Source organism: Hymenobacter polaris, assembly GCF_012927305.1.
Classification (GTDB): Bacteria; Bacteroidota; Bacteroidia; order Cytophagales; family Hymenobacteraceae; genus Hymenobacter; species Hymenobacter polaris.
The window spans coordinates 631270-686933 of record NZ_JABBGH010000001.1 but is presented as its reverse complement, the minus strand read 5'-3'; the positions used below and the strand labels follow the sequence as shown (position 1 = coordinate 686933).

At 63.3% G+C, this 55664-nt stretch carries 49 protein-coding genes (1 of these 49 running past the window's edge); 16 read left to right on the top strand and 33 right to left on the bottom strand.

All coding sequences use genetic code 11. The features are described from left to right. Positions 1-930, bottom strand: the 5' portion of a protein-coding gene (locus tag HHL22_RS02950; protein WP_169529475.1) for a chloride channel protein. Its footprint begins 498 nt before the window's first position; the window shows 930 of its 1428 coding nt (coding positions 1-930); its start codon is at positions 928-930; its stop codon lies beyond the left edge, outside the window. 228 nt (positions 931-1158) lie between these two features. Between HHL22_RS02950 and HHL22_RS02945 the strand changes: the two genes are divergently transcribed. Then, complete coding sequence (locus HHL22_RS02945) at positions 1159-1617, top strand: MarR family winged helix-turn-helix transcriptional regulator (RefSeq protein WP_169529474.1); 459 nt, start codon at positions 1159-1161, stop codon at positions 1615-1617. 47 nt (positions 1618-1664) lie between these two features. After that, the gene (locus HHL22_RS02940) at positions 1665-2099 is read left to right on the top strand and encodes an organic hydroperoxide resistance protein (RefSeq protein WP_169529473.1); all 435 of its coding nucleotides are present in this window, start codon (positions 1665-1667) and stop codon (positions 2097-2099) included. Between the two features lie 196 nt (positions 2100-2295). Here HHL22_RS02940 and HHL22_RS02935 read toward each other — a convergent pair whose 3' ends face one another. Genes HHL22_RS02935 through HHL22_RS02915 form a run of 5 tightly spaced genes read right to left on the bottom strand, consistent with a single transcriptional unit; the run spans position 2296 to position 6109 of the window. After that, entirely contained in the window at positions 2296-3009 is a 714-nt protein-coding gene (locus tag HHL22_RS02935) for a VIT1/CCC1 transporter family protein (RefSeq protein ID WP_169529472.1), read from the bottom strand. A 50-nt stretch (positions 3010-3059) separates the two neighbouring features. Then, positions 3060-4334: a DUF3570 domain-containing protein gene (locus HHL22_RS02930; protein ID WP_169529471.1), complete on the bottom strand. Its 1275-nt coding sequence runs from the start codon at positions 4332-4334 to the stop codon at positions 3060-3062. Positions 4335-4344: 10 nt separating this feature from the next. Then, on the bottom strand, positions 4345-4578 hold the full coding sequence (locus HHL22_RS02925) for a DUF4266 domain-containing protein (protein WP_169529470.1): 234 nt from the start codon (positions 4576-4578) through the stop codon (positions 4345-4347). Further along, positions 4575-5663 (bottom strand): FAD:protein FMN transferase, encoded by a 1089-nt coding sequence (locus HHL22_RS02920; protein ID WP_169529469.1) that lies wholly within the window; start codon positions 5661-5663, stop codon positions 4575-4577. Before HHL22_RS02920 ends, HHL22_RS02925 begins: the two co-directional genes overlap by 4 nt. Next, a complete protein-coding gene (locus HHL22_RS02915) occupies positions 5660-6109 on the bottom strand; it encodes a thioredoxin family protein (RefSeq protein WP_169529468.1) in 450 nt (149 codons plus the stop codon). Before HHL22_RS02915 ends, HHL22_RS02920 begins: the two co-directional genes overlap by 4 nt. A 342-nt stretch (positions 6110-6451) precedes the next feature. Between HHL22_RS02915 and HHL22_RS02910 the strand changes: the two genes are divergently transcribed. After that, positions 6452-8644: a catalase gene (locus HHL22_RS02910; RefSeq protein ID WP_169529467.1), complete on the top strand. Its 2193-nt coding sequence runs from the start codon at positions 6452-6454 to the stop codon at positions 8642-8644. 270 nt (positions 8645-8914) lie between these two features. On the opposite strand, the gene HHL22_RS02905 is transcribed toward HHL22_RS02910, so the two are convergent. Continuing rightward, positions 8915-9580 (bottom strand): Dps family protein, encoded by a 666-nt coding sequence (locus HHL22_RS02905; protein WP_169529466.1) that lies wholly within the window; start codon positions 9578-9580, stop codon positions 8915-8917. Between the two features lie 243 nt (positions 9581-9823). Here HHL22_RS02905 and HHL22_RS02900 point away from each other — a divergent pair, with 243 nt between their 5' ends. Next, positions 9824-10489, top strand: a complete 666-nt coding sequence (locus HHL22_RS02900; RefSeq protein ID WP_169529465.1) for a response regulator transcription factor — start codon at positions 9824-9826, stop codon at positions 10487-10489. A gap of 28 nt (positions 10490-10517) precedes the next feature. After that, the gene (locus HHL22_RS02895; RefSeq protein ID WP_169529464.1) at positions 10518-11909 is read left to right on the top strand and encodes a sensor histidine kinase; all 1392 of its coding nucleotides are present in this window, start codon (positions 10518-10520) and stop codon (positions 11907-11909) included. On the opposite strand, the gene HHL22_RS02890 is transcribed toward HHL22_RS02895, so the two are convergent. The 4 genes from HHL22_RS02890 to HHL22_RS02875 form a co-directional block, all read right to left on the bottom strand. Continuing rightward, positions 11906-12346 (bottom strand): hypothetical protein, encoded by a 441-nt coding sequence (locus HHL22_RS02890; RefSeq protein WP_169529463.1) that lies wholly within the window; start codon positions 12344-12346, stop codon positions 11906-11908. The two genes, HHL22_RS02895 and HHL22_RS02890, sit on opposite strands and share 4 nt — an antisense overlap. Positions 12347-12575: 229 nt before the next feature. Beyond that, positions 12576-13778 carry an efflux RND transporter periplasmic adaptor subunit gene (locus HHL22_RS02885; RefSeq protein WP_169529462.1) on the bottom strand — a complete coding sequence of 401 codons (1203 nt, stop codon included), beginning with the start codon at positions 13776-13778 and terminating at the stop codon, positions 12576-12578. Between the two features lie 70 nt (positions 13779-13848). After that, positions 13849-18357, bottom strand: coding sequence for a CusA/CzcA family heavy metal efflux RND transporter (locus tag HHL22_RS02880; protein WP_169529461.1), 4509 nt, complete (start codon positions 18355-18357; stop codon positions 13849-13851). Positions 18358-18607: 250 nt separating this feature from the next. Next, positions 18608-18988, bottom strand: coding sequence for a hypothetical protein (locus tag HHL22_RS02875; protein ID WP_169529460.1), 381 nt, complete (start codon positions 18986-18988; stop codon positions 18608-18610). Between the two features lie 198 nt (positions 18989-19186). Between HHL22_RS02875 and HHL22_RS02870 the strand changes: the two genes are divergently transcribed. Both HHL22_RS02870 and HHL22_RS02865 read left to right on the top strand, forming a co-directional pair. Next, complete coding sequence (locus tag HHL22_RS02870; protein WP_169529459.1) at positions 19187-19819, top strand: LON peptidase substrate-binding domain-containing protein; 633 nt, start codon at positions 19187-19189, stop codon at positions 19817-19819. A gap of 111 nt (positions 19820-19930) precedes the next feature. Continuing rightward, positions 19931-22831, top strand: coding sequence for a DUF4394 domain-containing protein (locus HHL22_RS02865; protein WP_169529458.1), 2901 nt, complete (start codon positions 19931-19933; stop codon positions 22829-22831). Between the two features lie 195 nt (positions 22832-23026). Here the strand turns inward: HHL22_RS02865 and HHL22_RS02860 are convergent, their stop codons facing one another. Beyond that, positions 23027-23842 carry a M48 family metalloprotease gene (locus HHL22_RS02860; protein WP_169529457.1) on the bottom strand — a complete coding sequence of 272 codons (816 nt, stop codon included), beginning with the start codon at positions 23840-23842 and terminating at the stop codon, positions 23027-23029. Between the two features lie 144 nt (positions 23843-23986). Here HHL22_RS02860 and HHL22_RS02855 point away from each other — a divergent pair, with 144 nt between their 5' ends. Beyond that, a complete protein-coding gene (locus tag HHL22_RS02855; protein ID WP_169529456.1) occupies positions 23987-24406 on the top strand; it encodes a hypothetical protein in 420 nt (139 codons plus the stop codon). 60 nt (positions 24407-24466) lie between these two features. On the opposite strand, the gene HHL22_RS02850 is transcribed toward HHL22_RS02855, so the two are convergent. Next, positions 24467-24823, bottom strand: coding sequence for a hypothetical protein (locus HHL22_RS02850; RefSeq protein WP_169529455.1), 357 nt, complete (start codon positions 24821-24823; stop codon positions 24467-24469). Positions 24824-25158: 335 nt separating this feature from the next. Here HHL22_RS02850 and HHL22_RS02845 point away from each other — a divergent pair, with 335 nt between their 5' ends. Then, positions 25159-25884 (top strand): RsmE family RNA methyltransferase, encoded by a 726-nt coding sequence (locus HHL22_RS02845; RefSeq protein WP_169529454.1) that lies wholly within the window; start codon positions 25159-25161, stop codon positions 25882-25884. Positions 25885-25987: 103 nt separating this feature from the next. Here HHL22_RS02845 and HHL22_RS02840 read toward each other — a convergent pair whose 3' ends face one another. Together HHL22_RS02840 and HHL22_RS02835 are read right to left on the bottom strand one after the other, a co-directional pair. Continuing rightward, positions 25988-27412, bottom strand: coding sequence for an RtcB family protein (locus tag HHL22_RS02840; RefSeq protein ID WP_169529453.1), 1425 nt, complete (start codon positions 27410-27412; stop codon positions 25988-25990). 98 nt (positions 27413-27510) lie between these two features. Further along, complete coding sequence (locus HHL22_RS02835; protein WP_241737952.1) at positions 27511-28728, bottom strand: DmpA family aminopeptidase; 1218 nt, start codon at positions 28726-28728, stop codon at positions 27511-27513. Positions 28729-28854: 126 nt separating this feature from the next. Between HHL22_RS02835 and HHL22_RS02830 the strand changes: the two genes are divergently transcribed. Continuing rightward, positions 28855-29526: a DUF4159 domain-containing protein gene (locus HHL22_RS02830; RefSeq protein ID WP_169529452.1), complete on the top strand. Its 672-nt coding sequence runs from the start codon at positions 28855-28857 to the stop codon at positions 29524-29526. A gap of 192 nt (positions 29527-29718) precedes the next feature. Here the strand turns inward: HHL22_RS02830 and HHL22_RS02825 are convergent, their stop codons facing one another. The 4 genes from HHL22_RS02825 to HHL22_RS02810 form a co-directional block, all read right to left on the bottom strand. Continuing rightward, entirely contained in the window at positions 29719-30213 is a 495-nt protein-coding gene (locus HHL22_RS02825; RefSeq protein ID WP_169529451.1) for an ankyrin repeat domain-containing protein, read from the bottom strand. Positions 30214-30419: 206 nt separating this feature from the next. Then, a complete protein-coding gene (locus HHL22_RS02820; protein WP_169529450.1) occupies positions 30420-31883 on the bottom strand; it encodes a M20/M25/M40 family metallo-hydrolase in 1464 nt (487 codons plus the stop codon). A 28-nt stretch (positions 31884-31911) separates the two neighbouring features. Then, complete coding sequence (locus tag HHL22_RS02815; protein WP_195809214.1) at positions 31912-32235, bottom strand: antibiotic biosynthesis monooxygenase family protein; 324 nt, start codon at positions 32233-32235, stop codon at positions 31912-31914. Between the two features lie 43 nt (positions 32236-32278). After that, positions 32279-33454, bottom strand: coding sequence for an NAD(P)/FAD-dependent oxidoreductase (locus HHL22_RS02810; protein WP_169529449.1), 1176 nt, complete (start codon positions 33452-33454; stop codon positions 32279-32281). Between the two features lie 368 nt (positions 33455-33822). On the opposite strand from HHL22_RS02810, the gene HHL22_RS02805 reads away from it, so the two are divergent. After that, entirely contained in the window at positions 33823-35676 is a 1854-nt protein-coding gene (locus HHL22_RS02805; RefSeq protein ID WP_169529448.1) for a sugar-binding domain-containing protein, read from the top strand. A gap of 91 nt (positions 35677-35767) precedes the next feature. On the opposite strand, the gene HHL22_RS24440 is transcribed toward HHL22_RS02805, so the two are convergent. From HHL22_RS24440 to HHL22_RS24185, 4 genes are all read right to left on the bottom strand, one after another. Next, a complete protein-coding gene (locus HHL22_RS24440) occupies positions 35768-36289 on the bottom strand; it encodes a DUF6985 domain-containing protein (RefSeq protein WP_394354447.1) in 522 nt (173 codons plus the stop codon). Positions 36290-36554: 265 nt separating this feature from the next. Further along, positions 36555-37082 (bottom strand): XrtX-associated membrane protein, encoded by a 528-nt coding sequence (locus HHL22_RS02795; protein WP_169529447.1) that lies wholly within the window; start codon positions 37080-37082, stop codon positions 36555-36557. Beyond that, complete coding sequence (gene xrtX / locus HHL22_RS02790) at positions 37075-37647, bottom strand: exosortase X (protein ID WP_169529446.1); 573 nt, start codon at positions 37645-37647, stop codon at positions 37075-37077. Before xrtX ends, HHL22_RS02795 begins: the two co-directional genes overlap by 8 nt. 90 nt (positions 37648-37737) lie before the next feature. Continuing rightward, complete coding sequence (locus tag HHL22_RS24185) at positions 37738-37872, bottom strand: PID-CTERM protein-sorting domain-containing protein (protein WP_262888333.1); 135 nt, start codon at positions 37870-37872, stop codon at positions 37738-37740. Between the two features lie 683 nt (positions 37873-38555). On the opposite strand from HHL22_RS24185, the gene HHL22_RS02780 reads away from it, so the two are divergent. From HHL22_RS02780 to HHL22_RS02765, 4 genes are all read left to right on the top strand, one after another. Beyond that, the gene (locus tag HHL22_RS02780) at positions 38556-39662 is read left to right on the top strand and encodes an Mrp/NBP35 family ATP-binding protein (protein WP_169529444.1); all 1107 of its coding nucleotides are present in this window, start codon (positions 38556-38558) and stop codon (positions 39660-39662) included. 107 nt (positions 39663-39769) lie between these two features. Further along, on the top strand, positions 39770-39997 hold the full coding sequence (locus tag HHL22_RS02775; RefSeq protein ID WP_169529443.1) for a NifU family protein: 228 nt from the start codon (positions 39770-39772) through the stop codon (positions 39995-39997). 161 nt (positions 39998-40158) lie between these two features. Further along, positions 40159-41451, top strand: coding sequence for a fumarylacetoacetase (gene fahA / locus HHL22_RS02770; protein WP_169529442.1), 1293 nt, complete (start codon positions 40159-40161; stop codon positions 41449-41451). A 302-nt stretch (positions 41452-41753) separates the two neighbouring features. Next, positions 41754-42278: a DinB family protein gene (locus tag HHL22_RS02765; protein WP_169529441.1), complete on the top strand. Its 525-nt coding sequence runs from the start codon at positions 41754-41756 to the stop codon at positions 42276-42278. Positions 42279-42402: 124 nt separating this feature from the next. Here HHL22_RS02765 and acs read toward each other — a convergent pair whose 3' ends face one another. The 7 genes from acs to HHL22_RS02730 form a co-directional block, all read right to left on the bottom strand. After that, entirely contained in the window at positions 42403-44316 is a 1914-nt protein-coding gene (acs, locus tag HHL22_RS02760; protein WP_169529440.1) for an acetate--CoA ligase, read from the bottom strand. Positions 44317-44430: 114 nt separating this feature from the next. Next, on the bottom strand, positions 44431-44805 hold the full coding sequence (locus HHL22_RS02755) for a response regulator transcription factor (protein WP_169529439.1): 375 nt from the start codon (positions 44803-44805) through the stop codon (positions 44431-44433). Positions 44806-44884: 79 nt separating this feature from the next. Then, on the bottom strand, positions 44885-47716 hold the full coding sequence (locus HHL22_RS02750) for a sensor histidine kinase (RefSeq protein WP_169529438.1): 2832 nt from the start codon (positions 47714-47716) through the stop codon (positions 44885-44887). A gap of 50 nt (positions 47717-47766) precedes the next feature. Then, on the bottom strand, positions 47767-47982 hold the full coding sequence (locus HHL22_RS02745; RefSeq protein ID WP_169529437.1) for a hypothetical protein: 216 nt from the start codon (positions 47980-47982) through the stop codon (positions 47767-47769). A gap of 81 nt (positions 47983-48063) precedes the next feature. Beyond that, entirely contained in the window at positions 48064-49551 is a 1488-nt protein-coding gene (locus HHL22_RS02740; protein ID WP_169529436.1) for an MFS transporter, read from the bottom strand. A gap of 112 nt (positions 49552-49663) precedes the next feature. Further along, the gene (locus HHL22_RS02735) at positions 49664-51229 is read right to left on the bottom strand and encodes a hypothetical protein (RefSeq protein WP_241737950.1); all 1566 of its coding nucleotides are present in this window, start codon (positions 51227-51229) and stop codon (positions 49664-49666) included. Positions 51230-51359: 130 nt separating this feature from the next. Next, a complete protein-coding gene (locus tag HHL22_RS02730) occupies positions 51360-51779 on the bottom strand; it encodes an IS1 family transposase (protein WP_169529435.1) in 420 nt (139 codons plus the stop codon). Positions 51780-51948: 169 nt separating this feature from the next. Here HHL22_RS02730 and HHL22_RS02725 point away from each other — a divergent pair, with 169 nt between their 5' ends. Further along, on the top strand, positions 51949-52863 hold the full coding sequence (locus tag HHL22_RS02725) for a flavin reductase family protein (RefSeq protein WP_169529434.1): 915 nt from the start codon (positions 51949-51951) through the stop codon (positions 52861-52863). A gap of 30 nt (positions 52864-52893) precedes the next feature. Here HHL22_RS02725 and HHL22_RS02720 read toward each other — a convergent pair whose 3' ends face one another. From HHL22_RS02720 to tsaE, 3 genes are all read right to left on the bottom strand, one after another. After that, positions 52894-53640 (bottom strand): hypothetical protein, encoded by a 747-nt coding sequence (locus HHL22_RS02720; RefSeq protein WP_169529433.1) that lies wholly within the window; start codon positions 53638-53640, stop codon positions 52894-52896. A 75-nt stretch (positions 53641-53715) separates the two neighbouring features. After that, the gene (locus HHL22_RS02715; protein WP_169529432.1) at positions 53716-54942 is read right to left on the bottom strand and encodes an alanine dehydrogenase; all 1227 of its coding nucleotides are present in this window, start codon (positions 54940-54942) and stop codon (positions 53716-53718) included. A 65-nt stretch (positions 54943-55007) separates the two neighbouring features. Next, entirely contained in the window at positions 55008-55436 is a 429-nt protein-coding gene (tsaE, locus tag HHL22_RS02710) for a tRNA (adenosine(37)-N6)-threonylcarbamoyltransferase complex ATPase subunit type 1 TsaE (protein ID WP_169529431.1), read from the bottom strand. Positions 55437-55664: the final 228 nt, after the last annotated feature.

Below are 55664 nucleotides of genomic sequence, written 5' to 3'. Positions count from 1 at the left end.
CGGCCCAATGGCGTAGGCCAGGCAGGCCAGCACCAGGCCGCAGCACACCACCCAGCCCGCCCGCTGCGGCAGCGTCGTGAAGCGCTTGCGGTACCGGCTGAGGCCCAGCAGCACCTTGGCAAACAGCGCGCCCCCCAGCCCGCACAGCGCCGCCGCCATCATGGCCAGCACCTGAAACCAGCCGCCCGGCGACGTGACCCTAGGGTAGCCCAGGTACAGATACGACCCTAGGAACTGCTGGGCCGTGAGGCCGGCAATGATAACGGCCGTGAACACGGCCATGCGAAAACGCGATAAGTGAATCTGGGTCAGCTCTTCCACCACGAACACGATGCCGCCGAGCGGGGTGTTGAAGGCCGCTGCCAGCCCCGCCGCCCCGCCCGTCACTAGCGCAATCTGGCGCGAGAGCCGGGGCCAGCCCGCGGGCTGCAGCTTATTGATGGCCCGGAAGATGGCCGCCGCCACCTGAATGGTGGGCCCCTCGCGCCCGATAACGCCGCCGCCCAGCAGCAGCACCACGCTGCTCACTATCTTGACGGCGGCCACCCGCAGGCCCAGCAGGTAGCCGGTGCGCCGGTAGTGGGCGGGGCTAGAGAGGTCGATGCCCGCCATCACCTGCGGAATGCCGCTGCCCCGGCTGGCCGGCGCCAAAAAGTGCACCAGCGCCCACGAGCCCACGAAGGCCAGCGGCGTGAGCACGAAAGCCAGCGGCGGCAGCTGCTGCAGCCAAGTAAAACTGACCTGCTCGGCCCAGCTAAATACCTTTTCGTAGCCCACGGCCATCAGGCCCGTGAGCAGCGAAGCCACCCAAAAGGGGAAGCTGCGCAAAATGAGCCGCCGCACCTGCTCGGTATAGAGTTGGCGCAACAGGTGCTGGTCGAGCCAGGCCAATGCGCGGGCGTAGCGGGAAGTGATTTCGGATTCGGGCATGAGGGAGAAAAGGTGGCCTAAGCCCGGCCGCGCCGGGCGACCCAGCAGAGCTTAGTAGCGCACCAAAGTTTGCAAAATAGCGTCCGCAGCTGCAGGCGCGATGAAGTACCGCCGAGGCATTCATCCTTTTTCATTGATTAGCAGCAGCTTGTCAATTTATATTAAAAATGCATTGCGCACAATTAAACATTGCGCAGCCAAATCGGCTTACTACGCCAGCAACCTGCTATGGCTACTCCCGCTCCCGACCCCGCTACGCTGCTAAAGCTGGAAAACCAGCTGTGCTTCCCCTTCTACGCCATTTCGCGGCAGCTCACCAAAGCCTACCAGCCCCATTTGCAGGCCCTAGGCCTCACCTACCCCCAATACCTGGTGCTGCTACTGCTCTGGGAGCACCAGGAGCTAACGGTGAAGGAGTTGGGCACCAGGCTATTGTTAGATTCGGGCACGCTCACGCCCCTGCTCAAGCGCCTGGCGCAAAAGCAGCTACTGAGCCGCCGCCGCGACCCGCGCGACGAGCGCTCGGTGCTGGTGGGGCTGCTGCCGGCTGGCCGGGCCCTGGCGGTGCAGGCCAGCCACATTCCGGCGCAGCTGCTGGCCAGCGTGCCGCTGAGCGCGGCCGAGTTGGCGGCGCTGCACACGCAGCTGACGCAGCTGCTCGCGCAGCTAGGCGCGGCAGGCTCGTAGCCGCTATTTCACCCGTTTTCAGTTTCCCTTTTCTTTTTTAGTTTCTGATGAAAATCCAGAAAATTTTTACGGCGCAAGCCAAAGTACAGGGTGGCCGCGACGGCCACATCACGACCAGCAACGACGCGCTCGACCTCCAACTGAGCACCCCCAAGGAGATGGGCGGCACGGGCAAGGCGGGCGCTACTAACCCCGAGCAGCTGTTTGCCGCCGGCTACGCGGCCTGCTTCGAGGGGGCCCTGGGCGTAGCGGCACGCCAGGCCAAGCTTAAGCTCGAGAAAGTAACGGTGGAGGCCCTTATCGGCTTCGGCCAGGCCGAAGACGGCGGCTACGGCATCTCGGCCGACTTGCACGTGAACCTGCCCGGCCTGGCCCAGCAGCAAGCCGAGGAGCTGGTAGCGGCCGCCCACGGCATCTGCCCCTACTCGCGCGCCACCAAGGGCAACATCGAGGTCAGCCTGACCACGACCACCCACGCCTAGGGCCCGCCCGCGGGCAAATAGGCTTGTTCCTAGATTAGCTAGAGAAACCTGACCGTCATGCTGAGCGAAGTCGAAGCATGACGGTCAGGTTTCCTGATTCTTTCTAATTCAGAAACGAGCATACTACCTAAAAAAGGCCTTGACGTATGTGTCAAGGCCTTTTTTTGTGGCCGCCTCCAGCTAGTTCGCGCGGCCCTTAGGCTCCGTGGCCCTGCACCAGCCGCGCCACGTAGAAGGCTGCCGCCGCGGCCGCCGCGCCGGTAGCCGCCATTTTGAGGGCGCCCGCCACCGGCGCCTGCCCGGTGAGGCGGCTCTTAAAAAAGCCAAATACCAGCAGGCACACCAGCGTAATCAGCCCCGACCACAGCAGGCCCTGGTGCGGCGTGGCCGTGAGGAAGTAGGCGCTCAGTGGCACCAAGCCGCCCACGGCGTAGGCCCCGGCAATGGTGAAGGCGCTCTTAAACGCCTGCCGGGGGTCGGGCTGCTCTAGCCCCAGCTCGTACTTCATCATGAATTTCACCCACTGCTCGGGGTCCTGCACCAGCTCGTGGGTGGCCTGGGCGGCGGTAGCGTCCGAGAGGCCCATCTCGCGCAGCAGGTCCTGCACTTCCTGTCGCTCGGTGGCGGGCACGGTGCGCACTTCCTCGTGCTCGCGGGCCAGCTCGGCGGCGTAGTGGTCTACCTCGGTGCGGCCGGCCAGGTAGCCCCCTAGGCCCATGGCAATGGAGCCCGCCACGATTTCGGCCAGCCCCGCCGTTATCACCAGGCCCGACGACTGCACGGCCCCGCTCAGGCCGGCGGCCAGGGCGAAGGGCACCGTCAGGCCATCGGACAAGCCAATCACAATATCCTGAAGCACGGCCGAGCTGGTCAGGTGCTTTTCGGGCGGGGCAACGGTGGCGGGGGTCATGGGGAGTTAGGAATTAAAAGTTAGGAGTTATTCATAACTCCTAACTCAAGTCAGGGTAGCACGAAGGACAGGTCGGCGCTCACAACGTTGGCCGTGAGGCCGGTGCTTTGGCGGTAGTAGCCGTAGCGCAAATCCAGAGACTTGAACTTGGCCACCCGGCCGCCGAAGGGGGTTTTGAAACGACTGAGGCCGTAGAGCGGCGCGTAGCGAAACCCAAGGCCAAACTTATTGGCCGAGAAGGCCGATAGGTCGTAATCGGAGGTGAAGTACTCGTCGGCGACGGAGTGGACCAGGTAGGGCGCGAAGTAGGTGGCCGCCGTTTGGGTGTGGTAGCGGTAGAAGGGATAAAGCGTAAAGAAGGGCGTGAGCTTGAGCGGAGTTTCCAGCTCCAGGGTGTGGGCCCGGATGCCGAAGTTGTCGTTGTAGAAGCGGTAGAAGCCGCGCAGCTGCACCAAATCGGTGGCGTAGTAGGTGAGGCGCAAGCTGACGGGGTACTTCACGCGCAGGCGGGGCAGCACCTCGGCTTTGGCCGTGCCCAGCTCGCCGGGCTCCAGGCCGCCGGGCGCGTAGTCGAAGAAGTACACCCGCTGAAAGGGCGTGCTCAGCAGCCCGCGCTGCACCACGGGCTCGGCGCTGAGGGCGACTTGTAGGCGCTTGCCCAGCACCTGCGCATACACTAGCGACAGCGTAAAGCTCTGGCGGTTATCGGTGCCGTACTTATGGTTGCGGGTGCCGCCCACCCGCAGCTCGGCCGGCGTAATGAGCGTGATTTGGTCGAGAAATGCCTGGCCCGTCACCGCCAACTGGCGGTTACCGTCGGCCGAGGAGCGCGCCCACGAAGCCAGCAGGTTGAACGAGAGATAATCGTACTCCTTCGACACGCCCGCGCCGGCCCCTAGGGTGGTTTGCTTGTCGGCCAGCGCGCGGGCCAGCCCAAAGTCGGCGTGGTAGCGCACGTCAGACGCCGAGGGTGACGACATCACCTGGTCAATCTTGTCCGACGAGGCCGAGGCGTAGTAGTCGATGCCCACGTTGGCGGCCAAGCGGGTGGTCGAGTCCAGGGGCACGTTCAGCAAAATCGTGGGCGCTACGTCGGTCAGGTGCTGGCTGCCAATGCCGCCCTCCACGGCCGAGTGGTCGCCGTTTTGCTGGTAGTAGCTACCCAGAATATCCACCTCCGTTTCGCCGTTGCGGGCCGGCGTCGGCAACTGTGAGGCATTAGGCGCCAGCCCCGAGTTGTCGAGGCGGTTGGGGGTGGGAGTGGCCTGGGCAAAAGCGGCCAGGGGCACGGCCAGGACGCTAAAAATAATTAGAATAATCTTCACTAGCAAGCACTTAATTGCAGCCGCAGCCGCCCCCTACTTTGCCGCCATTGGCGCCGGCCCCGCCCTCGCGGTAGCTCTCGAAGTTGACTTCGGGCGCCTCCACCTTGCGGGTGGCCAGCTTCATGTCTTCGTCGTTGAGGTACATCTTCTGGTAGGCCGCCACCGACACGCAGCCGGGCAGCAGGGCCCCGGCGGCCAGCAGCAGGCCTAGGGCCAGTGGGCGAAAAAAGGCGCGTTGCTTCATGGATTGGACGGCGGGGAAACCGCGGCCGCCGGGGCCGCGCTGTGGTACGAGTTGAGTTGCAAGCCCTTGGAAACCAGCGTTTGGCCGTCGTCGGTTATCACGGTAGCGCTCACGCCCTTCAGGCGGTTTATCAGGCCTAGGCCCTCGGTGGGGCCGAGCACGAACACGGCGTCGTCGAGGGCGTCGGCCAGCTCCACGTCGGGGCAGATGATGGTGACCGAGCGCAGCCCCGTGGCCGGGTAGCCGGTGTGGGGGTTGATGATGTGGCCGTAGTAGCGGCCGCCCACCGTGAAGTACTGCTCGTAGTTGCCGGCCGTGACGACGGCCAAGTCGCTCACCGTGAGCCACGACGACACGGTGCGGGGCCGGGCCGGGTCGCCGATGGCAATGCGCCACTGGCTACCGTCGGGCTGGCGGCCCCAGCAGTACACGTCGCCCGAGCCGTTCAGCAGTCCGCCCGCAATGCCCAGGCGCTTCATCACCTCCGAAGCCCGGCGCACGCCGTAGCCCTGCAAGATGCCGGCCAAGTTGATGCGCATCCCCTTTTCGGGCAAATACACCGAGTGCGCGGCCGCATTTAGCTGCACCTTCTGCCAGCCAATGCGCCGCACCGACCGGCGCACCGTGGCCGAGTCGGGCAGGCTAGGGTGCGCCAGCCGGTCAAATTTATAAATCTTGTCTCCGCTGGCAAACGTGATATCGAACGCGCCGCCGCTGAGCGCCGCTATTTTTAGCGTGCGCTGAATAAGGTCGTACACCTCTTGGTCGACCACCACCGGCCGGATGCCAGCTAGCTGGTTGATTTTCACCACCTGCGACGTCGAATCCCAGTACGAGCAAAGGTGGTCGATGCGCTGAGTTTCGCGCAGGCCGGCGCGCAGCGCCCGCCAGGCCAGCGAGTCGTCGCTGCTCACGGCGGTGAAGGTGAACTGCGAACCCATGAGGTGGGCCGCACGGGTGTAGGCGCGGGCGCGGGTGGGCGGGGCCTGCGCCGGCCGCAGCCTGGCCGCCATCAGCAGCAGGGCCAGGGCCAGCAGCCCCGAGCCCGCCCAGTGCCGGGTGCGCGGGTCTGCTATTGGGCTCATCGCTTAGCCAGCAGCTGCGTGAGGTAGGCATCGAAGGCACTGGCCCCGCCGGGGCGGTAGCCGGTGCGGGCCAGCACCTGGCCCTGGGGCGAGAGCAGCACCACGGCCGGAAACGCGCCTTCCCGGTTGAGCTGGGCCGCCGCGGCTTCGCTCAGCTTGGTTTGGGCGGGGTCGAGGCGGTTTTTCTTGTTGCGCGGAAAGTCGAAGCGAGCCAGCACCAGCTTGTCCTGGGCAAACTGCGCAAACTCGGGCTGGTCGAACACCTCCTGCTTGAGCTGCATGCAGGGCTTGCACCAGTCGGAGCCCGAAAACACGGCCAGCACCGGCTTTTGCGTGGCCTGGGCCTGGGCTAGGGCCGCGGGCAGCGACGTGTTCCAAACGGGGGCCGTTTGGGCCAGAACTGGCGCAGTAGCCAGGGCTAGGCCAACAAGCAGAGTATAACGCATAGCAACGAATGAAACAACGAACAAAGCCGCCCGCACGGGGCCGGCTAACGAGTGAATACCCAGCTGGCCGGCCACCCCTACGCGCAGGCAACTAAAATTTCGGCCACCCCTAAGAGGCAGTAACTAAATGAAAGGTAGACCCGACCCGCTGGACTACGCCTGAATACTGGGTTTTATTAGGAAATTTTAAGAAAGAAAGGCGGCCGCGGCCGGTAGTCTAGCGTATGGGTAAGCTATAAAAACATAGCTACTCGCTTATATAAACTGGCTTTTTAACTCGCTTAGCTGGCGGCCAGCCACTTAGCGCATTACCGGTAAGTTTCCCTTTTCCATTCCCTTTTTATGTCCGACAAACCCCTAGGCAAGCAAACCCACGAAGATGCGGTGAGCAACCCCAAAACCGAAGAAATGGCCAAAAACCGCGACGACGGCTACGGCAAGTACCTCACCAGTAATCAAGGCCTGCGCGTCAACGACGACCAGAACTCGCTGAAGGGCGGCGAGCGCGGCCCCTCGCTGCTGGAGGATTTCCTCTTCCGCGAGAAGATGACCCACTTCGACCACGAGCGCATTCCCGAGCGCGTGGTGCACGCCCGCGGCGTGGCGGCCCACGGCTACTTCGAAGCCTACGGCAACGCCACACACCTGACCAAGGCCCACTTTCTGCAGCCCGGCGTGGTGACGCCGGTATTTACGCGCTTCTCCACGGTGGCCGGCTCGCGCGGCGCTAGCGACTTGGCCCGCGACGTGCGCGGCTTTGCGGTGAAGTTTTACACCCAGGAGGGCGTGTATGACCTGGTGGGCAACAACATGCCGGTGTTCTTTATCCAGGACTCGATTAAGTTTCCTGACTTCATTCACGCCGTGAAGCCAGAGCCACACAACGAGATTCCGCAGGGCGCCTCGGCCCACGATACGTTTTACGACTTTATTTCGGCCAACCCCGAAGCCACCCACATGCTGCTGTGGGCGATGAGCGACCGCGCTCTGCCGCGCAGCCTGCGCATGATGGAGGGCTTTGGGGTGCACACCTTCCGCTTCGTAAACGCCGAAGGCAAGTGGCGCTTCGTAAAGTTTCACTGGAAGCCCAAGCTCGGTACGCACTCAGTATTGTGGGACGAGGCCCAGCAGATTTCGGGCAAGGACCAGGATTTTCACCGTCGCGACTTGTGGGCCAACATCGAGATGGGCGCCTACCCCGAGTGGGAACTGGGCGTGCAGGTAGTAGAGGAAGAGGACGAGCACAAGTTCGACTTCGACCTGCTGGACGCCACCAAACTCATTCCCGAGGAGCTGGTGCCGGTGCAACTGATTGGCAAAATGGTGCTTAACCGCAACGTAGACAACTACTTTGCCGAAACCGAGCAGGTGGCATTCTGCCTCAGCCACATCGTGCCGGGCATCGACTTCTCGAACGACCCGTTGCTGCAAGGCCGCCTGTTTTCGTACCTCGACACCCAGCTCAAGCGCCTAGGGGGCCCCAACTTCCACGAGATTCCGATTAACCGCTCGCTGGCCCCCGTGCACAACAACCAGCGCGACGGCCACATGCGCCAGACTATCAACAAGGGCCAGGTGGCTTACGGCCCTAACCTGCTCAACGACCAGTACCCCAAGCAAGCCCCGCAGAGCGAAGGCGGCTTCTCGTCGGTGTATGAGCGCGTAGAAGGCCCCAAGATTCGGCGCCGTAGCAAGAGCTTCATTGACTTCTACAGCCAGGCCCGCCTGTTCTGGAACAGTCAGAGTGAGCCCGAAAAGGCGCACATCGTCAAGGCTCTGCGCTTTGAGCTGAGCCACGTGCAAACCCCGTGGATTAGGGAGCGCACGCTGGCGCAGCTAACCCAGGTAGACCACGACCTGGCCAGCCGCGTGGCTGAGGGCCTGGGCATGGACGTGCCTTCCACAGAAGGTATGCAGCTCAACTACGGCGCCATCGGGGCCGACGACAAAGCGGCCGATTTCCAGTCGGCCCCAGCCAAGGATAACGTGGGCAGCTCGCCCCACCTGAGCCTAGCCGCTGACAGCCCCATCAACCAGGACAAGGGCAGCGTAAAAACCCGCCAGATTGCCATTCTGGCCACCGACGGTGCCGACGTGGCCGCCATTAGCGAGCTAATGAAAACCTTTATGGAGCAAGGGGCTCAAACGGCCATTGTCGCTACCCACCTGGGTACGCTCAAGGGCAAGGGCGGTGAGGAAATCCTGATTAACTGGACGTTCCAAAGCACCTCATCGGCCCTATTCGATGCTGTATACGTGGCCGCCGGCGCCCAAAGCGTGCGCAAGCTTAAGCAAGACTTTGACGCCGTGCGCTTCGTCAACGAGGCTTTCCGCCACTGCAAGCCCCTGGCCGCCTCGGCCGAAGGCGTGGAGCTACTGCAAGCCGCTGCCTACCCCGGCGCCGAGGGCATTCTAGATGCCGAGGGCGTGGTAACCAGCGACAGCACTGACGTGGCCGAGCTAGCCGAAGAGTTTGCCACCGCCATCAAGCAGCATCGCTTCTTCAGCCGCGAGCTGGAGGCCGTGCCCGCCTAGGTTCTCTTAAATGCCAAAAGGCCCCTAGGGTTTCCCTCCTACCTCTTTGCGGGCGAGGGAAGTCCTAGGGGCCTTTTGGCGTCGGCCTAGTAGCCAAGTGTCCAGCCAGGCGCTACTATGAGGCGACGCTACTGAGCTTGACTAAGCGCTAGGCTGCAGCAAAAAACCCCCGGCCGCCGCGCAATGCGAAAAACCGGGGGTTTAAGGAGCGGAGCGCCCCTAAGGGCTAGGTTTGTTTTCAGCGTGTGAAGAATAGCTAGGCCAGTGTTGTTATTGCTGCATCACGCGGAACTTCCACACGTGTTTGTCGAGGTAGTAGTCCAGGTCCTGAAGCTGGTTGCTGGTCACGGCATCGATGTTGTCGAGGTGGGCGATGCGCTCGCGCACGCGCTTGGACACGGTGTTGATGCGCTCGTCGAGCAGGATGAGCACCTGCTTATCGGAGAGGTAGCCGCCGGGGTAGCCACCGAGGTTGGCATTGGCCGTGACGACGCTGGTGCGCCCGTCGATGGGGCGGCCGATTTGCAGCGAGCGCTCGGCCAGGATGTCGGCGTACTTGAGGTAGAGCGAGGCGTTGTCTTGCAGCTGCTCGTGGAGGCTGAGGTAGAGCGGGCCGCGCAGGTTCCAGTGGCTTTGCTTGGTATCGTGGTACAGCTCCAGCAGCTCCACCACGGTGGCTTCGAGGTCATCGGCCACGGTCTGGCGCTTGCTGGCATCGAGGGCCACGAGGTCGTCGGCGGCGGGGTTTCGGTAGTCGAGGCGGCCGTTGCTCTCACCGGGCGGCGGCGTATCGGTGTTTACCGGCGTGGTCGAGGTGTTGGAGATGGGCGCGGGCGCGGGGGCCGTATTCTGGCCGTTGCGGCGCTGGGCCTGAGCCTGCTGGGTGGCCGCACAAGCAAACAGCGCACTGGCCGCCACCAATAAGGTAACTTTCATAAAAACTGGGAAAAGAAAGCGTCAGCCTGAGCCGCGGGCGGGTACGCTGGCTGCCTGGGAGAGAGAATGGGGCTTCAACGAACCCCCGCCTTAGGCTTTGCTTAAGCCCATCTTAAAATCAGCTTAAGACTCGGCCGCCGGCGCCTGTTTCCGCGTTCAGGGCCTAGGCCCACGGGTTGGGCCACCCCGGCCCGCTTCCTTTTGGCGCGGGTGCCCCCTGCCGCCGCGCCCGTTTTATTTCCCATGCAGCTACTGGTTATTGAGGATGAGCCCGGCATTGCCCGCTTTCTAAAGCAAGGCCTGGAAGAAGAAGCGTTTACGGTGACCGTGGCCACCACCGGCCCCGAAGGCCTGGCCCTGGCCCAGCAGCAAGCCTTCAGCCTGTTGCTGGTAGACTGGATGCTGCCCGGCCTAACGGGCCTGGAGGTGTGCCAGCAGCTGCGGGCGGCCCGCGTCGGCACCCCCCTCATTTTTCTTACCTCGAAGGACACCGTGGCCGATACCGTGGCTGGCTTGCAGGCGGGCGCCAACGACTACATCAAGAAGCCCTTCCACTTCCAGGAGCTGCTCGAGCGCATTCGGGTGCAGCTGCGGCCGGCCGCCGAGCCCGCCGAGCGCTTCGCGGTGGGCCCCATCGTGCTGAACGTGGCCACCCACCAGGTGCACCGCGACGGCGAGGAAATCGCGCTTACCCAAAAAGAGTTTGCGCTGCTCGAATACCTGCTGCGCCACAAGGGCAAGGTGTGCCGCCGCCAAAGCATTATCGAGCACGTGTGGGACATTCACTTCGAGTACAGCACGAGCGTGATTGACGTGTACATGACGGCGCTGCGCAAGAAGCTCAAGCTCAGCAAGGAAGATGAGTACCTGCAAACCATTCGCGGCATTGGCTACGTAGCCCGCGACTAAGCAGCCGCCCGGCCCTAGCCCCTTAGCCATGAGCTTACCTTTCAAAGACCGGATTGCCTTGTACTATGTGCTCACCACGGCCGCCCTGATACTGGCGGCCTACCTGGTAGTGTTTGGCGTGGTGCACCACCAGGTGTATACCGACCTCGACGCCAACCTGCGCTTCGAGGCCGCCAAGCACATGGGCGAGCTAACCGGCGACGGCCGGCTCATCCGCTTTGCCAACAAGGAGGAGTGGCAGGAGCGCGAGCACCGCGAGGTGCAAGTCAACCCCGTCTTCATTCAGGTCATGGACCTGCGCGGCCACTTGCTCGACCGCTCGCCCAACCTGCTGGGCGACCAGCTGACGCTGGCCGACCCCGCCACCGGCCGCGCGCCGCTCAACTCCACGCTGCGGGGCCAGGCCATTCGGCAGGTGCAGGTGCCGGTGCTGCGCGAAGGCCGGCCGGCGGCCTACCTGCTGGCGGGCATCTCGTCGGAGGCCGCGCAGCACGTGCTGGCTAGCCTGCGGCTGGCGCTGCTGGCCTCGTTTCCGGTGGTGCTGCTGGCGTTGTTTGCCAGCGCGCGGCTGCTGGCCGGGCGCAGCATCGCGCCCATTGCCCAGATTACGGCCACCACCAACCGCATCACGCGCAGCAACCTGGCCGAGCGCATTGCCCTGCCGGCCCGGCCCGATGAGCTGCACACGCTGGCCAGTGCCATTAACCGCCTGCTGGCGCGCATCGAGCAGGCCGTGGAGCGCGAAAAGCAGTTCACCGCCGATGCCTCGCACGAGCTGCGCACGCCGCTGGCCGTGCTCCGGGGCACGCTCGAAGTGCTGGTGCGCAAGCCGCGCACGCCGGCCGAGTACGAGGCGCACATCCAGCTGGGCATTCAGGAAATCGACCGCCTCACGCACCTGGTCGAGCAGCTGCTGCTGCTGGCCCGCTTCGAGAACCACGCCCAGGGCAGCGCCAGCCAAGAGCTGAGTTTGCTGGCGTGCGTGCACGAGGTGCTGCACCGCCACCGCCTGAGTTTGGCCGCCAAGCGCATTCGCGTGGCCGTGGCAGACGCCCCCGGTGCCGATGCGCTCGTTACCACCGACCCGTTTTTAACCGGCCTCATCTTGGATAACGTGCTCAGCAACGCCGTGAAGTATTCGCCCGTCGAGTCAACCATTGCCGTGGGGCTGGCGGCCAGCGCCGGGCAGCTGGTGTGCACCGTGGCCGACCAGGGCATCGGCATCGCGCGCCACGACCTGGATAATATCTTTAAGCCCCTCTTCCGGTCCAACTCACTGGCCCACAAGCACATTTCCGGCAGTGGCCTAGGGCTCTCCATCGTGGCCAAGGCCTGCGCGCTGCTCGGCGTGGGCCTAGGGGTGGAAAGCGAGCTGGGCCACGGCACCACGTTCACGCTCCGCTTCCCGCTGGGGGCCTAGGGCTCCTTGCGCAGCGGCCGGCCGTCCTGGTCGAAGTAGGTGGTTTGGCAGTCGTGGGCTTTGCCGCGGCACACCTGCGCGGCGTAGGTGACGGTGCCCGCGGCATCCACCAGGCGCAGTATCTGGTCTACCTCGCGGTGCGGAAACTGCTCGGCCATGTAGGTACGAGCCAGCGCCGGCAGGCGGTGGTCGGAGATAATTGTGCGGGTTTCGAGCAGCGCGCCGGTGGCGTCGAACACGGCCGTGCCCGGCGCCTGGGGCAGCTCGTAGCTGGCAGTGTAAGTGGCATTCTCCTGCTGCCACCTCACGTTGGTAGCGGCCGGAAAAGTGCGCGCAAAGGCCGTGGCAGCGGGCGCGGGCACCTGCCGGGCGGGCAGGTGCTGGGCCCCGGCGGCCCCACTGCTCAGTAGGGCAGCTAGTAGGTAGGCAAGTTTCATGGGCGAGAACACAAGGCGAGAAAAAGTACGGGCCAGCGCCGCCCGGCACCAGCGCCAACCGCCAGCTGGCGGCACCCGATTTACTTCTTGCAAATCAACTCATTACCATACTCAGTCGCTAGCTTCAAGTTGCCTTAAAATTTGCTTAACTCAACCAGCCGCGCCCCTACTAGCCTGAGCGTAAGTAGCCCGCTATCCTGGCTTGTTTGCGTAGCACTACCCGCGCCGCTTAGTCGCCGCTCTCCCCTTTGCGCAGCTCGGCATCCAGAAAGTAGGCGCCGCGGCGCACCAGCTGGGTGGTGTCGGGCAGCGGGTCGAGCACGGTCAGGGCCACGTCGCCGTGCTGGGGCTGGCCGGCGCGCACCCGCACCCGCCGAAACACCGTGCGGCCCGAGTCCTGGCCCACGCGCCGGAAGATGTAGCTCAGGTCGCCGGCCTGGATGAGGGCCGCTTCGGGCAGGGTGCGCACCCTGGCGCCGGCCGTTTGGATGCGCGCCGCCACAAACTGGCCGGGCAGCAAGTCGCGCCGCTCGGGCTCGAGGTGGGCGTGCACGCGCACGGTGCGGGCATCGTCGTCGAAGGCCTTGCCCACCAAGAAAACGCGGGCCGTCAGCTCCTCGTCGCGGTTGGCATTCTGCACCCTGAACAGAATTTTCTGGCCGGGCTTCACCTGGGTTACGTCCTTCTCAAACACCTTCAGCTCCAGGTGCAAGTCGTCGCGGTTGAGCACCTCCACCAGCACGTCTTGGGGGTTCACAAACTGGCCGGGGTTGATGTTGACGGCCTTCACGTAGCCCGCGATGGGCGTGGTGAGCGCCACGCTGGGCACGATTTGCCCGGTGGCGTCGAGGCGGGCCACCGAGATGCCAAGCAGCCGCAGTTGGGCCGCCGTGGCGCGCAGCGTGGCCTGCTCGGTGGCGTAGTCGGCGCGGGCCTGCTGCAGCTTGCGCTTGGCGCCCACGTCCTCCACGTCCAGAATGCGCTGGCGCTCCAAGTCCTCGGCCAAAAAGCGCACTTTAGCCTTGCTCTGAAGGTAGTTCTGCTGCATGGTCAGGTACTCGGGCGAGCGCAGGGTGGCTACCGTGGCGCCGGCCGCCACGCGCTGGCCGGGCAGCACGGCCACCGCTTGCACGTAGCCACCCATAATGGCCGTGATGGACACCCGGTTTTGGGGCGGCACCTCCACCGAGCCGTTGGCCTGCACCTCGGTAGTCATGTTTTGGCGCTCGAAGGTGCCTAGGACAATGCCGGCCGCTTTTTCCTGGGCCTGGCTCACGGCCACCTGGTCGGGGTTGGCGGGGGCGGCCGGGGCGGCGGCTTTGCTGTCTTTGCCAGGCGCATCTTTTTGGGCAGCGTCGCCGCCTTTCGAGTTGCAGGCGGCGAGCAGCCCTAGGGCGCCCGCCAGGGCGTAGAGAGAGGGATTAAAAGACATTAGGGGGAGGTCGAGTCGGAAAGAAATACGGGCGAGGGCTAGCTAGTCGGCTGCCCCTGGCGCCCGGCAGTTAGTTGGCGGCGCCCGGCGGAATATCCGGGCCCGTGAGCGCCTGCAGGCTCACTACCAAATCGTTGTAGCGCTGGGCCTGGTCGAGGTAGTTGCTCTGGATTTGCCAGGCCGGGTCGGTGTTCACCACGTAGGTCACGTAGTCGATGTCGCCGGCGCGGAAGCTCTTTTCGGCCGCGGCGAGGATGAGCCGGGCCTGGGGCAGGGCCGTGCGCTGGTAGTAGTCAAGCGAGGCCTGGGCCCGGCGCAGCTGGCGGCGCAGCGTGCTAAGCTGGGTGCTGAGCTGGCTGGTGGTGTAGGCCAGCTGGCCCTGCGCCACCTGCTCGCCCAGGCGGGCGGCCGCCACCCGCGCCCGCCCGGCCTGGCCCAGCAGCGGAATGGCCAGCCCCAGCTGTCCCACGCGCAGGGCGTTAAACTCGGGCCGGATAGTTTGCTGGAAGTAGCCAGCCCGCAGGTCGGGCAGGCGGCGCAGCTGCTCGACGCGCACTTGCAGCTGGCTAACGGCTATTTGTTGGCGCAGCAGCCCTAGGGTGGGGTTGCTGGCGGGCGAGAGGGCAGCCGTGTCGGCGGCCGCGAGCGGGGCCAGCAGCGCCTGGGTGGTGTCGATGGCGGCCGGCTGGGGGCTGCCCAGCAATTGGCCCAGCTGCTCGCGCTGCACCTCCAGGTCGGTGAGGGTGGTGAGCAGGCGGTTTTCCAGTTCCAGCGCCCTGGCTTCGGCGGCTACCTGCTCCAGGCGGTTGGTTTCGCCCACCTGGTAGCGGACGCGGGCGGCGCGGGCGGCGCGCCGGTACAGGCTATCCTGGCGGCGCAGCAGCGCCACCCGGCGGTAGCTCACCAGCAAGGCGTAGTAGTTGCTACGGATGGCCTGCCCCAGGCTGCGCCGGCCCACGGCGGCCTGCTGCTCGGCCGTGGCGCCCTGGCCCTGCAGCAGCTTGCGCTGGGCCAGGTACACCCCCGGAAAAGCCGCCTGCTGAATGATGTTGAAGGTGTGGTCGGTGAGGTTACTCGACACCTGGCCGAGCTGAAAATCGACCACCGTGCGCGGCAGCTCTATGCCGGTGCGAATGAGCGCCTGCTGCTGCTGGGTTTGCAGGCCGGCGTTGCGCAGCGACTGATTTTGGGCGCCCGCCGCTTGCAGGGCCTGGCTCAGGTTCAGCGGCTGGCCGGCCGTGGAGCCGAGCGTGTTTTGGGCGAGCGCCGGGCGCCCTAGGCCCCCTAGCAGCGCCAAAAGCAGCACGGCCGTAGCCACGGCGGGCGCGGGCTGCCTGGCCGGCGCCGGCCCCCTAGGCTGGCCGTTTTGGTCGGCGTTTTCGGTTGGCTGGCCGTTAGGAGACTGGCCGGGCTCCTCCCCTTTCTCGGCGGCGTGCTTAGCATCTTCTTGGGCCTTGGCGGCGTCCCTAGGGTTGGGCTCGCCGTCTTTGGTAAAGAGCATATAGAGCACCGGCAGCACCACCAGCGTGAGCAGCGTGGCCGAAATCAGCCCGCCAATGACTACCGTCGCCAGCGGCTTCTGCACCTCGGCGCCGGCCGAAGTGCTGAGCGCCATCGGCAGAAAGCCCAGCGAGGCCACGCTGGCCGTGAGAATAACCGGCCGGAAGCGCTCTTCGGTGGCGCGCAGCACGCGCTCGCGCACCGATTTCACCCCCTCGGCCGCCAGCTCGTTGAGGCTGGCCAGCAGCACGATACCGTTGAGCACGGCCACGCCGAAGAGGGCAATGAACCCGACGCCCGCCGAAATGCTGAATGGCATCCCGCGCAGCCACAGCGCCACAATGCCGCCGATGGTAGCCAGCGGCACGCCCGTGAAGATGAGCAGCGCCTGCTTCACCGACCGGAACGAGAGGTAAAGCAGCAAAAAAATCAGCAGCAGCGACACCGGTACGGCCACCTTCAGGCGCTTGAGGGCGTGGTTCAGGTTCTCGAACTGCCCGCCGTAGGTGATGCTGTAGCCGGGCGGCAGCTTCAGGCTGTGGCTCAGCTTGCCCTGAATTTCCTGCACTAGACTCTGCACATCGCGCCCGCGCACGTTGATGCCGATGTTGATGCGGCGGCGGGCATCATCCCGCGAAATCTGGATGGGCGCGTTCTGGTAGGCCACGGTGGCCACCTCGTCGAGCGGGATTTTCTGGCCGCCGGGCGTGTCCACGTACAAGTCTTGCAGGTTGGCGAGGCCCACGCGGTGGGTGCTGTCGAGGCGCATCACCAGGTCGTAGCGGCGCTCGCCCTCGTACACCTGGCCCGCCACCTCGCCGGCGAAGGACGCCCGCAAAATCGTATTCAAGTCGCTCACCTTGAGGCCGTACTGGGCCAGCTTCTGGCGGTTGTAGGTGACGCGCATCTGGGGCAGGGCCGCAATCTGCTCCACTTTCAGGTCGCCCACCCCGGCAAGGGGCCGAATGAGGGCGGCCGCGTCGTTGGCTTTCTCGTAGAGCACGCCCAGGTCGTCGCCGTAAATCTTGATGCTCACGTCCGACTTCACGCCCGAAATCAGCTCGTTGAACCGCATCTGGATGGGCTGCTGAAACTCCATCGTCACGCCGGGCACGCCGGCCAGCGCGGCCTGCATCTTATTGGCCAGCTCCTCGCGCGAGTGGGCCGAGGTCCAGAGGCTGTGGTCTTTGAGGATAATCATCTCGTCGCTGTCTTCCAGCGACATCGGGTCGGTCGGAATTTCGGAGGTGCCGCTCTTGCCCACAATCTGCTCAATTTCGGGGAATTTGCGGCGCAAAATCTGCTGCACGCGCAGGTTGGTGGCAATGGTCTGGCTGAGCGACGAGCCGGGGGCTAGGGTCACGTTCAGGGCGAAGTCACCCTCGTCGAGCTGCGGAATGAACTCGCCGCCCATCCGCGAAAAGATAAAGCCCGCCAGCACCAGCAGCGCCACCGCCGCGCCCACCACTACCCAGCGCGCCCCCAGCGCCGCCCGAATGACGGGGTCGTAGCCGCGGTGCAAGAACTTCATAATGCGGTAGGCAATCGTGCCTTCCTCCTTAATATCCCTCTTTAGGGCCCAGGCCGTGGCGGCCGGCACGTAGGTGAGGCACAGCAGCATAGCCCCCACAATGGCGAAGCTCACCGTGAGGGCCATCGGCCGGAACATCTTACCCTCAATGCCCGTGAGCGAGAGGATGGGGAAATACACGATGAGAATGATGAGCTGCCCAAACAAGGCCGACGACATGAGGCGCGTGGCGGCGCTTTCGGTCATGTCGTCCATGGTTTCGTGGGCGGCCTGCTGGCGTTGGTGCACGAGGTGAAAGATGACGGCCTCCACGATAATGACGGCCCCGTCCACAATCAGCCCGAAGTCCAGCGCCCCCAGGCTCATGAGGTTGGCCGACACGCCAAACACGTTCATCAGGCCTAGGGCAAACAACATGCACAAGGGTATCATAAGAGCCACCACCACGGCCGCGCGCCAGTTGCCGAGCAGCAGCAGCAGCACCGCCACCACGATTACGCCGCCCTCGATGAGGTTGTGCTCGACGGTAGCAATGGCCTTGTCGATGAGCTTGGTGCGGTCCAGAAACGGGGTGATGACCAAACCCTTGGGCAGCGTTTTCTGGATTTCAGCCACCCGCGCCTTTACGTTCTTAATGGTGTTTTCGGAGCTGGCGCCCTTCAGCATCAGCACCACAGCGCCCACGGTTTCGCTCTGGCCGTTGCGGGTCATGGCGCCGTAGCGCACGGCGTGGCCCATGCGCAGGGTGGCCACGTCGCGCACCAGCAGCGGCACGCCGGTCGCGGCCTGCTTGATGACCGTGGCCCCCAAATCATCGAGCGAGGCGACTCGGCCCTCGCCCCGGATGAAGTAGGCATTGGGCCCGCGCTCGATGTAGGCGCCGCCGGTGTTGGCATTGTTGTCCTGCAAGGCCTGGTACAGCTCGGCCATCGTCACGCCGTTGGAAGCCAGCCGGGCGGGGTCTACGCTCACCTCGTACTGGCGCAGGTAGCCGCCGAAGCTGCTCACGTCCACCACGCCGGGCACGCCGGCCAGCCGGCGCTTGATGAGCCAGTCTTGCACATCGCGCAGCTTGGCCAGCGAAAACTGCTTTTCGTAGCCCGGCAGCACCCGGATGGTGTACTGGTAAATCTCGCCCAGGCCGGTGGTGATGGGCGCCATGGTGGGCGTGCCGGCCCCGGCGGCCAGGTCGGCCTCGGCGGCCTTGAGCTTTTCGGCCACCAGCTGGCGGGTCTGGTAGGTGGTCATATCATCGGGGAAAACGACGGTAATCACCGAGAGCCCAAAGCGCGAGATGGACCGGATTTCCGTGACGCCGGGCACCGTGCGCAGCTGCAGCTCGAGCGGTACGGTGATGAGCTGCTCCACCTCCTGGGCGGCCAGCGCATCGCTCTGCGTGATAACCTGCACCTGGTTGTTGGTCACGTCGGGGATGGCGTCGAGCGGCAGGTTGGCCGCCGAGTAGCCGCCCCAGGCCATGAGGGCGAGCAGCAGCAAGCTCACTAGCAGCTTGTTGCGCACGCTGGCCGCGATGATGGTTGAAAGCATGAAGTCAGGGGGGATGAGGGCTTTGGGGCGCGGCCGGGGCCTAGGCGCCGGGGCGGGGCAGCCAGAGCCGGCAGCCGCCGGGCGCGCTGCCAGGCGGCACTACGCAGCGCCACCTAGGGGCGCGGGCAGCTCACCAAGCCGGCGCTTCGCGCAGATACTACTTGGCGCTTTAATACCCATAAAGCCAATAATTTACCAATAAAATAACCAGGAGCCAGCCGGGCGCACTGCGGCTAGGGGCGGCGGGTGGCTAGGCTCGGGGCGGCTGCAGCAGCCCTAGGCCGGGGCCGCCGAGGTAGCGCGGGGGCGCCAGCGCGCGGTAGAGGCGGGCGGCCAGCTTGCCGGGCTGGGCCAGCGGCAGCGCTGGGCGGCCCGCGCTCAGCAAAAACACCACCTGCGGGCAGTTGCTGTGGTCGCGCAGGGGCAGGTTGTGGTGGTCGCTCTGGTGCTGAGGGCTCAGGTGGCAGCCGCTCAGGTGCTTGGCGCCGGCGCCGTAGTGCTCGGCCAGAAACTCGGTTAACGACAAGCCACCGCCCGCCGCCGAGTGGTGGTAGCGGTAGTGCTCCAGCAGCTGGGGCAGCTTGCCCAGTTCCGCGAGGTCGTTTTGCGGAATGAAGCTCCCCAGCAGCATGAGGCAGGCTAAGCAAAAGGAAACAACCGCTTTCATACGCACTCAAGCCAAACGCGGGGGCAAAGTTAAAGGTTGAGCGCCCGGCCCGGCCTAGGGCTTAAAATTGACTTAAGATTGGCCCGGCCCCTAGGGGTCGGGCGGACCTAAAGGCCGCCGGAACCGAAACATTTGCCCACCCGTCGTATTCTTGGCCTACTTATGCGACAACTTCCGCTCTTCCCGCTTGGCCTCGTCGCTTTTCCTGGCGAGAAGCTCAACCTACACATCTTCGAGCCGCGCTACCGCCAGCTGGTGCGCGACTGCCTCAGCGAGGGCCTCACGTTTGGCATTCCGCCCTACCTCGACAATACGGTGCAGCCGCTGGCCACCGAGATGCGCCTGCTGAGCGTGGAGCGCGTGCACCCCGGCGGCGAGATGGACATTCGCACCGAGGGCGTGCGGGTGGTGCGCATCGAGCAGTTTATGCGCCAGGCTCCCGGCAAGCTCTACGCCGCCGGGCAGGTGGAGGAGGTAGGGCAGGACGAGGAAACCGACCCGGTGCTCAGCAACGTCATTGCCGCCCAAGTGCGCCGCCTCTACGAGGCCCTAGGGCTGCACAAGCTACTGCTGGAGCTGAAAACCGACTTCCGCATTTTCGACGTGGCCCACCACATTGGCCTCAGCACCGAGCAGGAATTTCAGCTGCTGGGCACCACCGCCGAGCACGAGCGCCAGGAGCTGGTGCGCGAGCACCTCGAACGCCTGCTGCCCGCCGTGCTCGAGGCCGAGCGCCTCAAGGAGCGGGTGAAGCAGAACGGCCACTTCAAAAACCTGAAGCCGCCTACCTTCTAAGCGGTCGGCAGCTCCACCTTATTATTTAGGATTTACGTACCTAGGCCCAAACGTGCAGGCCTAGGCTTTCTTCGTTTTCCCACCCCCTATCTTCTCTTATTGCACAGCTTTATGCCACTTAGTTTACGCAACCGCCCCGGCGCCCGCCGGTATGGTTTTTGGGGGCTGCTCGGGCTCCTGGCTTCGGCCACCACGCTGCACGCCCAAACCACCCCCAGCACCGTGTACGCGCTGGGCACTACTACGCAGGCGTATGGCGGCTTCGCGGCCGGTGCCCAGCTGCTCGCCCAATTTAACCCAGCCACGCAGGCCTACACCCCCAATAGCCTCGTCGCCGTTGCGGGCGTAGCGGCCGGCCAGCAGCTGGTGGGTATTGATGCGCGGCCGAGTACGGGCCAGCTTTTCGCGCTGGGCTACGCGGCCGCTTCGGGCGCGGCGCAGCTGTATACGCTCGCGGTTAGCTCCACCGCTGCCGTGGCCATTCCGGTTGGCACGGGCTTTACCTTAAACCTGCAGGATGCGAATCGTTCGAATACCTACGGCTTCGTGACCAACGTAGGCTTTGACTTCAACCCGCGGGTAGACCGCCTGCGGGTGGTGGCGCCCAATGGCACCAACTACCGCCTCAACCCCAATACCGGGGCCCTCGTGGCCACCGATGGCACCTTAACCTACGCGCCAGGCAGCTCGGTGGGCCACGCGCCCTACATCGGCACGGCGGCCTATACCAATTCCGTGCTCAGTGGCTTAGGCACAACGCTCTACGACATTGACCTGACCAACACCAACGGGTTGCTCTCGACGCAAGCGCCGCCCAACGATGGGGTGCTCAACCCGGTGGCCCCCGTCACGTTTGCCGTCAATGGGGCTACTACGTACTACCCCCTGGCCTCCCCCACCATTGCCCTCTCCCTGGATATCGCCTATGACCGCGTGGCCGCGCAAAACCTGGCCTTCCTGCTGGAAGCCCGCTACTCCAACGACCCGGCGGTAGCTGACCGCTACGCCAGCAACTTTTACGCGCTCGACCTGACGACGGGCAAGGCAACGGGTAAAAATCTCTTCGGGGCAATACCCGTTTTCTTGTACGACATCGCGGCCTCGGTTTCGCTGGCCAAGACCTGGACGGGCGCGGTAAGCACCGCCTGGGAAGATGGCGGCAACTGGACTGGCGGCACCGCGCCCTCTGCAACTGACGACGTATTCATTCCGGGTACGCCCGCCAACCAGCCCGTAGTAGGCAGCTCAGCGGCCACCAAGCAGGCGCTGTCGGTGACGCTGGGCAACGGCGCCGTGCTAACGACGGCCGACGGCGGCGTGCTGAGCGTGTACGGCAACTTTGTAAACAACGACGGCACGGTAGCCGGTAGCGGCAGCGGCCGGATAGCCCTGGTAGGCACTACCCGGCAAGAGATTGCGGGCGGGAGTGCCTCCAACTTCCGCAACCTGAGCGTGGGCACGGCAGGGGCCTTCACCAGCGCGGACGTGTCGGTGGAGGCGGGCCTCACGCTAACCGGCAACCTGACGGTGACCGACCAATCGTTTACGCTGCGCTCGAACGCAACCACCGGCACGGCCTACGTGGTGAACAACGGCGGCACGCTGCTAGGCACAGCCACGGTGCAGCGCTCCATCGACGGCAGCCTCAACGGCCAGGGCATCGGCTACCGCCACTACTCGGCGCCGGTTACCAACACCACGGTGGGCGACATCGCGACCGCCACGTACACGCCCGTGTTCAATCCGGCCTATAATACCAGCACCACGCCGGACGCCACCACCCCCTTTCCAACGGTGTATGGCTACAGCCAGCGCATGTACGAAAGCTCGCCGGCCGTCACCATCACTACCGACTTTGACCGTGGCTACTTTTCGCCCACCGCCACTACGCCCTGGGTATCGGGCACGGGCTACTCGGTAAACATCCCGAACAACGAGGTGGTGGATTTTGTGGGCACGCTGGCCAACGGCAACATCAGCACCACCCCGCAGGGCCGCAGCGCCAAAGACAACGCCGGCTGGCAGCTGCTGGGCAACCCCTACCCCAGTGCCCTCGATTGGGACCAGGTGGTCAGCACGGGCTTGGCGGGCCTCAATAATGCGCTGTTTGTGTACAAGAGCACCGGCCGGTACACGGGCACCTACGCCAGCTACGTAAACGGCCAGCCCGCCAACGGCGGCACCAACGTAGTGCCGCTGGCGCAGGGCTTCTTCGTGCGCACCAGCATGGTGGGCGGCCAAGGCAGCCTCAACTTCCAAAACAGCCAGCGCATTACCAGCGCTACCACCGCCCCCTTCCAGCGCACCACCGCCGACACCCGCCCCCAGCTGCTGCTGGAGCTGAGCAATGGCACCGCGGCCATCCAAACCGACATCTACTTTGAGCGCGGCGCCACCGCTGCCTTCGACGCCACCTTCGACGCCGAGGCCCTGCCCACCAGCAACGGCCTGGTGCTGCTATCGGAAGCGGGCGCCAACCTACTGTCCATCAACGGCCAGCCGGAGCTGGCGGGCACCTCTACGGTGCCGCTGCGCGTGGCCGTGGCTACGAGCGGCACCTACACCCTAGGGGTAGCCAACCTGGCCAACCTGCCCACCGGCTACCACGCCTACCTGCGCGATGCTACTCTGAACACCTACACCGACCTGGCTACCACGCCCCGCGTGGCGGTGAGCCTGGCCGCCGGCCCGGCTACCAGCCGCTTCGCCGTGGTGTTTGGCACCAGCGCCCCGCTAGCCACGGCCCCCGCCGCCCTGGCCGCCCTGGTGGCCGTGTACCCCAACCCGGCCCACCACGCGGCCGTGCTGCTGCTGCCCACCAGCCTGCGCGGCCAGGCCGCCAGCGAGGTCGAACTACTCAACGCCCTGGGCCAGGTGGTGCTGCGCCGCACCGTAGCCGCCGGCGGCTCCGACCAGGTAGAGCTGCCGCTGAGCAGCCTGGCGGCCGGCATCTACACCGTGCGCGCCACTACCAGCGGCGGCTCGGTAGCCAAGCAGCTGCGGGTAGAGTAGCCCGCCCTAGGCCCCGGCCTGCTAAAAAAGGCCCGCTGGCAAGCTGCCAGCGGGCCTTTTAAGTACCTGCTTACTACGCACGAGTACATAAAGCAACTATATCAGCTCCTAAACTGCTGAAGCACGATACGGAGAATGTGGGAAATGAAGATACAGCCAATTACATCTCCACATTTCCTACATTTCTACATTCTCTTACGACTTTAGCCCACCGGGCAAGCCCTGGGGATAATCCTGCTGGATGTCTTTCTGCAACTCCTCAATGCGGTTGCCGGGGCTAGGGTGGGTGCTCAGGAACTCGGGCGGGTTGCTGCTGCCGGCTTTGCGGCCCAGCATCTGCATCACTTGCAGCATGGCGGCGGGATTGTAGCCCGCGGCGGGGGTAAACTTCACGGCGAAGTTGTCGGCTTCCAGCTCGTCGTTGCGGCTAAAGCGCAGGCCCACCAGCTTGGCAATCATGGCGGCGGCGGCGGCGCGGGCCACGCTGCTGCCGGGGTTATTGGGGTCGTAGCTGGCAATGGCGGCGGCCCCGCTCAGGCCCTGCGTCAGCTGGCTTTGGGCCACCTGCTCGGCCGAGTGGCGGCCAATGACGTGGCCAATCTCGTGGGCCAGCACCCCGGCCAGCTGCCCCTCGCTGGTGAGGTTATCGAGCAGGCCCTTGGTGATGAACACCTGCCCGCCGGGCAGCGCAAAGGCGTTGATGGTCTGGTCGTCGGCCAGCAGATGGAAGTTGAATTGGTACTTCGTTTTCTGGTCGAGGCCGTTGGCGCGCACAATTTGTTGGCCCACCTGCTGCACGGCGGCCGTGGCGCGGGCGTCGGTGCTTTCGCCGCCGTACTGCTGCTCCATGGCGGGGGCGGCCTGCACCCCCAGGGCTATTTCCTGCTCGGCGCTCATGTTCACGTGCTGCTTCTCGCCGGTCACGGGGTTGGTCGAGGTATTGAAAAAGTAGCCAATCAGCGTTACCAACGCGATGATGATGCCAATAATAGTTTGGGTGTTGAGGCGCATGGGGGTAGCAAGAGTGAGTGAAGAGGCCTAGGCGGCGGGCGCGTAGCCGCAATCTAAACGCAGCGCCGTGCCGCAGGTTATCGCGCCGCCGCGGCGGGCCCTAGCTTCGCGCCCGCAACCAGTTTCTGCGCTTCTCCCTACCGTATGTTTTTTCGAATTTCTCCGCACCGCGCCTCCCGGCTGGCCGCGCCGCTGCTGGCGGGCCTGCTGCTGGCGGGCTGCGGTCACGCCCTGCCCAACGTGCCCGGCTTTGCGGCCGCCGCCTGGCGCGCCGACCCCTACGCCTGCCTGGGGCGCCGCGCCGCCCTGCTGCCGCCGCTACTGGCCGCCCGCGCCCGCCTCTACGACGCCCGCGCCGACGACGTGACCGCCCTGCTCGGCCACCCCGACGAGGAGGAGCTGCTGGCCCAAACCGAAAAGGTATACAGCTACTACCTGCTGCCGGGCGCCCAGTGCGGCCCGCGCCACCCGCGCTCGGCCGCGCCGCGCCTGCGGCTGCGCTTCGGCCCCTTGGGCACCGTGACGGAGGTGCAGGCCGAGCCGCTGCCCGCCCCGGCCCCCTAGCAAAAAAGCGCCGGCCCTAGGGGGCCGGCGCTTCAGTAAAGCCTTGGCTGCTTGGGCTGCTTAGCCGTTGCCGTTGGCCACGCCCGTGGGCAGGCTGCCATCTTGCTGCAGCTGGCTGAGCTGGCTGGGCGACAGAATGCGGCTGCACTCCTGCTCGTACTGGCCCTGCAACTCGGCCAGCAGGGTGGAGCGGCGCGCGGGGTTGGTTTTGTTGGCCAACTCGATCTCTTGCTGGCGGTCCAGCCGGGTGCGGTTCACGCGCAGCAGGCGGATGTACTGGGCCTCGTTGAGCTTGAGGCGCTCGGCCATTTCGCGGGTTTGCGTTGCGGCGGCAACGGCGGCGGGGGTGGTTTGGGCAAAGCTAGGGGCGGTGGCCGCCAGCAGGCCGGCAACGAGCAACAGGGGTTTGAGTGTCATAGCTTGGTTAGGATGAAAGTGAGACGAAAAGCACAACAGTGCCACCCGCGATACAAACTTATCTAAGCTGCGCCATAGTTCCAATAACCTGAGCTTTATTTTGTCCTTAAAAAGCTTATTTTTTACCTATTACCCCTTTATTTATTTGTTATACTGCTGAGCTTCAATAAAAAATAGTTAGCTCAGCCGTAAAAAATAAATGGCGCGCTTACCTAGCGGCTCTATCCCAGCCCCCGGCCGGGCTGTCCGTGGGCCCACGCGGGGCCCGTATAGCCCTGATGGCCGGGGGCCCGCAACGGTTGCGTGGCTTACTTAAAAAAATTCCTGAAATCGTTATGCTCACCTGCTTTGCCCCCGACCTCACTCCTACCCAGCCCACCTATCAGCTTTCGGAAGAGGAAAGCAAGCACGCCGTGCGGGTGCTGCGCCTGGGTGCCGGCGCCCCCGTGCTGCTGGTCGATGGCCGCGGCACGCTGGCCCAGGCCACCATTGCCGAGGCTAACCCCAAGCGCTGCGTAGTGCAGTTGCAAAACCGCCAGCTGGTGCCGCGCCGGCCCTTTTACCTGCACGTGGCCCTAGGCCCCACCAAAAATCTCGACCGCCTGGAGTGGCTCGTCGAAAAAGCCGTGGAGGTGGGCATCGAGCGCCTTAGCTTCGTGCGCTGCGCCCGCTCCGAGCGGCGCGAGCTGAAGCTGGAGCGGCTGGAGAAAATCGCCGTCAGCGCCCTCAAGCAAAGCGGTCAGGCGTGGCTACCGCAGCTCGACGAGCTGGTAGACTACGATAAACTTCTGCCCACCCTCGACCCGGCCACCACGTTCATCGCCCACCTCGACGCGGGCGAGCGCCTGCCCCTAGCCCAGATTATTGGCGCCGCTCCCCGCGCCTGCGTGCTCATCGGCCCCGAGGGCGACTTCTCGCCCGCCGAAATCGCGGTGGCGCTAGGCCTCGGGGTGCGCCCAGTCACCCTAGGGTCTTCTAGGCTACGGACGGAAACGGCGGCACTGGCGGCCGTGTTCACGGCCCAGGTGGTGGTTGAGCAGAAAACAAGCCCGTCATGCTGAGCTTGCCGAAGCATCTCTACCGCGTAACTAACTCCTGACGTCAGAATTACTGCTGCGGTAGAGATGCTTCGGCAAGCTCAGCATGACGTTCTAATATAATCATTTACGTCGTCACGAATTGGTCCTCGCCGCCGGGCTCTTGCGCGGCGAGCTTGGCCCGGCGCTTGGCTTTCCAGGGGGCGTCGTGCTCCCAGTCGCCGGCCATGAGGCAGCCGTAGGGGCGAATCTCATCGACCACGCGGGCCAGCTTGAACTCCGCGATTTGCTGGCGCACTTCGGCGGCGTCTTTGTAGGCGCTGGGCAGCTCCGAGGTGTCGATGCGGTTGAAGAAGAAGCGGGCGTCGATGCCCTGGGTTTCGAGGGCGTACTGCGCCTCGTCGGTCACGCGGCCGAGCTGGCGCTTGTGCTGGGTGCGGCTCAGGTTGCGGCCGGCGCCGTGGGGCGCAAAGCCCAGGTTATTGCCCGTCACCTCGCCTTCCACGAGGAGGATGGGCTGGGCCATGTTGAGCGGAATAATGCGGCGGGCATCGCGGGCATCGGGCAGGAAGTGGGCGGCCAGGGGCGTGGCGCCCTTGGCGTGGTAATACACGTCGCCGTCGCGAAACACGAAGTTGTGTTCGTTCCAAAACCGCTCGGTGGGCGCGGCCACCCCTAGGCGCGTGGCCAAAGCATCGTGCAGCACCTCGTGGTTGAGCTTGGTCCAGCGGCGCACGGTTTGCAGGGCGGCCCAGTACTGCTCACCCTCGGGCGTGTCGGCCGGAATCCAGGCGTTGGCGGGCGCTGTGTCGGGCGAGCGCTCGCGGCGAAACCGCTCGGCCAACTGCATCCCGGCTTTGTAGAGCAGCGCCCCCACCCCGCGCGAGCCGTGGTGCGTCACCAGCACTGTGTCGCCGGTGCTGGCCTGGGTGCCCACGTACAAGAAGTGGTTGCCGTCGCCCTGGGTGCCCAGGTGCTCCTGCGCCAGCTGCAGGCCGCGCCCCGAGTTGAGGTAGGGGTTGGCCGCCAGCTCGGCGCGCAAATCGGCCGGCAGGGCAAACTGCCGCTCGGGCGGGCGCCCGCCGGGGCCGAAGTGCGTGATGGCCTGCGCCGCATCGAGCACGGCCCTAGGGTCTTGGCGACCCAGGTTGGTGAGCATCACCGAGCAGCAGATATCGGCCGAGTGCATACCAGGGTGAATGGCCTGGCGCGCCGCCACCACCCCGCCCACCGGAATGGTACCCACCGGCCCGGCCGGGCAGGCATCGGGCATTACGGCGCCGGCTACCACGGTGGGCACGCGCATGAGTTGCTGCATCGACAACCGCACCTGCTCCACATTTTGCTGTTCCACGGCCGAGACTGCCCGAATATTTTCGTGAAATGGCAGCGGCTCGGGGCGCAGGGGCAGCGGCGCGGGCGCCCGAAACTGCGCCACGTAGGCTTCCAGCGCCTCGCCCGCCAGGCCGTGGGCGTTGATGTGGGCGAGGGCGTCTTTGAAGTATTTGCCAGGGCGCAGGCCTAGGGCAATGAGGTCTTGGCCGGTGAGCATAAAGTTTGGGCAAATAGTTTTTACTGGCCGAATGTAGTACGTGAACCTACCAGCAGTCTCCAGCAACGTGCCTTTTGCCCGCAACTAGTTCTTACCCGCTACTTTATTCGCTGGTATTTCCGGAGTATCCGCAGCACTGCTTGCTGCGGCAGCTTGTACACGGTGTTGCCGTTGATACCTTCCATCGTTTCGGCCGCTACCATTGCGTTAATGATGGCTTCCTCTACTGCCTGCACGGTCGCGTCAAACAGGGGGTCGATTAAATCATTCGGCAACTGCTCCACCTTCACAAAATCCTTGCGCTGAAAGGCCGTTTGATTGGCCGTGGAAAAGGCAATAAATATGTCGCCCGAGCCATTTTCGCCGCGTCCGCCCACCAGGCCCATGCCAATGGGCACCCGGGCGGCAATGCGTTTTAGCTGGTGCGGCAATACAGGCGCATCCGTGGCCACTACCACAATAATCGACCCGTCGCCCTCCTGCCGGTAAGAGGGCGCCGCGTTGAATTTATACTCCAGCGTATCCTTCAATTCCTTGCCAACGGGCACGCCCGCAATGGTGAAATTGCGTCGCTTACCGAAATTTGATTGCACTAATACGCCAACGGTATAGGTAGAATCGCCGACCTGCACCACCCGCGAGGCCGTGCCCGTGCCACCCTTGAAGCCTAGCGTCAGCATGCCTGTACCGCCGCCCACGTTGCCTTCTTTGAGGGAGCCCGTCGCGGCGGTGTTCAAGGCCTCAAAGGCATTGCTTTCCTTCACGTGGAAGCCGTAAATGTCATTCAAGAAACCATCATACGTTTCAGCCACCACCGGGTAGGCGAACCAGAAATCGTCTTTGTGCCAGCCCGTTTTCACAAACCACTTCGTTACGGCATCGCGCACCACGCCCACGCTGTTGGTATTGGTCAGCATTATCGGCGTTTCTAGAAAGCCCGATTCCGTTATCCAAGTAGTACCCGTCATTTCGCCGTTGCCATTTAGGGCGTACCAATTGGCATAAACCGGATTGTTGTGCTTGCCCCGGGGCAAAATGGCCGTTACGCCCGTCCTGATTGGGCCCTTGCCCCTGACATTCTTCCCCTGCCCCGAAATGATGGTGCTATAGCCAACTTCTACGCCGCGCACGTCGGTGATGGCATTGAATTTACCCGGTGTGCCGGTGAACGGAATGCCAATATCCCGGGCCCGCGGCTTCTGCCCAAAAACCAGCGCTGGCACTAAAAAAAACAAGAAGAATAGATAGTGGTGCGTCATTGGTGGTGTTGCTAGGACTGGTTGGCGATAGTGACAGAGGGCACCAAGGATGGCCATGTCTGCGTTAAAGTTGCGCAGTAGGCGCTAGCTATGGTGGCGGCCCCAAAGCAGTTGGCTGGCCCTCGAAACTTTCCGCCCTACCGCTTCCTTTGCGTTACCAGCCGCCCCACCCGGCTTTCTACCATGCTTCGTCCCTTTCTGCTCGCCGCTTCCCTCTTGCTTCTCACCGCCTTTGCGCCCCCTAGGGCCGCCGCGCCCAGCAACCAGCTGGCCAAGCTGCACTACGGCGGCGGGGGCGACTGGTACGCCAACAAAACCAGCCTGCCCAACCTCATCAGCTTCTGCAACGCGGCGCTGCACACCAACCTGGCGCCCGACGAGGCCACCGTGGAGCTGGACTCGCCCGAGCTGCTGACCTACCCTTTCGTGCACATGACGGGCCACGGCAACGTGAACTTCACGGCGGCCGAGGCGCAGAACCTGCGGCGCTACCTCACGGGCGGCGGCTTTCTGCACATCGACGATAACTACGGGCTCGACAAGTTTATCCGGCCCGAAATGAAAAAGGTATTTCCCGAGCTGGAGTTTGTGGAGCTGCCCTACTCGCACCCCATCTACCACGAGAAGTACCAGTTTCCGAAGGGTTTGCCCAAGGTACACGAGCACGATGGCAAGCGCCCCCAGGGCTTCGGCCTGCTCTACAAGGGCCGGCTGGTGTGCTTCTACACCTACGAGTGCGACCTGGGCAACGGCTGGGAAGACGTGGGCACCTATCCCGAAGACACCCCCGCCATCCACGAAGCCGCCCTGAAAATGGGCGCCAACCTAGTGGCCTACGCCCTCACGCAAGACTAATTCTTTTAATGTAGAAATGTGGGAGATGTAAAAATGTAGGGAATGTGGAAAAGGCGGTCATGCTGAGCTTGTCGAAGCATCTCTCCCGCGCCCCTAGGGGTTGTTCAGTAGAGATGCTTCGGCAAGCTCAGCATGACCGCCTTTTCCATATCCCCCACACTTCTACATTTTCTACATCTTCACATTTCTACATTATTCTTCCTTCCCGCCCAGCAGCTGCCAGGCTTCCTCGTTGCCTTGCTGGCCGGCCAGGTGCAGGGCCGTGAGGCCACGCGCATCGCGCAGGGTGGCGTCGGCGCCGGCTTCGAGCAGGATTTTAACCAGCTCGTTGCGGCCGAAGAGGGTGGCAAACATGAGGGCGGTGCCGCCGTTGCCGTTAGTGAGGTTGAGGTCGGCACCGCGCGCGATGAGCAGGCGGGCAATAGCAGCGTAGCCCTTGAAGCAAACCCCCATCAGGGCCGAGTTGCCGCTGGCATCCTGCAGGTTAAGGTCGGCGCCGGCGTCGATAAGCGCCTCGGCGGCGGGCAGGTGGTCGTCGTAGGTGGCCAGGATGAGGGCCGAGTGGCCCTTGCCGTTCTGGGCGTTCAGGTCGGCGCCCTGGGCTAGGAGGTGGTTGATTTCGGCGACGTCGCCGCGGCGGGCGGCATCGTACAGCAGGTCGTTGGGCTGGGAGGAAGTGAAAGACATCGCAGATTTAACGGATTACGCGGATACGCCGCTAAAGCGGCTGGCTACGCGGTTTGTTTTGGGCCCTAGGGGCGGCGCCCCCTGGATGTGCTTAATGAACTACTCCTCCAAACTCATTGAACTCAGCGTACCTCGGCGGTTTACCACTGCGTACCTCAGCGGAAACTTCCTGGCACGTAGTCTATAGCATTCCCAGAATCAGCCAGTTACTGCATGTTTTGAATAAGCGCGGCGTAGAAGCGGATGGCCTGCTGGTAATCGGCCACCCCGAGGCGCTCGTTGGTGCCGTGGATGCTCTCGATGGCCGCCTGGTCAACTAATACCGGCGCGAAGCGGTAGGTAGCCTGCGGGCACAGCGGGGCGTAGGTGCGGGCATCGGTGGCGCCCAGCACCGTGTAGGGCGCCACCAGCGCCCTCGGAAACACGCTGCCAATGGTGCGCTGCAAGGTGGCAAAGGCGGCGTTGTCGGTGCGCGACACGGGCGCGGCCTCGCGCCCCGGTCCTAGGGGGCGCACCTGCACCAAAGGGTCTTGAATAAGCTGCCGCACCCGGCGCACCACCGCCGCCACCGAGTCGCCGGGCAGCAGGCGGAAGTTGACGGTGGCCGAAGCATCAATGGGCAGCACGTTGTCCTTATCGCCGCCCGCCATGATGGTGGGCGCGGTAGTGGTGCGAATGGCCGCGTTGGAGGAAAGCGCCCCGGCCAACTGGCGCTTGATGAGCGGCCCAAACAGCCACTGGTTGGCAAACACCAGCCGCCGGCCAACGGGCACGGCCGGCGCCAGGTAGTCAAGCGTGCTGCCAATGCCGCCATCCAGGCGGGCCGGAAACGGCGCGGCTTCCAGCCGGGCCACGGCCGCCGCCACCCGCCCAACGCTGGTGAGCGCGGGCGGCATGGACGAGTGCCCGCCCTGCCCGGTGGCCGACAGCACCAGGCTCAGATAGCCCTTCTCGCTGATGCCCACCAGCGCCACGGGCTGCGCCAAACCCGCCACACCATCGGTTTTGATGGTGCCGCCCTCGTCGAGCACCATTTCCAGGGCCGGGTAGCGCTGCCGGATGAGCGCAGCCAGGGAGCCGGCCCCGCGCTGGCCCAGGGTTTCCTCGTCGTGCCCGTAGGCCAGCAGCACCGTGCGCCGGGGCTGGTAGCCAGTGCCCAGCAGGTACTCCACGGCTTCGAGCTGCCCCAGCAGGTTCATCTTATCGTCGAGGGTGCCGCGGCCGTAGAGGTAGCCGCCCGCCTGCTGCCCAGCAAAGGGCGGGCGCGCCCACTGCCCCTCGGTGCCGGGCAGCACGGGCACCACGTCCTGGTGGGCCAGCAGCAGCAGCGGCTTCAAGCGGGCATCGGTTCCGGCCCAGGTATAGAGCCGCCCGTAGTGGTTCACGGTTTGCAGCTTCAACTGCTGGTGCACCCTAGGGAAGGTGCGCGCGAGGTAAGCCGCCAGCTGGTCGAAGGGTACTGTATCGGTATCGGCGTAGCGCGTGCGCGACACGGTAGCCAGGCGCAGCGCCCCCGCCAGGTGCGCGGTGGCCGAGTCGGCGGGCAGGCGCAGGGTAGGCGCCGGCGGCACCGCGCCCAGTTGGCGGTTGGGCAGGCGCAGCGTGTTTACCAGTACGGCCACCAGCAGTAGCACGACCCCTAGGGCCAGCAGGCGAAGAAAAAGGCGCATGGCCGCAAGTTAGAAGCCGGGCCCGATTCTAAGCGGGCTCAAACGTTTCCACTACTTCGTACATCCCCGGCTCGAAAGTGGCAAACGACAGGGCCTGCTCCAAGTAGGGCGAGGCCGTGGGGTTGGCCCGCATCCGCTCGTAGTCTTCCCGGCTGCGCCACTGCGCGTACATGGTCACTTTGCGGCCATCGAGGCTGCGGTGCAGGCTGGCCGACACAAAGCCGGGCACCTGCCGCACGCTGCCCGCCGTGGCCAGGGCAAGCAGTTGCACCAGGCGCTGCTGCTGGGCGGGCTCTACTGTAAATACGTTAATCAGCGTCAGCAGCTGGTTTTTGATGGTGATAGTAGGCATACCGGAGTAAACGAAAAGGCTCACCCAATACTTTAAGTAGCGCTTAGCCCACCAGCCGCTGCACCAGGCCGCGCATACCGGGCAGCTGCGCCAGGCGCACGCCCGCGTTCACCAGCCAGGGCCGGGTGCCCAGCAGGCGCAGCAGGCGGTGGCTATGCGCCAGCTGGGGCCCCAACTGCTGGCGCACGGCCCGGTCGTAGCCCGCCAGCGCCGCCGCGCCAAACTCGCCCATTGCGCAGGCCTGCCGCACCTGCTGGGCCGCTAAAATGCCGCTGCGCACGGCCGTATCGATGCCGTGGCCCTGCAGCGGGTCGATGAGGGCGGCCGCATCGCCGCACAGCAGGAAGCCCGCCCCGCTAATGGGCGCCGCCGGGCCGGGTGCGCCACCCAGCGGCAGCCCAAAGCCCCGCGTGGGCCCCAGCTGCCGCGCCTGGGCAAAGCGGGGGCCTAGGGTGGGGTGCGCCGTCACCCACTCGTGCAGCAGCTTTTTCAAATCCAGGTGGTGCCGGCTCACCAGCTCGCTGAGCATGCCCAGGCCCACGTTGTAGCGCCCCGCCCCCACCGGAAACAGCCAGAAGTAGCCCGCTAGGTAATCGCGGCTAAAGAAAAACTCCGTCGTATCCTCTTGGCAGCCGGCCACGTGCTCAAAATAGGCCCGCACGGCCACCCCGGCGTGGGGTCGGGCGGGGGCGGGCAGCAACTGGCGCCGCATCCACGACTGCGCCCCGTCGCAGCCCACCAGCAGGCGGGCGCGCAGGGGCCCTAGGGTAGTGGCCAGCTGCCAGGCGCCGGGCTGCCCACCGAGCGCCTGCGGGGCGGCCTCCTCCCAAATTTCGGTGTCGGTATGCTGGCGCACCAGCGCCAGCAGTGCATTGTCAAAGGCCAGCCGGGGGCTGCTGAAACTGGGGTTTTTCCAGTGCAGCCACAGGCTTCGGCCGCTGGGCGCCACCAGGCGGCTGTGGCGGGCGGGGCTTTGGGGGCGCAGCGCCCCTAGGGCCGCGCGGTAGGCCGGGTCGAGGCGGGCCAGGGCCGTGAGGGCCGCCCCCGGCACGGCATCGCCGCACACCTTATCGCGCGGAAAACGGGCCTTGTCGAGCAGCGCCACGCGCAGGCCGCTGCCGCGCAAGGCCAGCGCGCAGGCCGCGCCCGCGGGCCCCGCCCCCACAATGGCCACGTCGAACGCGGGCGGAGCAGCAGCGGGCAAAGGGAGGATGGTCATGGCAGCGGCAAAGGTAGAGGCCAGTCCGCCCTGCCCGGTATTGCTACAAAAAACGGCTACCGCACAAAAATCTGGATAATTTCTAGGCCATTCGCATACTTTTGCGTAAAATCGCGGTTGCAATTGTAATCAAGCCGCTTTAACTTGCTCCTTAGCCTGGGCAGTCAACGGCCCCTAATTCTTTTTAAAGTACCTTTCCAGAGTAGCCACTTCATTACCACCCACCACGGCACCAACAGCCTATTGTTTGTGAATTTTTACTGTTTAACAACCTAATTTTTAGTGACAGGCCTCGTTGTTTAGACACTGGCCGCTCATCATTTTTCCAACCCACCCTTATTTCTAGCCGCTGTTTTGCTTGTTGTATTATGTTAGAAGAACTCACTGCTGCCAACTATGGCCTCTCGGCTGCGCCGGAAGACAATCCTACCGTTGAGGTTGACAACTCGCTGCCCCGCGCGGTGCTGCGCCAAGGCACCCACCTGCTGCTGGATGGCAGCTGGAAATTTGCCCTCGACCCCGACGACCTGGGCTTAAACGAGGAGTGGTTTGAAGGCCACGACTACCGCTACGTAGCCCAATGGCCGGGCTCGATTGAGGAGCACATTGCCGCCGCCCACGCCACCACCACCGCCGGCTGGCAAGACAAGGTAGTGGCTTGGTACGAGCGCACCTTCGACCTGCCCGAGGTGGTGGGCGACCGGGCCCGCAACCGCTCGCTCATTCAGCTCACCTTCGGCGCCTGCGGCTACGAAACGCGGGTATGGCTGAACGGCCAGCTGCTCGAAACCATTGAGGGCGAGAGCATTCACTACGGCGAGTACACGTCCTTCACCTACGAGCTGCCCGAAGAGAACCTGCACCTAGTGAACCGCCTCACGGTGCGCATTGCCGACACGATGGACGCCGAAACCACCCGCGGCAAGCAGGAGTCGCACGTGTATAAGCGCGGCGGCATCTGGTACCAGACCTTTACGGGGGCCGTGCGCTCGGTGTGGCTCGAGAGCGTGGAGCGCAACCGCCTGCGCTCGCGGGTGGGCGTCGATAGCGTGATTGAGGACAAGCTGGTGCGCTTCAACCTGACCTTGCGCATCCACGATGCGGCCGACTACACGGTGCGCCTGCGCGTGTTTGAGCCCGACGCCGCCCCCAATATCGCCCCGCTGGCCGAGTCCGATTTTCCGCTGCACCTCACTTCCGGCCAGCATGAGCAACGCCTGGTGCTGGAGGTGCCCGGCGCCGAGGTGTGGTGCCCCGAAAACCCGCACCGCTACCGCCTGGTGGCTCAGCTCATCGACCAAACGGGCTACGCGGCCCAGATTGAAGCCCGCTTCGGCCTGCGCAAGATTGAGGCCCGCGGCCGCAAGGTGTACCTCAACAACGAGGCGATTTACCTCGACGGCATCCTCTATCAGCCCGGCACGGCCACCTTTGCCGAGATGCAGCGCCACATGTACGCTATGAAGGAGCTGGGCTGCAACCTAGTGCGGGTGCACATTGCCGGCATCGACCCGCGCATCTACAACCTAGCCGACGAGCTAGGGCTGCTGCTGTGGGTGGAAGTACCCAGCCCCCACGCCAGCACCCCCCGGAGCCGCGAAAACCACTATGCCGAGCTGAAGCGCATGCTCAGCCTGATGGAAACTCACCCGAGCATCGTCATCTGGAGCCTCTATAACGAGGACTGGGGCGCCCAGGACATTGCCACCAACCCGGCTACCCAGCGCTACATCACCAATACCTACAACTTCATGCAGCTGGCGCACCCCCAGTTTTTGGTGATTGACAACGACGGCTGGCACCACATCTCGTACCACGGGCAGCTGAAAACCGACCTGCTCACGGCCCACCTCTACACGCCCGACCTGGGCCGCTGGCGCGAGCTGCTCGACCGCCTCGTGCGCGGCGAGTTGGAGGGCACGGCGGCCTTCCCGCTGGTAGTGGGCGACCCCTACTTCTACCGCGGCCAGCGCCCGCTCATCGTCAGCGAGTGGGGCGGCTTCGGCTTCTCGGACTACGGCGGCCCCCAGGACGCCGAGGCCCGCACCAACAGCATCCGCGACTTCAAGCGCGAGCTGCGCGCCCGCCCCATCGCGGGCGACGTGTACACCCAAGCCACCAACATTGAGGATGAGCGCAACGGCCTCATCGGTTTCCACACCGGCAAGCTGGATGTGCCAGCCGGGCTGCTCAATTCGCGGAGCCACGATAAGCCTTGCTAATCCATTTACTACCAAATAAAAAAGTCTCAGCTACAATAGCTGAGACTTTTTTATTTGGTTAGTTTATTTTATAATAAACTATATACCTATATTAATTAAAATTTAGATAACAACTCATCTTCTTCGTCCGGCTTACTATATGCGTCAGATGCCCGTCTTGTTCGCTTACGCGCGTTATTTTTTTACCTTGTTTAAAAACAAGTTGGAGACCGTGCTCCTGCTCCCAATCACACTCGCAGGTAACTTGGACGTATATATCTGGCTCATTATAAGGCCTTCTTGATACATAGATATCAGTTGGCCAGACAAATTTCCAGATTTCATTTTCGTCTTTTATATCTCTTAGTGGCTGGTCTTCTTCAATAAAATCGACCATTTTTAAGAACTCGATGCAGTTTTTATAAACCAGATAAGAGATACCTTCTCTGGCTGTTTTATCAAGTGCAAGAAAACTAGTCAGTGCTGCGTCTGCTTCTGTTAGAAACTCTTTATCATCGCTGGGTTCATAGCCCGTGAATGTTATAGGTAATTTCTTATTATCAAAAAATGGAATAGAGATTTTATTGCTTTTCCACCAGTCCGAAAAGTTTTTATCCTGAGTGAGGCTACCTATTACCTAAGATTCTATTTGAGCATTCATACGTAGCAATATAACCTTTCAATGCGGGAACACTTTAGGTTTCCTTTATTGAGATGCAAGGTATACGTACCTCCAAAAATTTCTGCTTCTTAACGTGGACTACCCTACAATTAACCCTAGGGTAGCCCGGCCTAGGGTGCCTGAGGTAATCGCAGGTTCCGTTCGCCACGCCCTGAGCTTTGTAAAAGCACCCATCCTAGGGTAGATACAGTACTTGAGCAACCGCTAGCCCTAGGGCCTAGGCCGCTGGCTTAGCGAGGGGCAGATGCCACCGCAGCAGGGGTACCAGCACGATAACGGGTAGGGGCGATACGATAAAATGCACCAGCTGCTTGCCAAGCTGTAACAGCGAGGCGCTGTGCGCCACCCGCCCCCCCAGCACCAGCAGCACCAGCGCCAGGCCCGCCAGCCCATAAAACTTGAAAACCAGGCGCCGCTGAGCTGGTAGCGGCAGCAATAGCAGCAGCAAAGCCCCGCAGATGGCCAGGTACAACACGCTGTATAGCAAGATGGGGGGCACGCTGTGCGGGTTGTCCATCACCTGCGTAATGGGCCCTTGCTGCAGAGCCGGCAATTGCTTAGCTAGGCCTAGGGCTTCCAGCAGCCGCTGGCTCCACGGCGTGAAGAGCGCATAAAGCTCCTCGTGGCAGAAGGTAGCGCCCACCAGCAGGCCCGCCAGCACTGCGCCCATGGCCCACCGGCCCCAGCTATCGGCCGGGGCGTGAGTAGCGGGCGCTGGTAATACGGGAGAAACGGGCTTATCCATAAACTTGCTGCGCAGCCGGGGCGGAGTGGCCAGCCGACCGGCCGGGCAGAGCCAAGCGGGAAGACCACCATATCCAAAGCAAGAAAATAAAACTGTATTCGATTACCGCGAAGGTATAGTGGTGGTTGAACTCCACCGTTTTATGCGAATAGTGATGATTGAGACAGAGGGCAATAATGCGCCCAATATTAACGGCGTATATTAATATATTTCCCAGCACAATAAACCAAAGCTTCCGCCCGGCGGTGCCACTTGGGAAAGCCAAAATAAACCCGCTGAACAAAGCGTAAAGCACCATACCGTCGCAATAAGGCCCGATAACTACGGTTGGCACATTTGCGAGTAAAATCATATTAGGTTGCGTGCTGGGCACGGTAGCAGCAAAACCAAGCCAGCGCAGTATCATTGCGCTCGCAGATGCGATATTATGCGTTAGAAAAGCGTCTAAGCGGCCATCGGGCTCTAGATATTTCTCATAGCCAAAAAACCAAAGTAAATAGAGGCTAACTGCTACAACTGTAAAATACAATAGCGGGCGGTTAGCTGAGATAGAAGAAGCTGGCATACTAGCGGACAAGGAGTGCGAATACAAATAAACCTTAAAAAAATAGCCCAAGCAAGTTGCTGGGCTATTCTTTCAGGAGGCAAAAATACCTTAGCGCTTGGCAGCGCGGATGCGGCGAACGGCGTAGGCCGCTCCGCTGGCAAGCAGCAGCGACGCGCCCCCGTCGATGGGCACCCCGGTTGGGCTGGGCACATCTTGCCGCGGTACGGTGGGCAGAGTGTCCATGGCGTAAGCCGAAGAGGCTAGCAGCGACAGCACGCAAACTGCCGCAGCCGAGCGAAGAAGATTAAGTAGGAAGTTCATGCGCATGAAAAGAGGGAAAGGTGAAAGGGGAAAAGAAGGCAAGTTTGTCTTGAAAAAAGTAAGAATAGTACGCAATAAATTGAATTTTTCTTATTGAATATATTATTTTAATACGCCTATATTTCTCGCCGCTAAAACAATTTCTTTTCAATATTACTTCGGATTTAGTGCTCGTAAAAGACAATCCAAAAACATTTTTCTTATAAAGTTTTAGTAATTTCTATCAACCCACAAAAAAATACTATACTGAATTTAATTTGCTACTATTGTATTTAAATATTATTGATTGTACAGGTTCAAGTTTATTGGCATATCTCACCTTAATTTCCTGCTAATAAATAGCAGTTTATAAAGAGTTTACTTAGGCTCTTTTTCAGCTAGCCCACCAGCACGTACTAGCTGCTTCCTATTTCACTGCTGACCCATTTTTTTCTAGTTTAGCTAGCTGCTACCGATGCTTTACCGGCCCTAGGGGTCCGCCTGCAGGTAAAGCCACGGACTAAGGCTGGCGGCGCTGGCCCTAACCACCTAGTCAGCGGCCGGAAACCCCCACCCCTTGGCGCGGGTTATCTTTGCAACTGGCCCCTAGGGCCGCCTTACCGAGTATGCCCGAGATAACGATAGACGCCGTTCGCCACGCCCTGAGCTTCGTGGAAGAGCCCGATTTGGGCCAGGACTTGATTACGCTCAACATGGTGGAAGACATTGTGGTAGAAGGCCGTACCGTGTCTTTTACCGTGGTGCTGACCACACCCGCCTGCCCGCTCAAGCAGCTGATTCACGACGCCTGCGAGCGGGCCGTGCACACGATGGTGGACAAGGACGCAAACGTGGTAATTCAGATGACGTCGCGCGTGACGACCATGCGCAACAACAACACGATTCTGCCGGGGGTGAAGAATATCATCGCCGTAGCGTCGGGCAAGGGCGGTGTGGGCAAGAGTACCGTGACGGCCAACCTGGCAGTGGCCCTGGCCGCCAGCGGCGCTAAGGTGGGCCTGGTCGATGCCGACATCTCGGGCCCCAGCATGCCCACTATGTTTGGCGTCGAGGATGCGCGGCCGCACGTGTTTCAGGGGCCCAACGGCAAGAACCTCATCCAGCCTATCGTCAAGTACGGGGTGAAGCTGATGAGCATCGGCTTTCTGGCCCCCGCCGAGAACGCCATTGTGTGGCGCGGGCCCATGGCTTCGTCGGCGCTCAAGCAGTTCATTACGGAAGTAGACTGGGGCGAACTGGACTACCTGCTGCTCGACCTGCCGCCCGGCACCTCCGACATTCATCTGACGCTGGTGCAAACCGTGCCCGTGACGGGCGCCATCATCGTGACCACGCCGCAGCCGGTGGCGCTGCTGGATGCGCAGAAGGGCTTGCAAATGTTCCGGCAGCCCCAGATAAACGTGCCGGTGCTGGGTATTGTGGAGAATATGGCCTGGTTTACGCCCGCCGAACTACCTGATAGCAAGTACTATATATTCGGCAAGGGCGGTGGGCAGCGTCTGGCCGACAAGCACGAGGTGCCGCTGCTGGGGCAGCTGCCACTGGTGCAGGCCGTGCGCGAAGCCGGCGACGACGGGCGCCCCGCCGTGCTGGCCGACGTAACTTCGCCCGAGGCGGCTACGTTCCGCGTCCTGGCCGAGAGCCTGGCCCGTCAGGTCAGCATCCGCAACAACGTGGCACCCAAAACCCAAGTTGTGACTATGAAGAACTAAGCCGGCCGGCCCCGCGGTTTTCCTAGCCCCGGTAGCGGGCAAAACCCGCCCGCGGTGGGCCGGCTGCCACTTCTCTCTCTACTCCTACATTTCCCACTCTGACTTATATGAATTCCGTTCTCGACCGTGTGGAGCAGGCCCTGGATGGGCTGCGCCCGTACCTGGCCACCGACGGCGGCAACGTGCGCGTGGCCGAAATAACCCCCGAAGGCGTGCTGAAGCTGGAATGGGAAGGCGCCTGCGGGGCCTGCCCCATGTCGCCCATGACCCGCGCCGGCCTCGAAGACACCGTGCGCCGGGCCGTGCCCGAGATTACCGCCGTGGAGGCGAAGTAAACTTTAGTTCTTGCGCTTAGTAGAACGTCATGCTTAGCTGGCGTCCGCTTGTCGAAGCCTCTTTCCCACGCCCTAGGGGTTGATTTGGTAGAAGTGCTTCGACAAGCGGACGCCAGCTAAGCATGACGTTCTGATTTTCAGCTGCCCTACCCCACCGCCCTATGCCCATCGACCCCGCGCTCCGCTCCTGGATTGACATCAAGCCCGCCGACGATTTCCCGCTTCAAAACCTGCCCTTTGGGATAATCTCGACGCCGGATACCGGGCCTAGGGTGGCCGTGGCCATTGGCGGCTACGCCCTCGATTTATACGCCTGCGCGCAGCTGGGCTACTTCGACGCGCTGGCCGACGACCTGCCGACGCTGGGGGCGGCGCTGCCCCGGGTGTTCCGGCGCCGCTCGCTCAATGCCCTGCTCAAGCTGGGGCGGCCGGTGTGGCTGGCCGTGCGCGAGCGCTGCGCCGAGCTGCTGCGCTACGACAACCCCGCGCTGCGCGACAGCGAGCTGGGCGTGCGCGCTTGCCTGCTGCGCCGCAGCGAGGTGGAGCTGCTGCGCCCCGTCAAGCCCACCAACTACACCGATTTCTACAGCAGCCTCGAGCACGCTACCAACGCCGGCAGCTTGTTTCGGCCCGGCAACCCGCTGCTGCCCAACTGGCGGCACCTGCCGGTGGCCTACCACGGCCGGGCCAGCAGCGTGGTAGCCAGCGGCACGCCCGTGCGCCGGCCCCAGGGCCAGTACCTGCCCGCCGGCGCTACGGCACCCACGTTCGGCCCCACCCAAATGCTGGATTTTGAGCTGGAAATGGCCTTCGTGGTGGGCCAGGGCACGGCCCTGGGCAGCACCGTGCCCCTGGGGCAGGCCGAGAGTTACATCTTCGGGCTGCTGCTGTTCAATGATTGGAGCGCCCGCGACATCCAAAGCTGGGAGTACCAGCCCCTAGGGCCATTTTTGGGCAAAAGCTTCGCCAGCAGTGTGTCGGGCTGGGTAGTTACCCTCGATGCGCTAGAGCCGTTCCGGGTGCCTGGCCCGGCGCAGGAGCCCGCGCCCCTGCCCTACCTGCAAGCCAGCGGGGCGCACCACTTCGACATTACCCTGGAGGTACTGCTGCAACCCGCCGAGGCCCCCGAGCCCACGCTGCTTTGCCGCACCAACACGCAACACCTGTACTGGAGCATGGCCCAGCAGCTAACTCACCACGCCAGCAACGGCTGCCCGTTGGCGGTGGGCGACCTCTGCGCCTCGGGCACCATCAGCGGCGCGGCGCCCGACGCGCTGGGCTGCCTGCTGGAATTAACCCGCCGCGGCCAGCAGCCCCTGACGCTGCCCGACGGCAGCTCCCGCGCCTGGCTGGCCGATGGCGATACCGTTATCATGCGCGGCTACGCGGCGCGCGAAGGGCTGCGCATTGGGCTGGGCGAGGTGCGCGGCACGGTGCTGCCAGCCGCCGAGTAGCCGGCGCTCGTCGGGCCACGAGCCGCGCTCACTGCCTCCGGACCGCCGCGGGCCTAGGGCCCGCGGCGGTCCAGATACTATTATGAAAAAATCCAAGTTAACGTTAGCCAGCTTGGTAAGCTGCGCGAAAGGGGGATGGTGCAAAAGTGCCTGAACAAAAAATAGCCTTGACAGCAAATAGCCAGCAAGCTATTGATTTATAGCTATTCGCGCTGTAATTTGCTTATCTATTATCCTCCTTCCTATTATCTGTAGCTACCCGCCGCCCACCGGTGCTGGCTAAAGTCTATTCTTATTTTGCTATGACCGTTCCGCAGTATTTAGCAGCGCTCGCGGCTAATACCCAAACAACCATAAACTTAGCTCGCCAATACTCGCCCGCAGAATTGTCTTTTCGGTCCGCCGACGATTGCAGCATCGCTGACTTGCTGGAGCACATTTGCCTGGTGGATGGCCGCACGCTGCACCTGCTAAGCAGCCAGTCGGGCCCGGTAGCCCCGATAAAAGAGATATACGGCGACAAAAATCTGCACCGGATTCTCGTTGATTATAAGGAGTTGCCCAGGCTTACAGAGCTCGAAACGGCCGCTCTCACCGGCCTGGCTACTACGCCCGCAGCCTTCGAGCGGTGCTTCCTGGCCCAGCGGCAACAGTTGGATTCGCAGCTCGCCAGCGGCCAGCTCCTCATCACCAACCAGGCCCATAAGCACCCCTACCTGGGCGAAATGACCGTGACCGATTGGCTGTATTACCTGTTGCACCACACCACCCGCCACCTCCACGACATTCGGGAAGTGGCGCAGCAGCTACCACCAGCGCTAAACTAACGGGTAGCCTGGGGCCACGCGGCCCTAGGGCCGCCCCCACCTTAAACTTCTTGAAAAAGCCCGTCCTGCTTCGCAAGGCTTAGCAGGACGGGCTTTTTTGGTTTTCCTTGTTGTAGGAACAAGTCTATTTCCGCCCGGCCACAATCTCGTCCACTACGGCGGGGTCGAGCAGGGTGGTGGTGTCACCTAGGGCCTGGGTTTCGCCCTCGGCCACCTTGCGCAGAATGCGGCGCATGATTTTGCCCGAGCGGGTTTTGGGCAAGCCGCTCACCAACTGAATCTTGTCGGGCTTGGCAATGCGGCCGATGGCGGCCACTACGGCCTCCACGATGCTGGCTTCGGTGCGCTGATTGTCGAGGTCGGTGGTGGGCACGCCGTTGTGGCAAATGACGTAGGCATAGATGCCCTGGCCCTTCACGTCGTGCGGATAGCCCACCACGGCGCTTTCCACCACGTAGTCGCTCTGGTTGATGGCGTTCTCAATCTCGGCCGTGCCGAAGCGGTGGCCGCTCACGTTTATCACGTCGTCGACGCGGCCGATAATGCGGTAGAGGCCGTTTTCGTCGCGCCGGGCGCCGTCGCCGGTGAAGTAATAGCCGGGGTAGGGCGTGAAGTACGTCTGGCGGGCGCGCTCGTGGTCACCCCAGGTGGTGCGGATGACGCCCGGCCAGCTGGCCTTAATAGCCAGGTAGCCCTCCTGGTCGTTGCCCTCGATTTCGCTGCCATCCTGGTTGAGCAGCACCGGCTGCACGCCGGGCAGCGGCAGGCCGGCGCGGGCCGGCACCGAGGGCGTGATGCCGGCCAGGGCCGAAATCATGATGCCGCCGGTTTCGGTTTGCCACCACGTATCCACGATGGGGCAGCGGCCCTTGCCCACGTGCTGGTCGTACCAGTGCCAGGCTTCCTCGTTTATCGGCTCGCCCACCGACCCTAGGACGCGCAGGCTGCTGAGCGAATAAGCCAGCACGTGGTCGACGGAGTGGGCCATGAGCGAGCGGATGGCCGTGGGCGCGGTGTAGAAGATGGTGACGTGGTGCTTGTCAATCACTTCCCAGAAGCGGCCCGGCGAGGGGTAGGTAGGCACGCCCTCGAACAGCAGCGTGGTGGCGCCGGCCAGCAGCGGGCCGTACACGCCGTAGGTGTGCCCAGTTACCCAGCCAATGTCGGCGGTGCACCAGTGCACGTCATTTTCCTCCACCTGAAACACGTTGCGGAAGGTGTAGTCGGCCCACACCATGTAGCCGGCCTGGGTGTGCACCACGCCCTTAGGCTTGCCGGTGCTGCCGCTGGTGTAGAGGATGAACAGCGGGTCTTCGGCGGCCATGGGCTCGGGGGCGCAGGTTTTCTCCACGTCCTGCACCTCCTCGTGGTACCACACGTCGCGGCCCGGCTGCATATCGACGGGCCAGCCCGTGTGCTCAATCACGATGACGCGCTGCACCGAGGGGCAGCTGGCCAGGGCCTCGTCCACCACGCTCTTGACCGGGATTTGCTTGGCGCCGCGGTTCAGGCCGTCGGCCGTGATGACGCAAGTGGCCTCGGCGTCGTTGATGCGGTCGGCGATGGCTGAGGCCGAGAAGCCGGCAAACACCACCGAGTGCACCGCCCCCATGCGGGCGCAGGCCAGCACCGCCACCGCCAGCAGCGGCACCATGGGCACGTAGAGGGCCACGCGGTCGCCCTTGCGCACACCGTTCTTTTTCAATACGTTGGCAAACTGGCACACCTGCTCGTGCAGCTCGCGGTAGGTGAGGCGCGAGTGGCGCGTTTTGGGGTCGTTGGGCTCGTAGATGATGGCCAACTTGTTGGCGCGCTGCTCAAGGTGGCGGTCTAGGCAGTTCTCGGTTAGGTTGAGCTGGGCGCCCGCGTACCAGGTGCTGGTGCCGCCCGGCGAGAAGTCGCCGCCGCGCACGGTGTCCCACTTCTTGTACCAAGTGAAGGGCTCGGCGGCGGCGGCCCAAAAGGCGTCGGGGTCTTCTACTGATTGCTGATAGTCAGCGTGGTATTCTTCTAGGGTGCGGGTGCGAACGGCGGACATTTTTGAAAGGGTATAAGGGTAAGGAGGAGGGTGGGCAGGAGGACTAAGGGGCAGGCAGCGGATAAAGAGTAGCGGCAGCGTGACACAAGTGCAGCCCCTCCTACCCACTTACCCTCATACCCTACCTAGCAGCTCGCGGACTTTTTCCATGAGTTGGCGGGTGCTGAAGGGCTTGGGAATGTAGAGGTCAGCGCCGGCTTCGTAGCCTTTTTGTACGTCGGCCGGCTGGCTTTTGGCCGAGAGAAAAATAACTTTAGTGCTGGCCCGGTCGGGGCGCTGGCGCAGCTGGCGGCATACCTGGTAGCCGTCCACGTCGGGCATCATCACGTCGAGCAGCACCAGGTCGTAGGGCGTTTCCTGAATGGCGGCCAGTGCCTCGTGGCCGTTGCGAGCAATGCCGACGCCGTAGCCGTTTTTGCGCATCAAAAACTCCAGCGACATCACGATGTTGGGCTCATCATCAACCAATAAAATCTGGGGCGTTGGCATAGCAGCTAGCACTTAGGCACTTATATAACGGACTACGTAGGTAGCGGGCGGGCCCTAGGCCCCGGCCGGCCGGTAAGGATTAATCGACGAGAGAAGAAGAAAAGGGAACGGGCACGCGGGCCGGGGCGGCGAGGGGCAGCTCGACGAAAAAGCGGGCGCCCTGCTCAGGGGCGCTTTCCACCCAAATGCGGCCCTGATGCAGCTCGACAATCTTTTTGCTGATGGCCAGGCCTAGGCCCGAGCCCTCGGGCTTGCGCATAGTTTGGTGGCGGGCCTGGTAAAACTTATCAAAAATCTGGGGTTGCTCGGCGGCGGCAATGCCCTTGCCGTTGTCTTCCACGCACAGCAGCAGGGCATCGGCAGAGGGCCAGGCCAGCACCGCGATGCGGCCGGGCTGGCCGGGCCGGCTAGCCTTGATGGCGTTGGAAAGCAGGTTGATGAGCACCTGCATGAGGCGGTCGCGGTCGGCGGGCACGGGGGGCAGGGTGGCGGGCACGGCGAGGCGCAGCTCGCAGCCGCGCTCGCGGGCCAGCTGCCCCACGGCCTCCAGGGCCTCCTGCGCCACTTCGGCCAGGGCTAGGGGGGCACGCTCGAGGCTAGCCTGGCCGCTTTCGTACCGCTCCAGGTCGAGCACCAGCGAGATGAGGCGGGTGAGGCGCTCGGCCTCGCGGCCAATGGTGAGCTGGAAGCGCAGGCGCTCATCGGGCTCTAAATCAGGGTTATCGGCCAAGATTTCGGCCAGCGCCCGGATGCTGGTGAGCGGCGTGCGCAGCTCGTGGGTCACGGTGTAGAGAAACTCGTCCTTCTGCTGGTCGAGGGCCTGCAGCTGCTCGTAGGCCTGGCGCAGCTCGGTGGTGAGGCGCTGCAGCTGGCGGCTTTGCTTGTGCAGCTGGCGGTTGGCTTCGAGCAGCTGCTGGCTTTCTTTTAAAATGCCCACCACCTGGCCGTAGCTGATTTGCTCTTCGCCGGCCACGCCCGCCAGCAGCAGCCGGGCGCTGGCCGGCCCCACGGTGCCCGCCAGCAGCTTTTCGGCGTAGGTAAGCAGGCGCGGGTCGGCCGCCGCGGGGGGCTGGCCCAGCAGCTCGCTCAGCTTCTCGCTCACCGGGTCGGCCACGCCGGGGGCGGGCGGCAGGGCATCGGGAAAGCGCTCGGTGAAGGCGCGCAGGGCCTGGTAGGTGCGCTTCTTGCCCAAAAAGCCCACCAGCAGGGCGCGCACGTCGGGCAGCGGGGTGCGGCCCTGCCAGCCGGCAATTTCTTCGGCCAGGCTGTGGCGCGCAAACACGTCCACGAACACGTCGGCCTGGCGCAGCTCCAGGGCCGAGGGCGGCCAGGCCAGCGACACGCCCACGTAGAGCCCCACGTTGAAAAACCAGCTCCAAAACAAGCCGTGCGAGAGGTAATCCAGGCCCGTGAGGCCGAACAGGGCGCCCGGCCGCAGCCAGCCTAGGCCCCCCACCCCGTGGGTGAGCACGCTGCCCGCTAGCAGGCCCGGCCCCACCAGCGTGGGCAGCACCAGCGTAAAAAACCACACCCCGAAGCCCGCCAGCAGCCCGAGGGTAGCCCCGCGCCGGGTGCCGCCCTTCCAGTAGAGGCCGCCCAGCACGGCGGGCACAAACTGCGCCACCGCCGCAAACGACACTAGTCCAGTATTAACGAGGGGCAGCGTGTGGCCCACTACCCCGTAGTAGCCGTAGGCCAGGGCCAGCACCGCCAGCACGGCCAGGCGGCGGCTTTGCAGCGCCACCCGGCTGAGGTAGGCAAACCAGCGGCGCTGCCGGTGCGGCTCGTCGGGCCGGGCTGCCGGCACGCGCACCAGCAGCGGCATCAGCAGGTGGTTGCTCATCATCACGCTCAGGGCAATGGTTTCGACGATAATCATGCTGCTGGCCGCCGATAGTCCCCCCAGGTAGGTGAACAGCGCCAGCCAGGGGTGGCCCGTGGCCAGCGGCAGGGCCAGCACAAACGTATCGGCATCGAAGCCGCGCCCGCCCAGGCGCAGCACCCCACCGAAGGCCACTGGCAGCACAAACAAATTGATAACCAGCATGTAGAGCGGAAATAGCCACATGGCCTGGCGCAGGTGGTCCTCACTCACGTTTTCGACCACGGCCACCTGAAACTGGCGCGGCAGCAGCAGCACCGCCGACATGCTGAGCAGCAGCAGCGTGAGCCACTCGGCCCCGCCCGTGCCGGCGCCCCCTAGGGTGAATAATTGCCGCAAAGCCGGCACCGCAGCCGCTTGGTCAAACAAGTCGGCAAAGCCGCCGAACAAGCCAAACACTACGAACAGCCCCACCAGCAGAAACGCGAGCAGCTTGAGCAGGCTTTCGAGGGCCACGGCCAGCACGATACCTTCGTGGCGCTCGGTCGCCTCGACCGAGCGCACCCCAAACAGGATGGTGAACACCGCCAGCACCGCCGCCGTGACCAGGGCGGCCGCCCGCGCGCTCACGCTGCCCGTGGGCCCGCCGCCCGTTAGCACCACAAACGAGCTGGCTACGGCCTTGATTTGCAAGGCAATGTAGGGCACCACACCCAACACGCACACCCCCGTAACGAGGGCCCCTAGGCCCGCACTTTTGCCGTAGCGGGCCGAGAGGAAATCGGCAATGGAGGTGAGGCGCTGCTGGCGGCTGACGCGGATAATCTTGCGCAGCAGCAGCCACCACACCGGCGCCAGCAGCCCCGGCCCTAGGTATATCACCACGTAGCTCAGCCCCTGCGCCGCCGCCCGCCCCACCGAGCCGTAGTAGGCCCAGGCCGTGCAGTACACGGCCATGCTCAGGGCATACACGTAGGGGTTGGCTACCAAACTCTTGCGCGCGGCCGAGCGGCGCTCGGCCGCGTAGGCCACGCCAAACAGCAGCAGCAGGTAGCCCACCGAGCACGCTATGACGAGGAGTTTATTCAAAGGGGATTGGTTGCTGGTTGAAAAAGCGCGTCACTCCGCCGGGCGCTACCTCACCTGCTTAGCCACCATGTGGCCCCAATCAGCAGCAGCCACAGCAGCAGTACGTAGAGGTAGAGCACCGGCACGCCCCCTAGGCGCCCGCCGTGGTCGAAGGCGCCAAGCAGCGGGAAGTTGAGCAGCACCGCGAACAGGGCCGCCACAAATAAGAGGCGCGGGCCGCGCTGCTGGCCACCGGGGCCAGCCGGGGCAGGTGACGAGTTAGGCATGAAGCAAGGTCGCGGTTTTTCAGCAAAAACCCGCCGAACGGCGCGTTCGGCGGGTTTTTTGGGCCCTAGGGGTAGCCGGCGCTACTGGTCCATTAGCTTCACGTTGCGCGTGTCCTTCATGAGAGCCATGCCCACGAAAAAGCAGATGAGCGCGATAACCACCGGGTAAACCAGACCCAGCAGGCTCTTGTGCTCGTTGGCGAAGGTGCCAGCGGGCTGCGCTGCCGCCCACACGCCGATGGAGGTAGCAATGAGCGGCACGAAGCCCCCAAACACGCCGTTGCCAATGTGGTAGGGCACCGAGAGCGAGGTGTAGCGCACGCTGGTCGGAAACAGCTCGACGAGGTAGGCGGCGATGGGGCCGTAAACCATCGTCACGAACAGCACCAGGCAGAAGGTGAGCACCGTCATCATGAACACGTTAGGGGTCAAGGCCTTCATCACGGCGGGCACGGCCTTGCCGGCGGCATCCACAGTGGCGGGGGTAATCTCGGTGAGCGGCCCGGCGTAGGCCTTGAGGCCGTAGAAAAGCGGAATGGTGAACAGCGCCCCGCAAATCATGCCCGTCATGATGATACGCTTGCGCCCGATGCGGTCGGAGAGCGAGCCGAAATACACGAACAGCGGCGTGGCCACCAGCATGGCTACCACCAGCACGGTGCTCGAATCGACGATGTCGAGCTTGAGCACGGCGTTCATAAAGGTGTAGGCCTGAAATTGGCTGGTGTAGAAGATAACGCCCTGGCCCATCGTCACGCCGAACAGCGCAATCAGCACCAAGCGGCGATTCACGGGGTTCACGAACGAGTCGCGCAGGGGGCTCTTGCTGGTGGTGCCGGTGGCTTTAGCTTTGGCAAACAGCGGCGACTCGTGCAGCTTGCGGCGGATGTAGTACGAGGCGATAACCAGGAAGCCCGACAGCAGGAACGGAATGCGCCAGCCCCACTCCTTGAAGGCGGGCTCGCCCATCGACTTGCGGGTTATCACAATTACCAGGATGCTGAGGATGAGGCCTCCGGTGGCCGTAATCTGGATGAAGCTGGTGTAGTAGCCCCGCTTACTGTCGGGGGCGTACTCGGCCACGTAGGTAGCCGCCCCGCCGTACTCGCCCCCTAAGGCCAGGCCCTGCAACAAGCGCAGCACCACCACAATGAGGGGCGCCGCAATACCAATGGAGTCGTAGCTGGGAATGAGGCCCGTTACGAACGTGGCCCCGCCCATGATGAGTAGCGTTACCAGAAAGGTGTACTTACGGCCAATCATGTCGCCGATGCGGCCGAAAAACAGGGCCCCGAATGGCCGCACCACAAAACCGGCCCCGAAAATGGCCAGGGCGCCTAGCAGCGACTTGGTCAAGTCGCCGGACTGCCCGAACAGCACCGGCCCAATAATGGCCGCCAGCGAGCCGAAGATGTAGAAGTCATACCACTCGATGACCGTGCCCACCGACGAGGCCGTAATCACCTGCCAGATGGTCTTGGAATCAACTTGGTTGTTGTCGTGCGCGGCCGGCGCATCGGGGTCGTTGCGATAAGCAGCCGCCGCGCGGGGGTCTAGGCTTTGTTCCATGGAGGTTGGGTGGGAATAGTAGTGACTGGTTTTTGACGCTTGGTACCCACCTGCTAGCAACCAGCGACCAGGCTGGCGCAGGCATCGATTGGTGGCAGGCAGGCACGTAGTCTTACAGGAATACCTGCGTTTGCAGCGTAATTTCGGAGCGGCGCGTGGGGTCAGTGGCTACGCCCACACCATTGATGGTCTGGATGTTGTAGTCGGGGCGCAGGCGGTAGTTGAGCGTCACCTTGGCGTTGTGGCCATCGATGAGGAAGTTGAGGCCCGCGTCGTAGATGCTGCACCCCTGGCTTTCGCCCGCGAGGTTGCGCAGGCCGTCGTAGCCGCTGTAGAGGTAGGCCAGGTAGGGCTGCAGGCGCACCTTGCTGCCTAGGGTGTTCTTGCCCGTCAGGAAGCCCAGCTGCCCATATACCGAGCTGCCGGTGCCCGACTGCGGCACGGCGTTACCGCGATAAGGGTTGGTGCCGTAGCCGGGGTTTTCGGCCCCCACGAAGCGCACGTAGTTGGGCCCGAAGTTGTAGTTGTAGTACACCCCGTAAAAGGTCAGCGCCGTGCGCTTGGCCGTGTCGAGCGGCGTGTCGTAAAACACGTCGGCCCCGAATAGTTTGATGTCGTGCTTTTGGGTGGGCACGGCTGCGTAGAGGTCGGTGCCAGTGGCCAGGGTGCTCAGGTTGACGGTGCTGTTGCTAGCGCGCGAAAACATGCCGTTCTGGTTGTACAAAAAGCCGCCGCCGATGTTGAGCACCCGCTTCGCCCCGAGCCAGGTGCCCTGGTAGTAGGGCAGCAGGTTGGGCTCGGTATCCAGCAAGCTGTAGCTGAAGTAGCCCTGGTACACGTGGCTGTCGTTCTGCGGGTTATACTGCGCCACGTTGAAGCCCGTGTTGGTCGTGACCCCGCCGCTGGTGGTGTTGAAGCCCAGCCCTAGGGGGTTGCCGGTCTGCACGCCCCCCGCCACGTAGGCGGTGTTGGTGGGCAGGTTGGTCAGGAAGGGGTCGCTCATCGACAGGCGGTAGTCAAACTTGCCGATGCGGCCCTTGGCATATATTCCCAGCCAGCGCGCAAACTGGTCGAGCGCGTCGATGGTGGGAAAGTTGGTCAGCGGCAAATCCATCGGCAAGATGCTGGTGGTGCTGGCGCTGGTGAGGCGGGAGATGCCGTTGTAGTAGTGCAGGCCGGCCCCTAGGTTAAGGTACTTATTGACCTTGTACTCGGTCACGGCCTCGTGGATGAAGAACTGGGGCTTCTTGCCGTCGGTGGTAGGCGCCACGCCGCCGCTCACCCCGTTCTGGTTGTTGATGCCCAGGTGGGTATAAATGAGGAAGCGCGGGCTAAGCTGGGCCAGCAGCACCATGCGCGAGCGGCGCAGGCCAAAGTCGAACTGGTTGCTTTTGGGCTCGTTGGGGCCGCGCAGGGTACCCGTGTTGTTCTCATTATAGCGCACGTACACCTGGGTCCAGGCCATGAGGCGCACGTACTTCTGGCCATCGGGCGAGAGGTTGAACTTCATGCCCGAGCCGTAGGGCACTGGTTTGGTAGGGGCCGGCGGCGTGGGCGGCGGGGCCGGAGCGGCGGGCGGTGGGGCCTGCCCGCTGGGGGCGGGCGGCGTCACTTGCGCCAAACCGGGGCCGGCAGCCAGCAAGCTACTTAAGGCCAGTACGTAGCGAGTAACCTTCATGCGAATGGTGGGAATGTAGATGGAAAGAAGAATGGATTTCCCGCAGCCTAGGGCTTGGGACTGCCAAATAGCAACCCGCCCCAGGCCCGCGCTACCCCCGTGCTATAGTTTTGCGCAGTGCTATAGCTGGCTAGTCCCGAAACCGCTCCCAGCGTATCATCATGTACTTATCGCCCAGCTCCGTCACCACCAGCCCGGCGCCTTTCAGGTTCTCGGACTTTTGAAAAAATTCAGCTAACTCCTTTTGATTTAGTATCTTATAGGTGGGGTGGTAATCCGTTTGCCGCGGCGCCTTCACGCCGTACTTCTTTACCCAATTCATTACGCTCACGTGGCTCACGCCCAGCAGGCGCTCAATCTCGCGGTAGCTGACGCCCTCGATGTAGAGTTGCAGCGCCTTCACCACGTAGTAAGGGTTTACTTCGCGGCCCACCTTGGCTACGGTGTAGTGATAACCACAATTTTGACACTTAAATCGCTGGCGGTCATTAATAATACCGCTTTTGGTGGCTTCTTTCGAGTCGCATTTCGGGCAGGCTACATTTGCCATAACGTGAAGGAGAAGGCTTGCTGAGTTGTAAAGCTATAGCTTTTCAGCAAACCTACAGCTAATTAGCAATGATTCAGGCTTTGGCGCCGGCCGGCAGCCCTAGGCCGCTTCGCGCTGCCGTGGGGGCCGGGCGGCCTAGGGTAGCTTTGCGCCGCTAAGCCCCTCCCCCATGCCCGCGCCCGCGTTCCGCACTATTGCCCCGGCCGACTTGTCGGCCGTCGACTTCTACCAGTTTCTTATCGGTGCGGTGGCGCCCCGGCCCATTGCTTTCATTAGCACCATTTCCGCCGAGGGGCAAGTCAATCTCAGCCCGTTCAGCTTCTTCAACGTCTTCAGCCAGAGCCCGCCCATTCTGGTGTTTTCGCCCACTAGCCGCGGGCGCGATAACTCCGAAAAAGATACCCTGCTGAACGTGCGCGCCGTGCCCGAGGTGGTCGTCAACCTCTGCGACTACCCGCTGGTAGAGCAGCTTTCGCTGGCCAGCGCCGAGTACCCTAGGGGCGTGAGCGAGTTTGGCAAGGCGGGCCTCACTGAGGCGGCCTCGGCCGAGGTGCGCCCCCCTAGGGTGGCCGAGTGCCCGGTAGCCTTCGAGTGCGCCGTCGAGCAGGTTATTGTCCTCGGCGACGGGCCCGGCCACGGCAATTTGGTGGTGTGCCGGGTGCTGCGCGGCCATTTCCGCGAGGACATTCTGCTGGCTGGCCGGCCCGGCATCGACCCGCACAAGTTTGAGGCCGTGTCGCGCCTGGGTGGCGACTGGTACAGCCGCCTACGCCCCGAAAACCTGTTCACTGTATCGCGCCCCAACCGCCGCCTCGGCATCGGCTTCGACGCGCTCCCCGCCCACATCCGCGAAAGCAGCGTGCTCACTGGCAACGACCTGGCTAAGCTCGCCAACGTGGAAGCCGAGGCGCTGCCCACCCCTGCTCAAATCGAGGAAATCCGCCAGGAGCCGATGGCAGCTTACTTACTCAACAAGTACCACGCTGAGCCCGCCGAGCAGCGGCGGCAGCTAGCCCAGTTGGCCCAGCAGTGGCTGGGCGAGGGCCGCGTGGCAGAGGCCTGGCGGGTGCTGCTGGTGAAATAGTGGGATATACTGTTGCTTGTAGTTTGCTTGCTAATGCAACGGATATATCTTTTCTATAAGCCCCGATAAGCAGCCCGAACAGGTGACCAACTCCGCGTTTCTGTTTACGACATGCGCTATCAATTCTTGCGTAGCCGGCGACAGCCGGTAGCCGCGCTGCTGCAACCGCTGTAGTCCGGCGACGCCAAAAGCCTGGGTTTCGCAGTTGAAACTAGTTAGCATCGCCAGTAGCGGCGCAGTTTTATGCTTGGCCACCAATCGCTCAATGGCCACGCCTTCCGCGGTTGGGGGTGCCCCATCGCCGCAGTTGAAGGCATACGTGCTGGGAGTAGCCAATTCGGCAAGTAGCTCGTTGGCTGTTTTCTCCACCTTATACAGCTGGTTGCGCTGCCGCAAGAACTGCCCGATTACCGCTTGGTTGTACCAGCGATAAGCACACTGCGCATCATCCTGTGACGCGATAGTGCGCGAAAAGATGGTATCGTTGCGGCATAGAAGGTCGACTTGAAATCGGTAAAAATTTAGGCTCACTTCTAAGCGGCGCTGCGTAAACCCTACGTCGATAGCTCGATTAAAAAGAACATTTGCGTAACTTCTCGACGGAATACACGCTGCTTGCAAGCTATCCAGCCGCTGGGCCAAGCGACTGCCTAGGCTTTCTGACTCCACAATGGGCTGCATTCGGCTTAGGTAGGCCGCTGGCGTATCCGGGCGTTGGCCGTAGGCTGGCTGCCGTAGCCAGGCCATGAACAGCAATGCTAAAACGAGCTTCGTCATAGTCATTAGATGCCGTTTAGGCCTGCTTTGCACAGGTTGCTAGTGCTGCGCTGTTAGTTTTGCGTGGCATTTTCCTTAGTTCCGCACCGCAATCAGCAGCCCCAACTCCTTGTAGCGCAGGTTAAATTTCTTGGCGATGGCGGCGTTAGTGAGCGAGCCCTTATAGATGTAAACGCCCGAGCGGAAGTGCTCGTTGGTAAACAACGTTTCGTTGATGCCGCCCTGCTGGCTGATTTCCTGCAGAATGGGCGTGAAGATGTTGCTCAGCGCGTTGGTGGCCGTGCGCGGCACCCTGGAGGCAATATTGGGCACGCAGTAGTGCACTACGTCGTACTTGCGGAATACCGGGCGGTTGTGGCTGGTGATTTCGCTGGTTTCAAAGCAGCCGCCCTGGTCGATGCTCACGTCGATGATGATGGAGCCGGCGGCCATGCTCGAAATCATGTCTTCGGGCACCATAAACGGGATGCGCCCCTCCTCCACAGCCAGGGCGCCGATAACCACGTCGGCGCGCCGGATTTGCTGCCCTAGGGCAAACGTATCGAGGGTGCTGGTATAAATCTGGGCACCCAGGTTGTGCTTGAGGCGGCGCAGCTTGTAGAGGTGGTTGTCGAACACCCGGACCTCGGCCCCGAGGCCTAGGGCGGCGCGGGCGGCGTACTCAGCCACCGTGCCGGCTCCTAGTATCACCACCTGCGAGGGCGGCACGCCCGTAATGCCGCCCAGAATAATGCCCTTGCCCTCGTTGGAACGGGCCAGGTACTCGGCCGCCACCAGCATCACCGTCGAGCCCGCGATTTCGCTCATGGCGCGCACCACGGGGCGGGCGCCACTCGGGTCTTTTATCAGCTCAAAGCCAATGGCGTTCACCTTCTTGCGGGCTAGCGCGGCAATGAACTCCGGCGTGAGCGTGCCCATTTGCAGCGCCGAAATCAGGGTCTGATTGGGGTGCATCAGCTCAATTTCGGTGAGCATGGGCGGCGCCACTTTCAGGATGATGTCGGCCTTGTATACCTCCTCGGTCGAGTAGGCAATGCTGGCGCCGGCCTCGGAGTAGGCGTGGTCGGAGTACTTGCTGGGCTCGCCGGCGCCGCTTTCCAGCACTACTTCGTGGCCCTCCCCTACCAAGTGCTGCACGGCTTCGGGCGTGAGGCCTAGGCGGTTTTCTTGCAGCGACGACTCTTTAGGCAGCCCGATGAAGAGGCGGCGCTTACGGGTTTCCACCGCCAGCATCGACTCCTGGGTGATGTAGGCGCGGCCCGTGGCCAGGGCACCGAAGCCGGTGGGTAGCTGTTCGGCCATAAGGGATAATGAGCAATTAACAAGGAGCCAGGAGCGATTGCTGCCCGTAGCTCACTGTCTATTGCTCACTGTTCATTGTTAATTACTAATTGTCTTGATTCCGGACCGGTCACGGTCAGCTCCACGCGTACTAGTTGGGGCGGCAATAATTCTGCCACGCGGGCGGGCCACTCCACTAGGCAAAGATACCCCGAATCGAAGTATTCGGCCAGGCCCAGCCGGGCGCCCTCCTCGGCCGAGTCGAGGCGGTAGCAGTCGAAATGGTACACCGGCCGGCCCAGCCCGTCGCGGTACTCGTTGATGAGGGCGAAGGTCGGGCTGCTCACGTCGTCCAGCACCCCTAGGGTGGCGCACAGCGCCCGGACGAGCGTGGTTTTGCCGGCCCCCATCTCGCCCTCCAGCGCCACCACCGACTGCCCGCTCGCAGCAATGGCCGCCGCTAGCTGTTGGGCCGCCTCGGGCACAGCCGCGAGGCTCGGAATAGGAATTTCCATTAACTAACTTCTATTTTGTCCTCAATTTGCAGGCGGGCCAGCACCGCCGGTTCTAGGGCTTTCAGCAGGTGCCGACGGGGCCTAGGGCCGGCGGTGCTGGCCCGCCTGCAAAAGTACTCCTTCAGCTTGCTGGCCCTCCTATACTCTTCCCGAAGTGGGTGGTGCAAAGCGCGGGGGGTACGCAGCGGGCCCCTGCCTATCGCCAAACGAGTGAGGCGGGCGGCAGGC

What these genes read in the sequence shown, in the direction of transcription:
- HHL22_RS02725 (WP_169529434.1), top strand. Translation starts at nt 51,949, where the DNA reads ATGCCCGCGCCCGCGTTCCGCACTATTGCCCCGGCCGACTTGTCGGCC.
- HHL22_RS02895 (WP_169529464.1), top strand. Translation starts at nt 10,518, where the DNA reads ATGAGCTTACCTTTCAAAGACCGGATTGCCTTGTACTATGTGCTCACC.
- HHL22_RS02825 (WP_169529451.1), bottom strand. Translation starts at nt 30,213, where the DNA reads ATGTCTTTCACTTCCTCCCAGCCCAACGACCTGCTGTACGATGCCGCC.
- HHL22_RS02715 (WP_169529432.1), bottom strand. Translation starts at nt 54,942, where the DNA reads ATGGCCGAACAGCTACCCACCGGCTTCGGTGCCCTGGCCACGGGCCGC.
- HHL22_RS02880 (WP_169529461.1), bottom strand. Translation starts at nt 18,357, where the DNA reads ATGCTTTCAACCATCATCGCGGCCAGCGTGCGCAACAAGCTGCTAGTG.
- HHL22_RS02835 (WP_241737952.1), bottom strand. Translation starts at nt 28,728, where the DNA reads ATGGCCATCCTTGGTGCCCTCTGTCACTATCGCCAACCAGTCCTAGCA.
- HHL22_RS02845 (WP_169529454.1), top strand. Translation starts at nt 25,159, where the DNA reads ATGCTCACCTGCTTTGCCCCCGACCTCACTCCTACCCAGCCCACCTAT.
- HHL22_RS02755 (WP_169529439.1), bottom strand. Translation starts at nt 44,805, where the DNA reads ATGCCAACGCCCCAGATTTTATTGGTTGATGATGAGCCCAACATCGTG.
- HHL22_RS02855 (WP_169529456.1), top strand. Translation starts at nt 23,987, where the DNA reads ATGTTTTTTCGAATTTCTCCGCACCGCGCCTCCCGGCTGGCCGCGCCG.
- HHL22_RS02775 (WP_169529443.1), top strand. Translation starts at nt 39,770, where the DNA reads ATGAATTCCGTTCTCGACCGTGTGGAGCAGGCCCTGGATGGGCTGCGC.
- HHL22_RS24185 (WP_262888333.1), bottom strand. Translation starts at nt 37,872, where the DNA reads ATGGACACTCTGCCCACCGTACCGCGGCAAGATGTGCCCAGCCCAACC.
- HHL22_RS02935 (WP_169529472.1), bottom strand. Translation starts at nt 3,009, where the DNA reads ATGACCCCCGCCACCGTTGCCCCGCCCGAAAAGCACCTGACCAGCTCG.
- HHL22_RS02745 (WP_169529437.1), bottom strand. Translation starts at nt 47,982, where the DNA reads ATGCCTAACTCGTCACCTGCCCCGGCTGGCCCCGGTGGCCAGCAGCGC.
- HHL22_RS02730 (WP_169529435.1), bottom strand. Translation starts at nt 51,779, where the DNA reads ATGGCAAATGTAGCCTGCCCGAAATGCGACTCGAAAGAAGCCACCAAA.
- HHL22_RS02720 (WP_169529433.1), bottom strand. Translation starts at nt 53,640, where the DNA reads ATGACGAAGCTCGTTTTAGCATTGCTGTTCATGGCCTGGCTACGGCAG.
- HHL22_RS02865 (WP_169529458.1), top strand. Translation starts at nt 19,931, where the DNA reads ATGCCACTTAGTTTACGCAACCGCCCCGGCGCCCGCCGGTATGGTTTT.
- HHL22_RS02915 (WP_169529468.1), bottom strand. Translation starts at nt 6,109, where the DNA reads ATGCGTTATACTCTGCTTGTTGGCCTAGCCCTGGCTACTGCGCCAGTT.
- HHL22_RS02870 (WP_169529459.1), top strand. Translation starts at nt 19,187, where the DNA reads ATGCGACAACTTCCGCTCTTCCCGCTTGGCCTCGTCGCTTTTCCTGGC.
- HHL22_RS02815 (WP_195809214.1), bottom strand. Translation starts at nt 32,235, where the DNA reads ATGCCTACTATCACCATCAAAAACCAGCTGCTGACGCTGATTAACGTA.
- HHL22_RS02850 (WP_169529455.1), bottom strand. Translation starts at nt 24,823, where the DNA reads ATGACACTCAAACCCCTGTTGCTCGTTGCCGGCCTGCTGGCGGCCACC.
- HHL22_RS02805 (WP_169529448.1), top strand. Translation starts at nt 33,823, where the DNA reads ATGTTAGAAGAACTCACTGCTGCCAACTATGGCCTCTCGGCTGCGCCG.
- xrtX (WP_169529446.1), bottom strand. Translation starts at nt 37,647, where the DNA reads ATGCCAGCTTCTTCTATCTCAGCTAACCGCCCGCTATTGTATTTTACA.
- tsaE (WP_169529431.1), bottom strand. Translation starts at nt 55,436, where the DNA reads ATGGAAATTCCTATTCCGAGCCTCGCGGCTGTGCCCGAGGCGGCCCAA.
- HHL22_RS02810 (WP_169529449.1), bottom strand. Translation starts at nt 33,454, where the DNA reads ATGACCATCCTCCCTTTGCCCGCTGCTGCTCCGCCCGCGTTCGACGTG.
- HHL22_RS02890 (WP_169529463.1), bottom strand. Translation starts at nt 12,346, where the DNA reads ATGAAACTTGCCTACCTACTAGCTGCCCTACTGAGCAGTGGGGCCGCC.
- HHL22_RS02830 (WP_169529452.1), top strand. Translation starts at nt 28,855, where the DNA reads ATGCTTCGTCCCTTTCTGCTCGCCGCTTCCCTCTTGCTTCTCACCGCC.
- HHL22_RS02885 (WP_169529462.1), bottom strand. Translation starts at nt 13,778, where the DNA reads ATGTCTTTTAATCCCTCTCTCTACGCCCTGGCGGGCGCCCTAGGGCTG.
- HHL22_RS02795 (WP_169529447.1), bottom strand. Translation starts at nt 37,082, where the DNA reads ATGGATAAGCCCGTTTCTCCCGTATTACCAGCGCCCGCTACTCACGCC.
- HHL22_RS02860 (WP_169529457.1), bottom strand. Translation starts at nt 23,842, where the DNA reads ATGCGCCTCAACACCCAAACTATTATTGGCATCATCATCGCGTTGGTA.
- HHL22_RS02940 (WP_169529473.1), top strand. Translation starts at nt 1,665, where the DNA reads ATGAAAATCCAGAAAATTTTTACGGCGCAAGCCAAAGTACAGGGTGGC.
- fahA (WP_169529442.1), top strand. Translation starts at nt 40,159, where the DNA reads ATGCCCATCGACCCCGCGCTCCGCTCCTGGATTGACATCAAGCCCGCC.
- HHL22_RS02900 (WP_169529465.1), top strand. Translation starts at nt 9,824, where the DNA reads ATGCAGCTACTGGTTATTGAGGATGAGCCCGGCATTGCCCGCTTTCTA.
- HHL22_RS02920 (WP_169529469.1), bottom strand. Translation starts at nt 5,663, where the DNA reads ATGAGCCCAATAGCAGACCCGCGCACCCGGCACTGGGCGGGCTCGGGG.
- HHL22_RS02820 (WP_169529450.1), bottom strand. Translation starts at nt 31,883, where the DNA reads ATGCGCCTTTTTCTTCGCCTGCTGGCCCTAGGGGTCGTGCTACTGCTG.
- HHL22_RS02765 (WP_169529441.1), top strand. Translation starts at nt 41,754, where the DNA reads ATGACCGTTCCGCAGTATTTAGCAGCGCTCGCGGCTAATACCCAAACA.
- HHL22_RS02840 (WP_169529453.1), bottom strand. Translation starts at nt 27,412, where the DNA reads ATGCTCACCGGCCAAGACCTCATTGCCCTAGGCCTGCGCCCTGGCAAA.
- HHL22_RS02925 (WP_169529470.1), bottom strand. Translation starts at nt 4,578, where the DNA reads ATGAAGCAACGCGCCTTTTTTCGCCCACTGGCCCTAGGCCTGCTGCTG.
- HHL22_RS02945 (WP_169529474.1), top strand. Translation starts at nt 1,159, where the DNA reads ATGGCTACTCCCGCTCCCGACCCCGCTACGCTGCTAAAGCTGGAAAAC.
- HHL22_RS02875 (WP_169529460.1), bottom strand. Translation starts at nt 18,988, where the DNA reads ATGCTGCTGGGGAGCTTCATTCCGCAAAACGACCTCGCGGAACTGGGC.
- HHL22_RS02735 (WP_241737950.1), bottom strand. Translation starts at nt 51,229, where the DNA reads ATGAAGGTTACTCGCTACGTACTGGCCTTAAGTAGCTTGCTGGCTGCC.
- HHL22_RS02780 (WP_169529444.1), top strand. Translation starts at nt 38,556, where the DNA reads ATGCCCGAGATAACGATAGACGCCGTTCGCCACGCCCTGAGCTTCGTG.
- acs (WP_169529440.1), bottom strand. Translation starts at nt 44,316, where the DNA reads ATGTCCGCCGTTCGCACCCGCACCCTAGAAGAATACCACGCTGACTAT.
- HHL22_RS02740 (WP_169529436.1), bottom strand. Translation starts at nt 49,551, where the DNA reads ATGGAACAAAGCCTAGACCCCCGCGCGGCGGCTGCTTATCGCAACGAC.
- HHL22_RS02905 (WP_169529466.1), bottom strand. Translation starts at nt 9,580, where the DNA reads ATGAAAGTTACCTTATTGGTGGCGGCCAGTGCGCTGTTTGCTTGTGCG.
- HHL22_RS02910 (WP_169529467.1), top strand. Translation starts at nt 6,452, where the DNA reads ATGTCCGACAAACCCCTAGGCAAGCAAACCCACGAAGATGCGGTGAGC.